The sequence below is a fragment of the Streptomyces sp. NPDC008086 genome, from assembly GCF_042957325.1.
In the GTDB taxonomy this organism is placed as follows: domain Bacteria; phylum Actinomycetota; class Actinomycetes; order Streptomycetales; family Streptomycetaceae; genus Streptomyces.
In genome coordinates this window covers 562,865-619,167 of the sequence record NZ_JBIBIA010000007.1, presented here as the reverse complement: position 1 = coordinate 619,167, position 56,303 = coordinate 562,865, and the positions used below count along the sequence as shown (strand labels likewise).

47 protein-coding genes (2 of these 47 running past the window's edge) are annotated in these 56,303 nt (G+C 71.0%); 14 read left to right on the top strand and 33 right to left on the bottom strand.

Translation table 11 applies throughout. From position 1 onward, the window contains the following. The 11 genes from ACFZBP_RS27365 to ACFZBP_RS27315 form a co-directional block, all read right to left on the bottom strand. Nucleotides 1-168 carry the 5' portion of a hypothetical protein gene (locus ACFZBP_RS27365; protein ID WP_383460484.1) on the bottom strand. Its footprint begins 414 nt before the window's first position, so 168 of the gene's 582 nt are visible here — the first part of the coding sequence; it begins with the start codon at nucleotides 166-168; the stop codon falls past the left edge of the window. 27 nt (nucleotides 169-195) lie between these two features. Continuing rightward, nucleotides 196-921 carry a pilus assembly protein TadG-related protein gene (locus ACFZBP_RS27360; protein WP_391416848.1) on the bottom strand — a complete coding sequence of 242 codons (726 nt, stop codon included), beginning with the start codon at nucleotides 919-921 and terminating at the stop codon, nucleotides 196-198. Continuing rightward, complete coding sequence (locus ACFZBP_RS27355) at nucleotides 921-1,118, bottom strand: hypothetical protein (RefSeq protein ID WP_383460478.1); 198 nt, start codon at nucleotides 1,116-1,118, stop codon at nucleotides 921-923. The genes ACFZBP_RS27360 and ACFZBP_RS27355 overlap by 1 nt, the downstream gene beginning before the upstream one ends. 433 nt (nucleotides 1,119-1,551) lie before the next feature. Then, the gene (locus ACFZBP_RS27350; protein ID WP_383460475.1) at nucleotides 1,552-2,454 is read right to left on the bottom strand and encodes a DUF5936 domain-containing protein; all 903 of its coding nucleotides are present in this window, start codon (nucleotides 2,452-2,454) and stop codon (nucleotides 1,552-1,554) included. A 48-nt stretch (nucleotides 2,455-2,502) separates the two neighbouring features. Next, nucleotides 2,503-3,450: a type II secretion system F family protein gene (locus tag ACFZBP_RS27345; RefSeq protein ID WP_391416845.1), complete on the bottom strand. Its 948-nt coding sequence runs from the start codon at nucleotides 3,448-3,450 to the stop codon at nucleotides 2,503-2,505. Nucleotides 3,451-3,513: 63 nt separating this feature from the next. Further along, on the bottom strand, nucleotides 3,514-4,851 hold the full coding sequence (locus ACFZBP_RS27340) for an ATPase, T2SS/T4P/T4SS family (protein WP_391416843.1): 1,338 nt from the start codon (nucleotides 4,849-4,851) through the stop codon (nucleotides 3,514-3,516). A 12-nt stretch (nucleotides 4,852-4,863) separates the two neighbouring features. Continuing rightward, nucleotides 4,864-5,307 (bottom strand): TadE/TadG family type IV pilus assembly protein, encoded by a 444-nt coding sequence (locus tag ACFZBP_RS27335; protein WP_383460468.1) that lies wholly within the window; start codon nucleotides 5,305-5,307, stop codon nucleotides 4,864-4,866. Between the two features lies 1 nt (nucleotide 5,308). Further along, complete coding sequence (locus ACFZBP_RS27330; protein ID WP_383460536.1) at nucleotides 5,309-5,629, bottom strand: pilus assembly protein; 321 nt, start codon at nucleotides 5,627-5,629, stop codon at nucleotides 5,309-5,311. A gap of 53 nt (nucleotides 5,630-5,682) precedes the next feature. Continuing rightward, nucleotides 5,683-6,948: a CpaE family protein gene (locus tag ACFZBP_RS27325; protein ID WP_383460465.1), complete on the bottom strand. Its 1,266-nt coding sequence runs from the start codon at nucleotides 6,946-6,948 to the stop codon at nucleotides 5,683-5,685. Nucleotides 6,949-6,957: 9 nt separating this feature from the next. Next, nucleotides 6,958-7,665 carry a Flp pilus assembly protein CpaB gene (cpaB, locus tag ACFZBP_RS27320; RefSeq protein WP_383460462.1) on the bottom strand — a complete coding sequence of 236 codons (708 nt, stop codon included), beginning with the start codon at nucleotides 7,663-7,665 and terminating at the stop codon, nucleotides 6,958-6,960. A 59-nt stretch (nucleotides 7,666-7,724) separates the two neighbouring features. After that, complete coding sequence (locus ACFZBP_RS27315; protein WP_391416923.1) at nucleotides 7,725-8,534, bottom strand: hypothetical protein; 810 nt, start codon at nucleotides 8,532-8,534, stop codon at nucleotides 7,725-7,727. Between the two features lie 243 nt (nucleotides 8,535-8,777). Here ACFZBP_RS27315 and ACFZBP_RS27310 point away from each other — a divergent pair, with 243 nt between their 5' ends. Continuing rightward, nucleotides 8,778-10,454, top strand: coding sequence for a glycosyl hydrolase family 18 protein (locus tag ACFZBP_RS27310; protein ID WP_391416839.1), 1,677 nt, complete (start codon nucleotides 8,778-8,780; stop codon nucleotides 10,452-10,454). A 37-nt stretch (nucleotides 10,455-10,491) separates the two neighbouring features. Here ACFZBP_RS27310 and ACFZBP_RS27305 read toward each other — a convergent pair whose 3' ends face one another. Then, nucleotides 10,492-10,914, bottom strand: coding sequence for a hypothetical protein (locus ACFZBP_RS27305; RefSeq protein WP_383460456.1), 423 nt, complete (start codon nucleotides 10,912-10,914; stop codon nucleotides 10,492-10,494). Between the two features lie 138 nt (nucleotides 10,915-11,052). On the opposite strand from ACFZBP_RS27305, the gene ACFZBP_RS27300 reads away from it, so the two are divergent. Together ACFZBP_RS27300 and ACFZBP_RS27295 are read left to right on the top strand one after the other, a co-directional pair. Further along, nucleotides 11,053-11,559, top strand: a complete 507-nt coding sequence (locus ACFZBP_RS27300) for a SigE family RNA polymerase sigma factor (RefSeq protein WP_383460452.1) — start codon at nucleotides 11,053-11,055, stop codon at nucleotides 11,557-11,559. 45 nt (nucleotides 11,560-11,604) lie between these two features. Continuing rightward, complete coding sequence (locus ACFZBP_RS27295; RefSeq protein ID WP_391416836.1) at nucleotides 11,605-12,855, top strand: hypothetical protein; 1,251 nt, start codon at nucleotides 11,605-11,607, stop codon at nucleotides 12,853-12,855. A 198-nt stretch (nucleotides 12,856-13,053) separates the two neighbouring features. On the opposite strand, the gene ACFZBP_RS27290 is transcribed toward ACFZBP_RS27295, so the two are convergent. The 4 genes from ACFZBP_RS27290 to ACFZBP_RS27275 form a co-directional block, all read right to left on the bottom strand. Beyond that, the gene (locus ACFZBP_RS27290; RefSeq protein ID WP_383460445.1) at nucleotides 13,054-14,373 is read right to left on the bottom strand and encodes an Nramp family divalent metal transporter; all 1,320 of its coding nucleotides are present in this window, start codon (nucleotides 14,371-14,373) and stop codon (nucleotides 13,054-13,056) included. A gap of 57 nt (nucleotides 14,374-14,430) precedes the next feature. Then, on the bottom strand, nucleotides 14,431-14,877 hold the full coding sequence (locus tag ACFZBP_RS27285) for an ATP-binding protein (RefSeq protein ID WP_391416921.1): 447 nt from the start codon (nucleotides 14,875-14,877) through the stop codon (nucleotides 14,431-14,433). Between the two features lie 145 nt (nucleotides 14,878-15,022). Further along, nucleotides 15,023-15,937: an anti-sigma factor RsbA family regulatory protein gene (locus ACFZBP_RS27280; RefSeq protein ID WP_391416834.1), complete on the bottom strand. Its 915-nt coding sequence runs from the start codon at nucleotides 15,935-15,937 to the stop codon at nucleotides 15,023-15,025. Between the two features lie 53 nt (nucleotides 15,938-15,990). Further along, complete coding sequence (locus tag ACFZBP_RS27275; RefSeq protein ID WP_391416831.1) at nucleotides 15,991-18,483, bottom strand: LuxR C-terminal-related transcriptional regulator; 2,493 nt, start codon at nucleotides 18,481-18,483, stop codon at nucleotides 15,991-15,993. A 477-nt stretch (nucleotides 18,484-18,960) separates the two neighbouring features. Between ACFZBP_RS27275 and ACFZBP_RS27270 the strand changes: the two genes are divergently transcribed. Continuing rightward, complete coding sequence (locus tag ACFZBP_RS27270) at nucleotides 18,961-20,310, top strand: M14 family zinc carboxypeptidase (protein ID WP_391416829.1); 1,350 nt, start codon at nucleotides 18,961-18,963, stop codon at nucleotides 20,308-20,310. A 3-nt stretch (nucleotides 20,311-20,313) separates the two neighbouring features. Here the strand turns inward: ACFZBP_RS27270 and ACFZBP_RS27265 are convergent, their stop codons facing one another. From ACFZBP_RS27265 to ACFZBP_RS27245, 5 genes are all read right to left on the bottom strand, one after another. Further along, nucleotides 20,314-20,862 (bottom strand): hypothetical protein, encoded by a 549-nt coding sequence (locus ACFZBP_RS27265; RefSeq protein WP_383460433.1) that lies wholly within the window; start codon nucleotides 20,860-20,862, stop codon nucleotides 20,314-20,316. Nucleotides 20,863-21,533: 671 nt separating this feature from the next. After that, nucleotides 21,534-23,021 (bottom strand): gluconate:H+ symporter, encoded by a 1,488-nt coding sequence (locus ACFZBP_RS27260; protein WP_391416826.1) that lies wholly within the window; start codon nucleotides 23,019-23,021, stop codon nucleotides 21,534-21,536. 134 nt (nucleotides 23,022-23,155) lie between these two features. Continuing rightward, nucleotides 23,156-23,566: a RidA family protein gene (locus tag ACFZBP_RS27255; RefSeq protein ID WP_383460429.1), complete on the bottom strand. Its 411-nt coding sequence runs from the start codon at nucleotides 23,564-23,566 to the stop codon at nucleotides 23,156-23,158. Further along, nucleotides 23,563-24,324, bottom strand: coding sequence for an IclR family transcriptional regulator (locus ACFZBP_RS27250; protein WP_383460427.1), 762 nt, complete (start codon nucleotides 24,322-24,324; stop codon nucleotides 23,563-23,565). The genes ACFZBP_RS27255 and ACFZBP_RS27250 overlap by 4 nt, the downstream gene beginning before the upstream one ends. After that, entirely contained in the window at nucleotides 24,321-25,781 is a 1,461-nt protein-coding gene (locus ACFZBP_RS27245) for a PfkB family carbohydrate kinase (protein WP_391416823.1), read from the bottom strand. Before ACFZBP_RS27245 ends, ACFZBP_RS27250 begins: the two co-directional genes overlap by 4 nt. A 138-nt stretch (nucleotides 25,782-25,919) precedes the next feature. Here ACFZBP_RS27245 and ACFZBP_RS27240 point away from each other — a divergent pair, with 138 nt between their 5' ends. After that, nucleotides 25,920-27,191 (top strand): amino acid deaminase, encoded by a 1,272-nt coding sequence (locus ACFZBP_RS27240; RefSeq protein ID WP_391416821.1) that lies wholly within the window; start codon nucleotides 25,920-25,922, stop codon nucleotides 27,189-27,191. Nucleotides 27,192-27,202: 11 nt separating this feature from the next. Then, nucleotides 27,203-28,825, top strand: coding sequence for an amidohydrolase family protein (locus ACFZBP_RS27235; RefSeq protein ID WP_391416819.1), 1,623 nt, complete (start codon nucleotides 27,203-27,205; stop codon nucleotides 28,823-28,825). Between the two features lie 80 nt (nucleotides 28,826-28,905). On the opposite strand, the gene ACFZBP_RS27230 is transcribed toward ACFZBP_RS27235, so the two are convergent. Next, nucleotides 28,906-29,838 carry a trypsin-like peptidase domain-containing protein gene (locus ACFZBP_RS27230; protein ID WP_391416816.1) on the bottom strand — a complete coding sequence of 311 codons (933 nt, stop codon included), beginning with the start codon at nucleotides 29,836-29,838 and terminating at the stop codon, nucleotides 28,906-28,908. A gap of 347 nt (nucleotides 29,839-30,185) precedes the next feature. On the opposite strand from ACFZBP_RS27230, the gene ACFZBP_RS27225 reads away from it, so the two are divergent. Continuing rightward, nucleotides 30,186-32,186: a glycosyltransferase gene (locus ACFZBP_RS27225; protein WP_391416814.1), complete on the top strand. Its 2,001-nt coding sequence runs from the start codon at nucleotides 30,186-30,188 to the stop codon at nucleotides 32,184-32,186. Nucleotides 32,187-32,701: 515 nt separating this feature from the next. Here ACFZBP_RS27225 and ACFZBP_RS27220 read toward each other — a convergent pair. Next, a complete protein-coding gene (locus ACFZBP_RS27220) occupies nucleotides 32,702-33,091 on the bottom strand; it encodes a hypothetical protein (protein ID WP_391416812.1) in 390 nt (129 codons plus the stop codon). Then, nucleotides 33,088-33,327, bottom strand: a complete 240-nt coding sequence (locus ACFZBP_RS27215; protein ID WP_391416810.1) for a hypothetical protein — start codon at nucleotides 33,325-33,327, stop codon at nucleotides 33,088-33,090. The genes ACFZBP_RS27220 and ACFZBP_RS27215 overlap by 4 nt, the downstream gene beginning before the upstream one ends. Nucleotides 33,328-33,452: 125 nt before the next feature. Here ACFZBP_RS27215 and ACFZBP_RS27210 point away from each other — a divergent pair, with 125 nt between their 5' ends. Beyond that, nucleotides 33,453-34,664, top strand: a complete 1,212-nt coding sequence (locus ACFZBP_RS27210; RefSeq protein ID WP_383460407.1) for a pyridoxal phosphate-dependent aminotransferase — start codon at nucleotides 33,453-33,455, stop codon at nucleotides 34,662-34,664. A gap of 104 nt (nucleotides 34,665-34,768) precedes the next feature. Next, complete coding sequence (locus ACFZBP_RS27205; RefSeq protein ID WP_383460405.1) at nucleotides 34,769-35,191, top strand: hypothetical protein; 423 nt, start codon at nucleotides 34,769-34,771, stop codon at nucleotides 35,189-35,191. Between the two features lie 728 nt (nucleotides 35,192-35,919). Here ACFZBP_RS27205 and ACFZBP_RS27200 read toward each other — a convergent pair. Beyond that, nucleotides 35,920-37,743 (bottom strand): phosphoenolpyruvate carboxykinase (GTP), encoded by a 1,824-nt coding sequence (locus tag ACFZBP_RS27200; RefSeq protein WP_383460402.1) that lies wholly within the window; start codon nucleotides 37,741-37,743, stop codon nucleotides 35,920-35,922. Nucleotides 37,744-38,096: 353 nt separating this feature from the next. Between ACFZBP_RS27200 and ACFZBP_RS27195 the strand changes: the two genes are divergently transcribed. The 4 genes from ACFZBP_RS27195 to ACFZBP_RS27180 all read left to right on the top strand — a co-directional run bounded on the left by ACFZBP_RS27195 (nucleotide 38,097) and on the right by ACFZBP_RS27180 (nucleotide 41,905). Next, nucleotides 38,097-38,843: a hemolysin III family protein gene (locus ACFZBP_RS27195; RefSeq protein ID WP_383460399.1), complete on the top strand. Its 747-nt coding sequence runs from the start codon at nucleotides 38,097-38,099 to the stop codon at nucleotides 38,841-38,843. 115 nt (nucleotides 38,844-38,958) lie between these two features. Further along, complete coding sequence (locus ACFZBP_RS27190; protein ID WP_391416806.1) at nucleotides 38,959-40,503, top strand: DHA2 family efflux MFS transporter permease subunit; 1,545 nt, start codon at nucleotides 38,959-38,961, stop codon at nucleotides 40,501-40,503. Between the two features lie 4 nt (nucleotides 40,504-40,507). After that, nucleotides 40,508-41,137 carry a TetR/AcrR family transcriptional regulator gene (locus ACFZBP_RS27185; protein WP_383460395.1) on the top strand — a complete coding sequence of 210 codons (630 nt, stop codon included), beginning with the start codon at nucleotides 40,508-40,510 and terminating at the stop codon, nucleotides 41,135-41,137. 33 nt (nucleotides 41,138-41,170) lie between these two features. After that, entirely contained in the window at nucleotides 41,171-41,905 is a 735-nt protein-coding gene (locus tag ACFZBP_RS27180) for a Mut7-C RNAse domain-containing protein (protein WP_391416803.1), read from the top strand. 93 nt (nucleotides 41,906-41,998) lie between these two features. On the opposite strand, the gene ACFZBP_RS27175 is transcribed toward ACFZBP_RS27180, so the two are convergent. The 6 genes from ACFZBP_RS27175 to ACFZBP_RS27150 form a co-directional block, all read right to left on the bottom strand. Further along, entirely contained in the window at nucleotides 41,999-44,398 is a 2,400-nt protein-coding gene (locus ACFZBP_RS27175; RefSeq protein ID WP_391416801.1) for a galactose oxidase-like domain-containing protein, read from the bottom strand. After that, the gene (locus tag ACFZBP_RS27170; protein WP_391416799.1) at nucleotides 44,395-45,576 is read right to left on the bottom strand and encodes a glycosyltransferase; all 1,182 of its coding nucleotides are present in this window, start codon (nucleotides 45,574-45,576) and stop codon (nucleotides 44,395-44,397) included. The genes ACFZBP_RS27175 and ACFZBP_RS27170 overlap by 4 nt, the downstream gene beginning before the upstream one ends. Continuing rightward, nucleotides 45,573-47,222 (bottom strand): phospholipid carrier-dependent glycosyltransferase, encoded by a 1,650-nt coding sequence (locus tag ACFZBP_RS27165; protein WP_391416796.1) that lies wholly within the window; start codon nucleotides 47,220-47,222, stop codon nucleotides 45,573-45,575. The genes ACFZBP_RS27170 and ACFZBP_RS27165 overlap by 4 nt, the downstream gene beginning before the upstream one ends. Continuing rightward, nucleotides 47,219-48,508 carry a glycosyltransferase gene (locus tag ACFZBP_RS27160; RefSeq protein WP_383460380.1) on the bottom strand — a complete coding sequence of 430 codons (1,290 nt, stop codon included), beginning with the start codon at nucleotides 48,506-48,508 and terminating at the stop codon, nucleotides 47,219-47,221. The genes ACFZBP_RS27165 and ACFZBP_RS27160 overlap by 4 nt, the downstream gene beginning before the upstream one ends. Before the next feature lie 202 nt (nucleotides 48,509-48,710). Beyond that, nucleotides 48,711-50,744: a thioredoxin domain-containing protein gene (locus ACFZBP_RS27155; protein WP_383460377.1), complete on the bottom strand. Its 2,034-nt coding sequence runs from the start codon at nucleotides 50,742-50,744 to the stop codon at nucleotides 48,711-48,713. Between the two features lie 30 nt (nucleotides 50,745-50,774). Beyond that, on the bottom strand, nucleotides 50,775-51,467 hold the full coding sequence (locus tag ACFZBP_RS27150; protein WP_391416793.1) for a hypothetical protein: 693 nt from the start codon (nucleotides 51,465-51,467) through the stop codon (nucleotides 50,775-50,777). A gap of 249 nt (nucleotides 51,468-51,716) precedes the next feature. On the opposite strand from ACFZBP_RS27150, the gene ACFZBP_RS27145 reads away from it, so the two are divergent. Beyond that, nucleotides 51,717-54,926 (top strand): tetratricopeptide repeat protein, encoded by a 3,210-nt coding sequence (locus ACFZBP_RS27145; protein ID WP_391416790.1) that lies wholly within the window; start codon nucleotides 51,717-51,719, stop codon nucleotides 54,924-54,926. A gap of 83 nt (nucleotides 54,927-55,009) precedes the next feature. Here the strand turns inward: ACFZBP_RS27145 and ACFZBP_RS27140 are convergent, their stop codons facing one another. After that, nucleotides 55,010-56,149, bottom strand: a complete 1,140-nt coding sequence (locus ACFZBP_RS27140) for a Fic family protein (protein ID WP_391416788.1) — start codon at nucleotides 56,147-56,149, stop codon at nucleotides 55,010-55,012. A gap of 63 nt (nucleotides 56,150-56,212) precedes the next feature. Further along, a protein-coding gene (locus ACFZBP_RS27135) for a hypothetical protein (RefSeq protein ID WP_383460365.1) crosses the window boundary here: on the bottom strand, nucleotides 56,213-56,303 show its 3' portion. The gene runs 152 nt beyond the window's last position; 91 of the gene's 243 nt are visible here — the last part of the coding sequence; its start codon lies off the right edge, out of view; it ends in the stop codon at nucleotides 56,213-56,215.

Sequence of the window (56,303 nt, the reverse complement as noted above, 5' to 3'; positions counted from 1 at the left end):
CTGGGCGCTCGGGTCGGATCCCCGTTCCGTGGGGGCGGACGCCGATGTCTCCGGCTTGTCGCTGTCGTCCCCGCCACTGCCGCAGCCGGCCACGCCGAGGGCCAGTCCAGCCGCAACGGTCAGCGCGACCATCCCCCTGTGGGCCTTCGTCGTGAACCGAATACTCATGCCTCTGCTTCCTTAGTCACTCGTCAGTCACTCGCCGTTGGCCGGTGAGTCGGCCAGATGGACGTCGAAGAGGTCCTCGGGAGCCGGGAGGGTCGTGGGATCGTCCGGGTCCGGGTCCCAGTCGCCGCCGTCCTCGCAGGTGAGGCGGGGAAGCGGCAGTGTGTCGTTTCCGTCGCCGGGCCCCGCCTCTCCTCCGGCGCCGCCCCCGGCCCCTCCGGCGTCCCCGGCCCCTCCGGCGTCACCGTCATCCCCGGCGTCCCCGCCATTCCCCTCGCCCCCGCCAGGGAGGTCGAACGTGCACCGGGGCTCGATCACGGCGGTGGCGGATGCCTTCGACCTGACGTCCTCCGTGCCGGGGACGATCGAGTCGCCGACGGGTTTCGTGGACTGGACGGAGACCGTGTAGCCGAGCGGCTCCGCCGGATCACAGCCGTCGACAGCGGCGTCGTTCTGCGCCGCCAGCTCGTACGCCCGCCAGCAGCCGTCGAGTTCCACCCCGATGCCGTCGAAGATGTCCTGCCACTTCGTCGGGTCGAGTACGTCGTCCACCCACATGCCGGCGAGTTGGTCCCGGGTCTCCTGCGCCGCCGCCAGAGCCGCCGCGTCGGCCGCGGTCTGGGCGCCGTTCCGGTTCGCCGCGGCCTGGCCGACCGCGAGGTACGCGAACGCGAGGAAGAGCAGGCCCGCCACCACCGTGATGTAGATGGGGAAAGCCTGCCCCGCGTCGCCGCCGCCGTGCCGGGGCCGCCGCATCAACCGCCGGTCACTTCGGTGATCTTGTCCGTGATCGCGTCGAAGATCGTCTGACCGATGTCCGTTCCCACGATGGCCAGCACGATCGCCACCACCACCGCGATGATCCCCAGGTACTCCACCGCCGTCTGCCCCCTGTCGTCGCGGGCGGCGCGGGAGCGCAGGTGCGCGACGGTGGTGTGGATCCAGTTGCTCATGGTGTTCCCCTCTGGTGTTCGGCGGTCGCCGGGCGCTGGGCTCGCAGGGCTTGGGAGAAGTCTTGCGAGAAAAGTAAGCGGAAATACCCGAAACACCAGAGGGTCCCTGGGCCCGATTCCGGACCCAGGCCGAAAACCATCGCTCTGTCATCGCCGTCAGCTCCGTCCAGGGGGTGAACCCGGAGCCCTGCCCGGCCACTTGACGGTGGCCGGCGCACGGCCGGTGCCGTGGAGTTTGGCGAAGATGCGGTTGACGTGGCTTGATGCGACGGGGTTCATGATCTGCGCCTCCCTCCTGCTCGGTCGGAACCGCGAGCGATCCGACGACGACTGTCCCACAACTGGTTGCATTCGCGAAAGGCGTTCCGGGAATTTCCTTGCGGTAGTTGGCAGTTCGACCTTTGCTTGCGCTAGTGATGCGGTTGCGCCCCCTCTACTCGCCCGTCAGCGACCCGAAGTCCGTCCCCGACCCCAGCAACAACCCCGCCCCCAGCAGGATCATCGTCGCCGGCACCATGAACGTCGTGATCATCAGCGTGGCCCGCGGCACCGCCCGGGCCGCCTTCCGGCGGGCGTTCTGCGCGTCGGTGCGGCGCATGTCCTTGGCCAGGGCGACGAGGGTCTCGACGATGGGGGCGCCCAGTTCCTCGCCCTGTTGGAGGGCGGTGACGAACATCGCGACCTGCTCGGAGTCGTTGCGGCGCCGCAGTTCGGCGAAGGCCTGGCGGCGGCTCATGCCGAGGTCCATCTGACGGAGGGTGATGCGGAGTTCGTCCGCCCAGGGGCCCTCGTACTTGGAGGCGACGCGGTCGAGGGCCTGGCGGAAGCCGAGGCCCGCGCTGACGACGACCGCGAGGACGTCGAGGAAGTCCGGCAGGGTGCGTTCGATCTCGTCCTTCCTGATCCGGATGGCCGACCAGATGCCGACCTCCGTCCAGAAGGCGCCGAAGGCCAGCAGGAGCAGGGCCACCAGGAACTGCCCCCGCAGCAGGAACACCAGGAAGCCGACCGCGCCGAGGAAGCCGTACACCGCCCGCCGAGCCGCGTAGCGGTCGATGGTCAGGCCGCCGGGGTTGCCCGCGAGGTCGATCCTGCGGCGGTACCTGGCGACCAGTTTCGGGCCCATCAGCCGCAGTACGGCGGGGGCGTAGCGCATGCCCATGCGGTCGATGAGGGAGTCCACGGCGCCGGTTCGGGTCGCGCCGATCTCCAGGGCCAGCGCCAGATCGCTCGGCAGCTTGGCGTCCGCGCGGTACATGCGGACGCCGGCGAAGATCCCCCACACGCCCAGGGCCATCAGCAGGGCCAGGAGCAGGCCCAGTGTTCCGGTTTCCATCGTCTCGCCTTCCCTCTCCCCGTCCCCGTCCTCGTCCCCGCCCGCGCCTCAGACGTCGATCCGTGACATACGCCGGATGAGGACGAACCCCACCGCGTACAGGCCGAACGCGATCAGCACCGCCGCCTGGCCGACCGGCGAGCCCGTCATCCGGTCCAGGGCCCCGTCCTGCACCCCGTTCATCAGGAACAGCGACCCGACGCCCAGCACGGGGACCGCGTACGACGTCATGCTCACCTGCGAGAGCTGGGTGCGGACCTCGCGCCTGGTCTCCTTGCGCTCCTCCAGCGTCTCCGTGAGGTTGCGCAGGGCGCTGACCACCTGGCCGCCGGCCCGGTTGGAGAGGACCAGCGTGGTGACCAGGACGACCAGTTCGCGGGACGGGAGGCGTTCGGCGAGCTCGCCGAGGGCGTCGTCCATCGAGGCGCCGAGGGCCAACTGGTTGGAGACCTTGGCCAGTTCCTCGCCCGCCGGGGCCTCCAGCTCCTCCGACGCCATGCCGATGGCCGTGCGCAGGGCGAGGCCCGCGTGGGCGGCGTTGGCCAGGATGCGGGCCAGTTCGGGGAGCTGGTTGATGAAACGCTCGATGCGCTTCTGACGCTGCCAGTTCAGGAACTGGACCGCCGCTCCCACACCCAGCAGGCCGGCGATCGGGCCGAAGAAGGGGGCCAGGGCCGCCTGGCCGACCAGCCAGAGGCCGGCCACCGTCGCCAGCATGTAGACGAAGAACTCGCCGGGGGTGACGTCCAGGCCCGTGGCCACCAGGCGCAGTTCCAGCCGCTTGCCCAGCTTCGTACGGCGCAGTCGGCGGTCCAGGTCGACGAAGCGGCGTCGGCGGCCGCCCGCGCCGGTGATCTGGCCGGCGGAGGTGAGCCGGTCGACCAGGGCCTGGCGCTGGGCCCGGCCGGAGGCGTAGGCATGGATGCCCACGACGGCCAGCGCACAGGTCAGCAGGGCGATGCCGGTCGTGAGCGTGATGCGGGTCTGGAGATCCATGGGTTCTACCTGTTCTGCCTCTCCTGCCTGGTCCTGCGTGGTCCTGCGTGGTCCTGCCTGGTCCTACCTGGCTTCTCGGGTCGCGAGTTCGAGCGGTGACTGGGCGACGCCGAAGGCCTGGGGGATCGGCTGGCTCGCCATGTAGAGGCGGTCCGCGGTGCGGCGCGGGAGCGGGTGGTAGGCGAAGGCGCCGTGGACGCGGCCGTCCGGCGTCATGGGCTGGGCGTTGAAGCGGGCCACCGTCGCCACCCGGTACGGCTCGGCCCCGTGGCTGTCCAGGAGCGCGATCTCGGTGATCCTGCGGGCGCCGTCCGGGAAGCGGGTCAGCTGGATGATCACGTCCACCGCGCTGTTGATCTGGTCGTGCAGCGCCTCGAAGGGCACCGACACGTCGGACATGGACGCGAGGGTCTTCAGCCGCATCAGGGCGTCCTCCGTGCTGTTGGCGTGCACGGTGGCCAGCGAGCCGTCGTGGCCGGTCGACATGGCCTGGAGCATGTCCAGGGACTCGCCGCCACGGACCTCGCCGACGACGATGCGGTCGGGGCGCATCCGCAGGGAGTTGCGGACCAGGTCGCGGATGGTCACCTGGCCCTTGCCCTCGACGTTGGGCGGCCTCGACTCCAGGCGGATCACATGGGACTGCTGGAGCTGGAGTTCGGCCGAGTCCTCGATGGTGATGATGCGCTCGTGCTCGGGGATCAGCCCCGACAGCGCGTTGAGCAGCGTGGTCTTACCGGTGCCCGTCGCACCCGAGACGATGATGTTGAACTTCGCCTGCACCAGCCCGGCCAGCAGATACACCATGGGCTCGTCGAGCGAGCCGAGGCCGGTCATCTCGTGCAGGGTGAAGGAGCGGGGGAAGCGGCGGATCGTCAGGGTCGCGCCGGTGAGCGACAGGGGCGGGATGATGACGTTCACCCGCTCGCCGGACGGCAGCCGCGCGTCGACCATGGGGTTCGATTCGTCGACCCGGCGGTTCACGGTCGACACGATCCGCTCGATGGTCTGCATCAGCTGGTCGTGGGAGGGGAAGCGGAGCGGCAACTGCTCGACCCGGCCCGCGCGTTCGACGAAGATCGCGTCGGGGCCGTTCACCATGATCTCGGTGATCGAGGCGTCTTCGAGGAGCGGCTCCAGGATGCCGAGGCCCAGCGCCTCGTCGACGACCCTGCGAATCAGCTGCGAGCGCTCGACCGTCGACAGCACCGGGCCCTCGCGGCTGATGATGTGCCCGAGGACGCGCTCCAGGCGGGCCCGGCGCTCGGCCGCCGCCAGCGAGGTCATCTCCGCGAGGTCGATCTCCTCCAGGAGCTTGGCCCGGTACGAGGCGACCAGGTGGCCGTCCTCGCCCCGGCTGCCGGGCTCCTCGGGGGTGTTGATGCGTGACCTCAGGCTCATGTGGATCCTCGTTCAGTGGTCGAGCGGCATGGTCGCGGACTTCTGGGCGGGGTCGAAGTCCCAGCCGGGGACGATGGACGGGATCTGGACCACGGCGGTGACGGTGACCTCGTCGGCGCCCTCCGCGGGCTCGCAGCTGACGGACAGCCAGTCGCTGACCGCGTTCTGGCAGCCGTCCTGCGCGGTCCCCGGTTCCAGCGAGGCGGCGCGTGCCCCCGCCCGGGCCGCCGTGCCGGCCTGCTGGGCGGCGTAGGCGACGAGCCCGAGCTGTACGCCCGCCAGGGCCACGAGGACGAGGACCGGGATGAACCCGAGGTACTCGATGGCGACCTGGCCACGGTCACGGCCGCCCCAGGCTCTGCGGCCACGTGGGACTCCGCCGCCCCTGCCGGCCCCGTGGCCCCTGCCCGCTCCGCCACCCCTGTCGCCGCGGCGGGCTTTGACGTCGTACGACATCTCAGTCCTTCTCCTCCTGCACGGCCCCCGCGTGCCCGTCGACGGTGAACGGGAAGCCGATCGCGCCGGGGAAGAGCACGGGCACCTCCAGATGGACGTCCGCCGTGGCGTAGCCGCCGCCCGCACCGCACTCCACCGAGGCGCCGCCCTCCCACGCGCCCGGCAGGTGTCGCAGCGCGGCCTCCTCGCAGCCCGCCTGGCCCTCGGAGACCGCCCCGGCCCGCGCGGCCTCGTCCGCGGCGTTCCCGGCCAGCGAGAACGTGTAGCCGAGCAGCACGAACTGCCAGAGCAGCACCAGCGTCAGGATGATCAGCGGCGTCATGCCGAGGAACTCGATGGTCACCTGACCCCGGTCGTCCCCGCGCCGGCGCCCCCTCACCGCCCTATCTCCTTGCGCCGCCGGAACGTCAGCGCCGCCCGGTCCGCGCCCCGCGCCCGGCCGTTCCGGCGCTGCTGGGCGGCTGCCTCGGTGCCCTTGACCAGGCCGAGCTCCCCGGCGAGCGCCCAGAGGGCCTGTTTGACGGTCCCCTTGGCGTCCAGCTCGTGCACCCGGCCGGCGTCGACGGCGCCCTGGAGTTCCTTGAAGTTGGCCGGGACCGCGGTGGCCGCCACCGCGGTGCCGGTGATCCGCTGGATCAGGGCGGGCTGGATCTCCGTACCGCGCGAGTGGCGGTTGACGACGATCGTGGTCTCCTCCGCCTTGCGGATCTGCAGGCGGTCCCACATCCGTACGGTGCGCTTGGCGCCCCGGACGGCGACCACGTCCGGGGTGGTGACGAGGAGCGCGGTGTCGGCCATCTCCACGGCGGCCGCGCTCGCGCCGCTCAGCTGGGCGCCGCAGTCGATGACGACGACCTCGTAGCGGGAGCGCAGGGCGCTGACGATGTGGCGGGCGGCGCGGTCGGTGACCTCCTCGCCGCGTTCGCCGTCGCCGGGCGCGAGGAGCAGGGCGACCCCCGTGTCGTGCCGGAACACCGCGTCGGCCAGCACCCGCGGTGAGATGTCGCTGATGGCGGCCAGGTCGACGACCGAGCGGCGGAACTGGATGTCCAGGTAGGAGGCGATGTCGCCGGTCTGGAGGTCCATGTCGAGCAGGGCGGTGGCGCGGCCGGACGCCTGGGCGGCGAGGGCCAGCTGAATGGCCGTGAGCGTGGCGCCCACGCCGCCCTTCGCGCCGCTGACCGTGACCACCGTGCCGCCGACGCCGCTGAACACGTCGCCGCCGGCGCCCAGATGGCGGCGTACGCCCACCGACCACTGGGCCACGGCGTTGACGCGGCTGGCCAGCTCCTCGTAGTGCAGCGGCAGGGCGACCAGGCCCCGGGCGCCGTAGTCCATGGCGGCCTGGAAGAGGCCGGGACTCGCGTCGGAGGTCACCAGGATGACGCCGACCGCGGGAAAGCGCAGGGCGACCTCGCGGATGAGTTCCAGGGCCGGGACGGGGCCGATGCGCTCATGGACGACGACGACCTCGGGCAGTTCGTCGATGGACTCGGCGGCCAGGCGCGCGAGGGTGTCGACGAGCTGGGTGGAGTCGGTCACCGGGGCGACCGGCTCGGCGTCGGGGAGCTGGCTGAGCAGCGTCGTGAGGGACCGGACCGCGTCCGCGTCGCCGACCGCCGGGAGGATCCTCGTGGGCATGGGGGCCTCTCACTTGTCCTTGGCGAGTTCGTACGTGCGGTTCGTCGCGGGGATGTCGGAGTCGTCGCCGGGCGCCACCAGGGCGAGCCGGACCTCGTCGGCGAACGACTCGGCGTACGTGATGCGCTGGGCGTCGACCGGTTCGAGCGCGAAGGTGATCGGCACGGCGTCGGTGGGCTGCCGACCCCGGTCGTTCTCATCGGGCTTGAGGGAGGTCAGCTCGCCGACGTCGATGACCCGGGCGTTCTCCACGATGAGCCGGGCCTGGTCGGGTGCCTTGTCGCCGTCGCCCTCGAAGGTGGCGTAGACGTTGACCTTGGCGCCCGCGGTGATCTTGCCGGCCACGCCGGTCGCCGCGTCGATCATGATGGCGATCTCCTGCTCGCCCGACTGGAGCGCGGGCTGGTCGACGATCATGTCGCTCTGGAGCAGGGAGCCCTTCTGGAGGGTCGTGACGGCGATCTTCCCGCGGATCTCGCGCAGGTCGGTGATCGCGTTCTCCGAGAGCCACCGCTCGGGCATCGTGATCTTCTCGAACTGGCCCGCGCTGAGCTGCGTGTAGGGGGCGACGTCCGTCCTGACCCGGTAGGCGGTGGTCTCGGGGCCGACCTTGGACTTCACGTCGCTGATGACGGACAGGACGCCGGCGAAGGCGCCGAGAGCGCAGACGACGGACAGGAGCAGGAGTATCACGCCGCGGCGCTGACGGGAGTTCATAGCCGTGCAACCTCATTGGGGGAATCGGTCGGGAGCGGTCGGATGGGGCTCGGGTCCGGTCAGCCCGCGCGGGCCGGCTGCTCGTGGGTGGGCGGGACGGCTGAGCAGAAGACGCAGCGGTCACCGATGACGTCGATGCCGCACCAGTGACAGGTGTTCTGCCGTACGGAGGTGACGAGCTGGTAGAGCACCGACAGGTCGGGCAGGTACGCGCAGAACTCGATCAGCTTCGCCGTCCCCCACCAGGTGGTCGACTCGGTGGGCAGGACCACCTCTCTCAGCCCTTGTGCGTTCCAGGACTTGGCCAGCGTGGCGGTGACCCAGTCGGACTGCAGCTGTCCCTGGGCGACCAGCATCGACGTGCCGAACTCCGGGCCGGGCAGGGTGACTCCGGGTGCGATCCGGACCAGCTGCGGGGAGGGATGGGCGAGTACCCCGAACTGGCTGCCGGGCATCCAGGACTTGGCGTGGGATTTCAGGTCTACCGGGACGCGGTCGAGCTTGGCGACGGAGCCGAGGAGGGCGCCGGCGTGGAGGTAGTGGGTGAGCAGCCGGCCGGCCGAGGCGAGGACGCCGGGGCTGAGGTCGCAGGAGGCCAGCTGCCGCAGCTGACGGGCCAGGACGGCGAGGCCGAGCGGAGGCAGTTCGGGCCGGAACACGGCGATGCGGTCGCTCTCCAGCAGGGACCGTACGGTGTGCAGCCGCTGCTGGACGCCGCGGGGAACGGCCTGCGAGCAGACGACGACGACATGTCCGTGCTGCTCCAGCAGGGTCTGCATACCGGCCAGCGACCGCTCCAGCGGCTCCCGGTCGAGGTCCTGGAGCACGACGGCGGGCACGGTTCGCTCGTCCTGCGCCGGCAACGCCATGTCGGCGCTGGTCACGGCAATGGCAGTTGGCACGCGCAGCTCCCCGATGACTTCATTGCGTGACTACCTCAGCACTGTATCCACGGCTCTGTGGCCGGAGAACAGCTTCTCTCCAGCTGATAAGCAACACCTCCGGTACAACTACCGCCAAAACGGGGCAGGTTGCGCACACGAATTCTCCACTACCGGAATCCCTTGACAGGCGAATTGGTCTGGACCAAGTTGTTGGACATGCCTCTTGTCATGTCCATACGCAGCAGATCCCGGGCGGGCGCGGTCATCGCGGCCCTGGCCCTCGCCCTCCTCCCCATGGGCCAGGCCTCCGCCGCGGACGTCAACAACGCCAAGAACGCCGGCTTCGAGGCCGGTCTGAGCAACTGGACCTGTTCCGCGAACAGCGGCACCACCGTCTCCTCCCCGGTGCACGGCGGCGCGACCGCGCTCAGGGCCACCCCGGCCGGGCAGGACAACGCCCGGTGCACCCAGTCCGTGGCGGTCAAGCCCAACTCGACGTACACGCTGAGCGCCTGGGTCCAGGGCGGCTACACCTACCTGGGCGTGACCGGCACCGGCACCACGGACGTGTCCACGTGGACGCCCGACTCCTCGTCCTGGAAGCAGCTGTCGACCACCTTCACCACCGGCGCCTCGACGACCTCGGTGTCGGTCTACACGCACGGCTGGTACGGGCAGGCGGCCTACTACGCGGACGACCTGTCGGTGTACGGCCCCGACGGCGGCGGTGGCACCGACCCCTCCCCCACCGTCCCCGGCGCCCCGAGCGGCCTCACGGTGTCGGGCACCAGCTCGTCCTCGGTCTCCCTGGCCTGGAACACCGTCTCCGGCGCGACCGGCTACAACGTCTACCGGGGCGGCACCAAGGTGACCGCGGTGTCCGGCACCTCCGCGACCGTGACCGGGCTGGCGGCCGCCACGTCGTACGCCTTCCAGGTCACGGCGACCAACGCGGCCGGTGAGTCCCCGAAGTCGGCGACGGTGACGGGGACGACCACGGCGGGCCCGGTGGGGCCGGCGCTGCCCAAGCACGCGGTGACCGGGTACTGGCAGAACTTCAACAACGGGGCCGCGGTCCAGAGGCTCGCCGACGTCCAGGCCCAGTACGACATCATCGCGGTCGCCTTCGCGGACGCGACCTCGACGCCGGGCGCGGTCACCTTCAACCTGGACTCGGCCGGGCTCGGGGGCTACACCGTCGACCAGTTCAAGGCGGACGTCAGGGCGAAGCAGGCCGCCGGCAAGAAGGTCATCGTCTCCGTCGGCGGTGAGCGCGGGACCGTGGCGGTGAACGACGCGGCGTCCGCGGCGAACTTCGCGAACTCGGTGTACGCGCTGATGCAGGAGTACGGCTTCGACGGCGTCGACATCGACCTGGAGAACGGTCTCAACGCCACCTACATGACGCAGGCCCTGCGCTCCCTGTCGTCCAAGGCGGGCTCGTCGCTGGTCATCACGATGGCGCCGCAGACCATCGACATGCAGTCGACGTCGAACTCCTACTTCCAGACCGCGCTGAACATCAAGGACATTCTCACGGTCGTCAACATGCAGTACTACAACAGCGGTTCGATGCTCGGCTGCGACGGCAAGGTCTACAGCCAGGGCTCGGTGGACTTCCTGACCGCCCTGGCCTGCATCCAGCTGGAGGGCGGCCTGGCCCCGTCCCAGGTCGGCCTGGGCCTGCCCGCCTCGACCCGCGGCGCGGGCAGCGGCTACGTCGCGCCGTCGGTCGTGAACAGCGCCCTGGACTGCCTCACCAAGGGCACCGGCTGCGGTTCCTTCAAGCCCTCGCGCACCTATCCCGACCTGCGGGGCGCGATGACCTGGTCCACGAACTGGGACGCGACCGCGGGCAACGCGTGGTCGAACGCGGTGGGGCCGCACGTGCACGCGCTGCCGTAGGGAACGCCGGCCTCGTCCCGGCGGTAGGTCGACGGCCTCACCCCATCGGCCGGTAGTGGCCGAGCACCCAGGCCAGCTGCGCGAACCACTCCTGCAGCCGCGCCCGGGGCTTGGCCTCCACGACGCCCTCGTAGAACCGGCCGTCCAGGTGGACCACGGCCACCATCAGGGCCCTGCCGTCGGGGCTGGCCTTGTAGTGGACACTGCGGATCTCCGACCACGGAAACTCGACCGTGAGGTCGTACATCTCGAAGACCACGCCGGATCCGTCGACGACGACGGCATTGCGCTTGTCCACGGCCAGGAACTCCGGGCCGGGCGGGACCGGCTGCGGCGGCACCGGCTGCGGCGGGAGCGGGCCGTACGCCGGTGGCGCGGGGGCGTACGGGGGCTGCGCGGGGGCGTACTGCGGTGGGGGCGGGCCGAAGCCCGGGCCGGGAGGGGGTGGCTGCTGGGTCATCCGTCGGGTCCTGGGTCCTTGTTCCTGGTGCTCGCGGCGAACTGCTCGGTGCTGTGGTGAAACATTCTCCCTGCCTCACCGCATCAGTGAAGTGAGGACCTCATCGACAGCCGGCCGGCACAGCAGCAGGGGGAACGCATGAGACAGGCCCGCGCGGACGAGTACGCGCAGTTCGCGGTGGCCAGGGCCGGGCACCTGTATCGCTCGGCGTGTCTGCTGACCGCCGGGGACACCCATCTCGCCGAGGACCTCGTTCAGGAGACCCTCGGCCGGATCTACGTCCGTTGGAGCCGGGTGTCCCGGGTGGGGAACCCCGCCGGGTACGCGCAGACGGTCCTCACCCGTGCCTTCCTCGCCCATCAGCGGCGGCGCAGCAGCACCGAGCGGGCCACGGACGCGCTGCCGGACCGGGCGGCCGAGGGCGGTGACCTGTCGCTGCGGCTGACCCTGCTCCAGGCGCTGGCCCGGCTGCCGGCCAAGGACCGCGCCGTGGTCGTCCTGCGGTACTGGGAGGACCGCTCCGTCGAGGAGACCGCCGACGCGATGAACGCCAGCTCGGCGGCGGTACGGACCCGGTGTACGCGTGCCCTCGCGCGGCTGCGCGAGCTGCTCGGTGAGGACCTCGGCGAGTACGCGACGCGCTGACTCGCGTTCCTGACACCTTGAGTTTCGGAAGACGGTGGTTTTGCCATGTCCGTTGAACACGACGAGGACCGTTTTGAAGGGCGGCTCAGCCACGCCCTGCATGACGTCGGCGGCGGCTTCGAAGCCGACCGGCCCGCGCTGGTCGCCGCCGGCCGGGCACGCGGGCGGCGACTGCGGCTCAGGCGGCGGGCCGCCGTGGTGGGCGGGGCGGCCGGTATCGCGCTCGTGGGGGTGGGCGGCGCGCTGCTCGTGCCCTCGGGCGGCCCGCCCGCCCCGCCGCCGTCCGGTTCCAGCGTGGCCGGGCAACCGTCCGCCACGCCGTCCGCCGTTCCCCTGACCGGCCGCGAACTCATCGCGACACTCCAGGATCTGCTCCCCGAGGGCAAGGTCAGCGAGCAGCAGGCACGGGGCACCGAGAAGCCGATGCTGTCGCCGTACGTCCACCTCGTGTACGACGACGGCGAGGGGCCCGGAGCCATCGGTGTCAGCCTGGACCGGGTCGAGCCGGGCAGCGACCAGGCTCGGCAGACGATCGATTGCCCGGACGAGGCGCTGGTCCCGCACGACAGTTGTGTCTCCACCAGACTGGCCGACGGCTCGCTGCTCAAGCTGTTCCAGGGGTACGAGTATCCCGATCGTCGTGTCGACACCAAGCTGTGGTCGGCCGACCTGGTCACGCCGGCCGGGCAGCATGTCTCCGTCAGCGAGTGGAACGCCGCGGCCGAGAAGGAGGCGCCGATCAGCAGGAGCGAACCGCCTCTGTCCACTGCTCAGTTGAAGGAGCTGGTGACGGCGCAGGTGTGGCGCAAGTACGTCGAGTTCATTCCCGAGGACCCGAAGAAGCCGAAGCCGTCGGCCACGCCGAGCACCGCCGTCGAACCGGGCGTGGACTCGGTCCTGGCCACACTCGTCCCACTGCTCCCCAAGGGCGCCGAGGTCGTCGAGAAGGGCCACGACTACACCTACGTCGTCCTCGACGACGGCAAGGGCCGCAGCTACCTCCAGATCGACGTCCAACACGGCATGGGCGACGTGGCGGACGAGCTCTTCGGGGACGACTCCGAGACCCTGCCGGACGGGACGAGGGTCGACTTCCGGGAGAGCGGCGGTGACAAGGGCGTGGCGGGTGCCGTGATGTGGACCGTCGACACCCTGCGCACCGACGGCTTCCGGGTCGTCGTCAGCGCCCTGAACGCCGCCACCCAGCACGACGCCCCGACCCGCGCGACACCCGCCGTCACCGAGGAGCAGCTCCGGAAGATCGCCCTCAGCCCGGCGTGGGACCAGTACCGCTAGGGGGTGTTTCGAAAGTCCCGTGCGGTGCCCGCGCCCGCCGCGGCAGCGGCTGGTGTCGCAGCCGGTGCGTGCCCTCGGCGCGCCGGACGAAGGCCCTCGTACTGGACGTACTCGGGCCTTTGGCCGGTGCGGCGAGGGTGCGTGCCGGGCGCCGCGGGTGCTGTGCGGGACTTTCGAAACACCCCCTAGAAGCGGCTGCTAGAAGAACTCCGCCCACGGCTGGTCCCAGATCTGCTTCACGCACAGCACCAGGAAGAGCAGGCCGGCGATCGCCAGCATCACGTTGCTCAGCGGCCCGCTGCGCCACTCCCTGGGCGTACGGGCGGAGTTGAGGAGCCAGATCAGGGTGCCGGCGAGGAACGGGAGGAAGGCCGCGCCCAGGACGCCGTAGATGATGATCAGGCGGAAGGGCTCGCCCTGGAAGAGCAGGACGATGGGCGGGAAGGTCAGCCAGAGCAGGTAGGCGCGGAACGGCCAGGAGCGCTCCCGCTCCCCCGAGGCGACCTCCTCGCCCTTCAGCTCCGCGCGGGTGCGGTAGCGGGCCACGAAGTCCGCGAACATCAGGCTCACGCCGTGCCAGACGCCGATGAGGGAGGTGAAGGAGGTGGCGAAGAAGCCGATCAGGAAGAACTTCGCGGTCGCCGAGCCGTATTCGTCCTCCAGGATGTCGCCGAGCTGGATCAGGCCCTTGTCGCCGCCGGCGATGGCGATGTTCGCGGAGTGCAGCAGTTCGGCGCCGACGAAGAGCATCGCGATGACGAAGATGCCAGTGGTGGCGTAGGCGACGCGGTTGTCGAGCCGCATGACCTTCATCCAGCCGGTGTTGGTCCAGCCCTTGGCGTTGACCCAGTAGCCGTACGCGGCGAGCGTGATGGTGCCGCCGACGCCGCCGATCAGGCCGAGGGTGTTGAGGATGGAGTCCTTCTCGTCGGGCAGGACGGGCAGCAGACCGGCGAAGGCGTCCCCGAGGTTGGGCGTGACGCGGATCGCCAGGTACACCGTCACCACGAACATGACGCCGACCAGTACCGTCATGACCTTCTCGAAGACGGCGTACTTGTTGAACCAGACGAAGACCAGGCCGACCAGCCCGCAGGCGATGGCCCACCATTCGAGGTCCATCACGTTCGGGAACAGGGCCTGGAGCGGGAGCGCGCTCGACGACATGGCGGCCGCGCCGTAGACGAAGCCCCAGATCACGACGTAGGCCGCGAAGAAGTACGTGGTCCAGCGGCCCAGGCTGGCCCAGCCGTCGAAGAGGGTGCGGCCGGTGGACAGATGCCAGCGGCCCGCCGCCTCGGCGAGGGAGATCTTCACCAGGCAGCCGATGATCGCGGCCCAGAGCAGGGTGTAGCCGAAGTTGCTGCCCGCGATGAGGGTGGCGACCAGGTCACCGGCCCCGACGCCGGTCGCGGCGACGACGATGCCGGGGCCGATGTACCGCCAACTGGACTTGCGGGGGCGGGAGTCCGCCTCGCCGACCGGTGTTGCCGCTGTGTTTCCCGTGGTGTCCGCCATGCAGATCAAGAAACCGTAAGGAACCCGAGCCGACAAGGGGGCGCGGACAACCCCCGCCTAGCCGCAGCCCGACGACGCCCCCAGGCGGCAGGACGAGCCGCCCTCCGCCGAAGCCGCGCAGCGGCACGTGCCGAGCTCGAACCACACGGTCTTGCCCGGCCCGTCCTGGTGGCAGCCCCAACGCTGGGAGAGCGCCTCGACCAGGAACATCCCTCGGCCGCTCTCCGAGGCGCCCGCGTCCAGCACCCTCGGGACCCGGTTGCCGTGGTCCCGGACCTCGCAGCGCAGGATCCCGTGCGCGGCGGACAGGGTGAGCCGGAAGCGGCTCGCCGAGTGCACGAGCGCGTTGGTGGCCAGCTCGCTCACCAGCAGCTCGGCCGCGTCCGCGAGGCCGTCCAGGTCCGCGAGCCCCCAGCCCTCCAGCTGCCGGCGGACCTCCGCGCGTGCCTCGCGGACCGCGGAGGGGCGGGGGTCGTACTCGACGCTCAGATGGCCGGCTCCCATGGGCGGTTGGGGATACGAGCCGTACTGGGGTCCGGGATCCGGGAAGCGCGCCCCGTAGAGGTGCAGCATGGGTCCACAGTGGCGGGCGCGGGGGTGCGGGCGCACGGGGAGGAATACCCGATTCCCTACCTGTACGCGGCGCTCCCTACCCGTACTGGAGCCGTACGCTCGTCCCCTCCCGCTCGTCCCGGACGTCGACGTACGCGCACACCTGCCGGGCGAACCACAGCCCCTGCCCGGGCTCCGGTTCCGTGCTCGGGGGCGGTACGAAGCCGGCCAGCGGGTCGTCGACGCGGCGCGGGGCGCGCAGTTCGCACACGCACGCCGGGGCCTCGCCCCACAGCTGGGCCCCGTCGACCGGTCCGACGGCGGCTGCCGCCTCGGTGACGGCCGTGGCGAACAGCTCCGCGTCCGCGGCGGACAGCCCCTGGACGGCCGCCCAGGTGCGTACGGCGTCGGCGGCTGGCGCCGGGCCGGGAAGCCGCTCGGCGTCGGCGGGGGACGGCGGCAGCGGTACGGCGTCGAGTTCGGCGGCGAGCCGGACCGGGTCCTCGTAGACGTCGGTGTCGGGGTGGGCCCTGCGGGCGGCGGCCACGACGGCGGGGCCCGCGACGCGGGAGTCGTAGGCGCACAGGGCGGTCGTCGCGAGCGGGGCGAAGAGCAGGTTGGCGAGGGCCTCGTACCGGATCCACTCGGCGGCCTCCCGGGGTGAGCGCCCCGCCCGGCCGCCCCAGATCGGCTCCATGAGCAGATGGATCCGCCCGCCGGGCCCGGCGTTCGCCGCGAGGTAACCGGCCCCCTGGGCCACCGCGTTGGCCGCCGACCCGGTGTACCACTCGCCGTGCGGCACCAGCCCGACCCCCTTGGCCTCACGGCCGAGCGCGTCCCGCAGCAGGTCCAGGTTCGCGGGCGCGGCGATGACGACGGGCGGCGGTTCACCGGGCGCGGCGAGGGCCTCGCCGACGAAGGGAAGGGCGGCGGCGAGGAACTCCTCGTCGGTGGCGAAGACGGCGATGCGGTGGTCGAAGGAGGTGGGGGGCGGGGCGGGGTGGTCGGTCATGGGGGTGGGGCTCCTTGGGGTGGGTGGGCGCGAGGCGGCCCGGTGGGGGCAGGTCAGTGCTGGGCCGTGACCCAGGCGGCGATCTGGCTGCGGTTGCTGAAGCCGAGCTTGCCGAGGATGCGTTCGACGTGGCCCTCGGCGGTGCGGCGGGCGATGATCAGGCGGTCGGCGATCTGCTGGTTGGCGAGGCCCTGGGCGACGAGTTCGGCGACCTCGGTCTCGCGGCGGGTGAGGTGGACGCCGGTGGTGGCGTGGGCGGGTCCGGGCCGGGTGGCGTTCGCTTCGCGGGGGACGGTGCCGTGGACGGCGTAGTCGACGGTTTCCGCGAGGTCGGCGCCGAGGCCGCGGCCGCGTTCGTAGGCGCGTCGGAAGCCGGGTGGGCCCAGTGCCGCGCGGGACCGGGTCTCGCTGTCGCTGCGGGTGGCCTTGAGGGTCGCCGATCCCCAGCGGTCGCGGTCGATGCCGGTCCAGGTGTGGTCGGCAGCGCCGAGCAGCACGGCAGCGCGCTCGTGGGCGCCCGTCTCCGTGGCGACGCGGGCCAGCAGGTCGAGGGTGAGGGCGATGCCGGTGACGTCGTGGACGGCGAGTTTGAGGCGCAGGGCGTGCCGGGCGTGGTGTTCGGCGCGCTGCCAGTCGCGCTGCACGGTGTGGGCGAGGGCCAGCATCCGCAGGACGTAGGAGTGCACCCACTCCTCGCCGTGTCGTTCGCACATCCGGCGGGCCCGTTCGCAGACCTCGACGGCCCGGTCGGCCTCGCCCAGGAAGCCCAGGGCGCAGGCGAGTTCGACCTGGTCCAGGCCGTACAGGCTGAGGTGCTGACCGGGGACGGGGCCGCGGCCGACGCTGGTCTCGAAGTGCTTCAGCGCGGTCGGCAGGTCGTCCATGAACAGGGTGATGACGCCGATGACGTACTCGGCGTGCGCCGCCTCCGCCTCGTCGTCCAGGTCCTGGGCGAGCGCGTGGGCGTCCCGGGCGAGGGCGAGGCCCGCGGTGAGGTCCTGGGTGGCGGCGGCGAGGAGCCCCGCGATCCACAGGCCGCGGGCCCGCTCCCGGGTCGGCTCGGGGTTGGCGGCGAGCGCGCGGTCGAGCCAGTGCTGGCCCTCGCGTGGGGCGCCGCAGGCGTGCCAGTAGAACCACAGGGTGCCGGCCAGGCGCAGGCCTTGGAGGCGTTCGTCCGGGGCGGTGAGGCTGAAGTCGAGGGCGGCCCGGAGGTTGTCCTGGTCGGCCCGGAGCCGGGCGACGATCTCCCGCTGCCCGGGCCCGAACCAGGCCCGCTCGCAGGCGGTGGCCCGGCGCAGCATCCAGTCCCGCTGCCGGCGGCGGGCCGCGGGCTCCTCGCCGGGCAGTCGGCGCAGCCGGTCCAGGCCGTAGTGGCGGAGGGTGTCGAGAAGGCGGTAGCGGGCGCCGTCGGGGCCGTCCTCTCGGGAGAGTACGGATTTGTCGACGAGGCCGGTGACGGCGTCGAGGACGTCTTCGGGGTGAATGCGGTGGGGGGTGACCGCGAGGTGTCTCTCGCCCCCGCCGCCCCTACCCGTCCCATCCCTGAAGGGGCTCCGCCCCTTCGACCCCGCCAGGGGGCTGCCGCCCCCTGGACCCCCGCTTTCGGCCCGAAGGGCCTCGTCCTCGGGCGCCGGACTGGCTTGAATACCCGCGCACACCGCTTCCGCCGTCTCCAGGTCGAAGCTTCCCGCCAGCACCGACAGCCGCGCCCACACCAACTGCTCGCGCTCGGTGCACAGTTCACGGCTCCAGTCGACCGCCGCTCGCAGGGTCTGGTGGCGGGGCAGGGCGGCGGGGCTGCCGCCGGTGAGGAGGCGGTAGCGGTCGTCCAGGCGGTCGAGGAGCTGGTCCACGTCGAGCACGCGCATGCGGACCGCGGCGAGTTCGATGGCGAGCGGGAGCCCGTCGAGGCGGCGGCAGAGCCGGGCGACGGCCCCGCGGTTGGCGGCGGTCAGCCGAAAGCCGGGGACCACGGCGGCGGCCCGGTCGGCGAAGAGCGCCAGGGCCGGGTAGCCCTCGGGGCTGGTGAGGTCGCCGTCCGGGTCGGGGACCGGCAGGGGACGTACGTCGAGGAGGTGTTCCTCGGTGAGACCCAGGCGGTGGCGGCTGGTGGCGAGGATCCGTACGCCGGTCGTGCCGTGCAGCAGCGCCGCGGCGAGTTCGGCGCAGGCCGGCAGCAGGTGTTCGCAGTTGTCGATCAGCAACAGCAGTCTGCACTCCCGCAGCCGTTCCACCAGCGCGTTGAGCGGTGGCCGTGCGGAGTGGTCGTGCAGGTCGAGCGCGTCGGCGGCGGCGAGCGGGACGAGTGCCGGGTCGTCCAGGCCGGAGAGGTGCACGAAGCGCACGCCGTCGGGGAAGGTGCGCCGTACCGCGGCCGCGATGCGCGCGGCGAGGCGGGTCTTTCCGACGCCGCCCGGGCCGGTCAGGGTGACCAGTCGGGTCCTGGCCAACAGTTCGCGTCCGGTGGCGAGTTCGCCGCGCCGGTCGACGAAGCTGGTCGTCTCGACCGGCAGTCGATGATCCCGTCGTGGCGCTGATCCGCCCATGATCAGCCGTTCCTCTGAGGGGTGTCGTCGGGGAGTCGGAGGGTGCGCCGGTCCCCACCTGTGCCGCCGCTCCCACCGCTCCCCCTGAGGACCTGTCGTCAATTCCCGCCCGCTCCGCGGTGCCTGGCACGCACGCTCGCCGCGTTGCCCTGCGATCGCGCGCACCGGACGCCGGGGGGGTGCCCGCCCTCCGGGCGGACGACGGGACTTGACGACAGGACCCTTGCGCGGTTCCTCACCCTTCCCGCCCCCGCGCCGCCCCGCACGTCCGGATCACACCCCCGGGTGGACTTCGTCCGGTACCGCTCCGTACGGGGGCCGCGCGCGTACACTGCGCGGCTGATTTTCGGATGGTTCGCGCCGCGGCCGACGCCCCACTCTTGACCTGCTCATGCCAGCGGCCCACGATGAGCGCCACATCCGCACCACGCTGTACGTCGCACTGAACCCCACCCCCCACTCCCACAAGGAGACTTCATGCGACTTCGCATACGCGGCTCCGGCGGCCGCAGCGGCAGACGCTCCGCCGCGCTCGCCGCACTGCTCGCCCTCGCCCTCGCGGCGCCCCTCTCCGCGAACGTGTCCGCGAACGCCGACAGCGCCGCCAAGGCGGCCCCCTCGGCCGACGACATCCGGCAGTACGAGGTCCACATGCACTCGACCGCCAAGGACCGCACGGCACTTCAGCGGACCGGTGTGACCGTGGACGAGGCCCACGGCCACGGGGTCGTGATCTCGGGCCGGGCGGACCAGGTCAAGAAGCTGAGGACGCTCGGCTACGAGGTCACCCCGCTCGGCGCGGTCCCCGACCGGTCCGCCGGCGAGGACGACGTCCGGCTCTACGACTTCCCGTCAGGCGACTCGCGCTACCACAACTACGCGGAGATGACGAGCGAGATCAACTCACTGGTCTCGGCCAACTCCTCGATCGCGAGCCAGCGTGTCATCGGCACGTCGTACCAGGGCCGGAACATCGTCGCCATCAAGATCAGCGACAACGTCGCAACGGACGAGTCGGAACCCGAGGTCCTGTTCACCCACCACCAGCACGCCCGTGAGCACCTGACCGTCGAGATGGCGCTCTACCTCCTGCGCGAGCTGACCTCCGACTACGGCAGCGACTCCCGGGTCACCAGCATGGTGAACAACCGTGAGATCTGGATCGTGCCCGACCTCAACCCGGACGGCGGCGAGTACGACATCGCCACCGGCTCCTACCGGTCGTGGCGCAAGAACCGGCAGCCCAACTCCGGTTCCTCGGCCGTCGGCACCGACCTCAACCGGAACTGGAACTACCGGTGGGGCTGCTGCGGCGGTTCGTCGGGGTCGACGTCCTCGGAGACGTACCGGGGCGCGTCCGCCGAGTCGGCGCCCGAGGTCAAGGTCGTCGCCAACTTCGTGCGCAGCCGTGTCGTCGGCGGGGTGCAGCAGATCAAGGCCGGGGTCGACTTCCACACGTACAGCGAACTGGTGCTGTGGCCGTTCGGGTACACCTACTCCGACACGACGACCGGCATGACCGCCGACGACCGCAACGCGTTCGCCACGGTCGGGCAGAAGATGGCGGCCAGCAACGGCTACACGCCGGAGCAGTCCAGCGACCTGTACATCACCGACGGGTCCATCGACGACTGGCTGTGGGGCAACCAGAAGATCTTCGCGTACACCTTCGAGATGTACCCGAGGTCCGGGGGCGGGGGCTTCTACCCGCCCGACGAGGTCATCGAGCGGGAGACGTCCCGCAACCGGGACGCGGTGCTGCAGTTGCTGGAGAACGCGGACTGTATGTACCGGTCGATCGGCAAGGAAGCCCAGTACTGCAGCTGACCGCTAGGAGGCGTCGGATTCCTCGAAGTAGGCGTCGAGGACCGCGTCCAGCTGCTCGTCCCACTCCGTGAAGCGGCTCCTGGCCGTCGCCTCGATCTCGATCGGGTACCAACGGCGGTCAGGAGTGTGCACGGTGACGGTGTACCGCTTCCCGAACCGCGGCGCCTCGGTCTCCACGGCGCCGATCTCGTCCCAACGGAACTCGCACTCCTGGTCGTCCAGGGAGAGTCGTACACCGGCGTGATCGGCGACGATCCGAGCCCGGCGGTCGGACGCCTCGAAGACGGGCCCGTCGACGGCCGGCTCACCGTCATCGTCGCCGTCGTCGTCGACATCGCCCTCTCCGTCGGCCGCGTCCTGCGCCTCGAGCTCCTCGCCGCCCTCAAGGACCGTCTCCTCGAGGTCGCCGTCTTCGGTCACGTCCTCGGTCACGTCCTCCTTCTTCGCGCCCTCCGGCGCGGCGGACGCGGGCGAGGTGAGCCCGGGGATGAAGGCCGGATCGAACCCGGCGCCCTCCAGGGGCTGGCTGCCTGAACCTATGCGCTGCTCCACAGCCGAGCAGTATGGTCGACAACCCTGTGTCCCGCACAACCAGCCCCCGCATCGTTACACGAAGATTCACCCCGGGTCGTCCTTCGAGTGCGGGCCGGCGGTGGCTGGCCGCGCCCACGCGGCGGAGCCGCAAATCGACACAGCCCCACGCCCCTTCCTGGGGCTCCGCCCCAGCCCCCGCTCCTCAAACGCCGGAGGGGCTGAATTTGCCGGCCCGGCGCTGCATTGCCGGCCCGGGGCTGGATTCGCTGGCCCGGCGCTGAATTGCCGGCTCGGGGCTGGATTCGCTGGCCCGGGGCTGGATTCGCTGGCCCGGGGCTGGATTCGCTGGCCCGGGGCTGGATTCGCTGGCCGGGGGCTGGATTTTTCAGCCCGTCCGGCGTCTGAGAACAAGCCATTGCCACCCCCAGCCCCCACCCATCCAGGCACCCCCAGCTCCCCACCCACCCGCAGGGGCTACGCCAGTCCAGCCACTTTCAGCCTGTCCGGCGCTTGAGGACGAGACATCGCCGCCCCAAACCCCCACCCAGGGCGCCACCGCAGACCCAGACACCCCCAGCCCGTCCGGCGTTTGAGGACGAGGCCCGGAGGGGCCGATAGGCGGGGGGCTGGGGGCGGCAGCTCCCAGGGATGGGGCGGGTAGGGGCGGCGGGGGCGAGGAAACGGCCCGGTTACACGAACAGGCTCAGGACCGCCGCCACCACGAACCCGGCGACCGACAGGACACTCTCCAGGACCGTCCAGGTCTTCAGGGTGTCCCGCTCGCTGATCCCGAAGTACTTGGCCACGATCCAGAATCCACCGTCGTTGACATGGGAGGCGAAGATCGAGCCGGCCGAGATGGCCATGATGACGAGGGCGACGAAGGGCTGGGAGTGGTCGCCCTCGGTGAGGAGCGGGGCGACGATCCCGGCCGTGGTGACGATGGCGACCGTGGCGGAGCCCTGGGCGACCCGGAGGACCACCGAGATCAGGTAGGAAAGGACGATCACCGGAAGGCCGACGTCGTTGAAGGTGTCGGACAGGGCCTGAGCGACCCCGCTGGCCTTGAGGACGGCACCGAAGACACCACCCGCGCCGACGACCAGGAGGATGTTGCCGACGGGCTTGAGGGACGAGGTCGACACCGTCTCCAGGGACTTGCGGGACCACCCACGCCGGATACCCAGCAGGTAGTACGCCAGCAACAGAGCGATCGTGAGCGCCACGAACGGGTTCCCGAAGAACTCGATCACCGAGCGGAGAGTGGAGGGATCCAGCGCGATCGACGAGAAGGTCGCGGCGAGGATCAGCACCAACGGCGTACCGATGATCCCGAGCACCGTACCGAGCGGCACAGGCGTCTCCCGCGGCTCGACACCGGCCTTGCGCTGCTCGTCGATGACCGCCCGCTTCGCCTCGTCCGCCGCCTCCACCATGTCCTGCGGCACGGCCACGAAGATCCGCTTGCCGACCCAGCCGGAGAACGCCCACGCGGCCAGCACCGCCGGGACACCGCAGACGATGCCCATGAGGATGACCCAGCCCAGCTGGACATGGAGCAGTCCGGCCGCCGCGACCGGTCCCGGGTGCGGCGGCAGGAAGGCGTGCGTCATCGACAGACCCGCCAGCAGCGGCAGGCAGTACAGCAGGATCGACTTGCCCGAGCGCTTGGCGGCGGCGTACACGAGCGGCGCGAGGACGAAGATGCCGACGTCGAAGAAGACCGGGATACCGAAGATGAGACCGGTGAGGCCCATCGCGAGAGGCGCTCGCCTCTCACCGAAGAGGTTGAGGAGTCGGGACGCCAACACCTCGGCGCCACCGCTGACTTCGAGGATCGCGCCGAGCATGGTGCCCAGGCCGATGATGATCGCGACATGCCCGAGGATGCCGCCCATGCCGGACTCGATGGTCGACACGGCGTCAGAACGCTGGACGGTGCCGAAGAGTTCGGTGACCGAGAGGCCGGCCATGAGGCCGACGGCTATGGAGACCGCGAGCAGGGCCACGAAGGGCTGGAGACGGGTCTTGATGATCAGGAAGAGCAGCAGGGCGATGCCGATGGCGGCGACCGTGAGCAGTCCGGCCGTACCGTCGATCAGGAGGAGCAGTCCGCCGGTGTGGGGTGGTGTCTCGGCTGGGGCGGCTGCGGCGAGCGGAAGGGACAAGGGGGACATTCGGGGGTCCTCGCGGTAAGTACATGGAGCTTTCGGGCAGGGGGGATCGCGGCACGGCGCCCCATGAGGGCACCGCGCCGGGAGACGTGCGGTGTGCGGGAGTCGGGGAGGGGTCAGCGATCGGCGACCAGCGATCAGCCGAGTACGGCCAGCGCGTCGATCTCGATGAGGAGTCCCGCCGGCAGACCGACGTACACGGTCGTGCGCGCGGCGGGCGGCTGGGTGAGCCCCTGCTCCTCGAAGTAGGTGTTGTAGATGTCGTTCATCTCGGCGAAGTGGGCGACGTCCGTGAGGTAGACGCGGATCATCATCACGTCGTCCCAGGAGGCACCGCCCTCCTGAAGGATCGCCTTGACGTTGGCGAGGGTCTGGAGGGTCTGCTCGCGCAGGGTGGGCCCGGCGGGCGTCGGGGGCTTGCCCTCCTCGGCCGGCAGGAATCCGACCTGGCCGGCGACCTGAAGGATGTTGCCCTTCCTCACCCCGTGGGAGAACTTCGCGGGCGGGGTGGTGTGGGTCTTCGGGGTGAGGGCGGTCTTCTCCGTCATGCGGTGCCTTTCGCTGTGTTTCTGCCGGAGTACTCGCCGCTGATGCCGTCCGCGGTACGGCGGACCAGCGGGAGCAGGGTGAGGAGTTCGTCGGCGGTGACGACGACGTTCGGAGCGGAGACCGACATCGCGGCGACGACGCGGCCGTCGGCGCCGCGGATCGGCGCCGCGACGCAGTTGATGGACTCCTCGTGGCCACCGAGGTCGGTGGCCCAGCCCTGTTCGCGCACCTTGGCCAGTTCCTTGAGGAAGGCGTCCGGGTTCGGTGTCGAACGGGCCGTGTACAGGGGGTAGTCGAGCTTGTCGGCGAGGGCGCGGCGCTCGTGCTCGGGCAGGTCGGCGAGGAGGAGCTTCGCGACGGCGGCGACGGTGATGGCGACCGGCTTCCCGATCCGCGAGTACATCCGCACCGGGTACCGGCTCTCCACCTTGTCGATGTACAGCACCTCGTCCTCCTCGTACACGGCCAGGTGGACGGTGTGCCCGCACTGCTCGTTCAGTCGTACGAGGTGGGGGTGGGCGATCTCGCGGATGTCGAGGTTCTCCATCGCCTCCTGGGCGAGGGCGATGAGGCGGGCGCCGAGGCGGTAGCGCTGGTCGGACTGGCGGTAGACGAGCCCGTGTTCGTGCAGCGTACGCAGCAGCCGCAGCGCGGTGGACTTGTGCACGCCGAGGCGGTCGGCGACCTGCCCCAGGTCCGCGGGGCCCTCGGCGAGCAGCGGCAGGATGCTCAGCGCCCGGTCGACGGTCTGACTCATGACGTACGTACCTCCTCGTCGGCCCGTTCCGCGGCTTGCGTCCAGCCGGGGCCGAGTCGAAGTTTCTCCCACGCCACGTCGTCGAGGGCCACCAGGCGGTCGGCGTGGGCCCGGGAGGGGGGCGTGGCGAGGTCACCGGGGGCGGTGAGGGCGGCTGCGGCCCAGAGGTGTCCGTGCCGTAGGGCTTCCCGTACGGCCAGCCCACGCAGGGCGGCGGAGAGAAACCCGGCGGCGAAGGCGTCACCGGCGCCGGTCGCTGCCGCGATGTGGACGTTGGGGGATGGGACGAATGCGGTTGCCCGTGGGGTGCCCGGGGTGAGGGCGGGCCGGAGGTGGGGGTCGCTCACCCGCGCCGGCGCAGCACCGCCTCTCTTTGGGTCGGGAGCCGTCCCAGCGGCACGACTGCCCGCAGGCTGGGACCCGCCGGGGCCGCCGGCCGCACCCCGCGACGTGGAGCCATCAGCCCACCCAGGACGCACAGGCCGGCTGCCCCCGGACTGGGGTCCCCCGGGACCCGTGTCCGCACCCCGCGACGAGGGCCCGTCAACCGACCCAAGGCGCACAGGGCTGCCGCCCGCGGGCTGGGACCCCTCGGGACCGCCGGCCGCGCCCTGCAGCGCCGGTGCGTTTGCCCACCCGAGGGGCGCGAGGCTGTGACATGTGTGGCTCCGCCGCGTGGGCGCGGCCAGCCCCCCACCACCCGCACCCGACACGAAAGCCGTAGCCCCCACCGCCCCTTGCTTCACCACCAACACCTCCGGCTCGGGCAGCGCGGCCCGCACCGCCTCCGGGCCGCCCGTGATCCCCCACGCCTCCTCCGCCTCGTCCTCCCCCACGAACACGACATCGGCCCGCCGCGCCAGCTCCAGCAGCACACCGGGTCCGTCCTCGTCCCCGTCCCGCCACAACCCCGCCCGGTAGTTGACGTCGAACGAGACCAGCGGACGGTCGTCGCCGCCTGCAGCCAGCAGCTCCCGCAGCAACCCCAGGCAGCCCTCCGACAGCGCGGCCGTGATCCCCGAAAGGTGCAGCACCCGCCCCGAACGCACCGCGTCCAGGTCGACGTTCCGCACGGACATCGCCGACGCCGCGGACCCCGCCCGGTAGTACGCCACCTCGTGCGCGTCCGTACCCCGGTCCGCCGCCGTACGGAAGTACACGCCGGTGGGACGCCCCGGATCGCGCCGCACGGACGCGACATCGACGCCGTATCGCCCGATCGCCTCGACGAGGTGGTCCCCGAACCCGTCGGCCCCGACCCGGCTGATCCACCTCACACGGTGGCCGGCGGCAGCCAACGCGCACGCCACGTTCGACTCCGCTCCCCCGATCCCCCGCTCGAACGACGGCACGTCGGCGAGGCGCCCCGGCCGGGTGGGCAGGAACGTGACCATGGACTCGCCGAGCGCGACGACGTCCACGCCGTCGGGGGCGTTGCAGGGTCCGGTGGGGGACACGATGGTCGTAGCTCCAGGGCTTGTGCGGGTGGATCGGCGGCTCCGTTGACCCGCGGTTGGCCGAGATGTTAGACAGCGGTAAGCGATATACGCAATGGGTGTTGCAAGCGTCGCAACATCCCAGATCAGGGAGGTTCCATGAGCAACGAGGCGCTGGCCCGTCTGGCCGAGGAACGCGTCGATCACCGCTTCAAGGGCCTCCCCCCGGACGCCGACGGCCTCACCGTCGCCGAGCTCACCGCCCAGCGCCGCAACCTCTTCACCGACGGCTTCGCCACCCCTGTGCTCGCCCTCTCCGCCGAGCGCCTGGAGCACAACCTCGACCTGATGGAGACGTACGCCGCCCGCCACGGCCTCGCCTTCGCCCCGCACGGGAAGACCTCCATGGCGCCCCAGCTGTTCCAGCGCCAGATCGAGCGCGGCGCCTGGGGCATCACGCTCGCCGTACCGCACCAGGTGCGGGTGGCGCGGCCGTACGGCATCCAGCGGATCTTCCTCGCGAACGAACTCGTCGACGCCGCCGCCCTGCGCTGGATCGCGGGCGAGCTGGCCACCGACCCCGACTTCCGTCTCATCTGTTACGTCGACTCCGTGCGCGGCGTCGAGCAGATGGACGCGGCACTGCGCGCCGCCGGGGCCACCCGGCCGGTGGACGTCGTGATCGAGCCGGCGGCCGGTGAGCACGCCCGGACCGGGGCCCGTACGGAGGCGGTGTGCGCCGCCGTCGCGGACGCGGTGGCCGCCGTGTCCACGCTGCGGCTGGTCGGCGTCGCGGGATACGAGGGCGAGGTTCCGCAGGCGGACCCCGAGCGCGTGCGGGGCTGGCTGCGCCGGGTGATCGCCATGGTCGTGGACTTCGACAAGGCGGGCCGGTTCGCGGGCCTGGACGAGATCGTCGTCAGCGCGGGCGGCAGCGCCTGGTTCGACGCGGTGGCGGAGGTGTTCGCCGAGATCCCCGAACTGTCCGCGCCCGTACTGAAGTTGCTGCGCTCCGGAGCGTACGTCTCGCACGACGACGGCCACTACCGCAAGCTGACCCCGTTCAACCGGGTCCCCGAGGAGGGCGCCCTCGAACCCGCCTTCCGGCTGTGGGCCCAGGTCGTCTCCCGCCCCTCCGCCGAGCAGGCCTTCGTCAACGCGGGCAAGCGGGACGCGGCCTACGACCTCGATCTGCCCTTCGCCCAGGTGGTCCGCCGCGACGGCGTCGAGCGCCCGGCCACCGGCGTCTCGGTGACCGGCCTGTCGGACCAGCACGCGTGGCTGCGGACCACCGGGGAGGCGGACCTGGAGGTGGGGGACTGGCTCGGCATGGGGCTGTCGCACCCGTGCACGTCGTTCGACAAGTGGCAGCTGATTCCGGTCGCGCAGGCCGACGGGACCGTAGTCGACTACATCCGCACGTTCTTCTAGGAGGCAGGCCCATGGAGGAGCTCGTCATCCGGGACGCGGACGTCGTCGACGGCAGCGGCGGCCCGTCCTACCGGGCCGACGTCGTCGTGGACGGCGGCAGGATCGTGTCGATCGTCCAGGAGGCGGCCGCGGCGGGCTGCCAGCGGCCGAAGGCCCGCCGGGAGCTGGACGCGGAGGGCCTCGTCCTCTCCCCCGGCTTCATCGACATGCACGCCCACAGCGATCTGGAGCTGCTGCGCGACCCCGACCACAGCGCGAAGGCCGCGCAGGGGGTCACCCTCGAGGTCATCGGCCAGGACGGGCTGTCGTACGCCCCCGTCGACGACCGCACGCTCACCGAGGTCCGCCGCGCGATCACCGGCTGGAACGGCTCCGGCGAGGACATCGACTTCGACTGGCGGACGGTGGGCGAGTACCTGGACCGCCTCGACGCCGGGTTCGACGGGCAGGGCATCGCGGTGAACGCGGCGTACCTGATCCCGCAGGGCACGGTCCGCGCGCTCGCCGTCGGCTGGGAGGACCGGGCGGCGACGCCGGACGAGCTGGACCGGATGCGGCAGCTGGTCGCGCAGGGCATGGCGGAGGGCGCGGTCGGCATGTCGTCCGGGCTGACGTACACGCCCGGCATGTACGCCAAGGACGCCGAGCTGACGGAGCTGTGCCGGGTGGTGGCGTCGTACGGCGGCTACTACTGCCCGCACCACCGCTCGTACGGGGCCGGGGCCCTGGAGGCCTACGAGGAGATGGTGGCCCTGACGCGGGAGGCGGGCTGCGCGCTCCATCTCGCCCACGCCACCATGAACTTCGGCGTGAACAAGGGCCGTGCGCCTCAGCTGCTGTCCCTGCTGGACAAGGCGCTCGACGAGGGGGCCGACATCAGCCTGGACACCTACCCCTACACCCCCGGCTGCACGACCCTCGTCGCGATGCTGCCGAGCTGGGCGAGCGAGGGCGGCCCCGAGGCGATCCTGGCCCGGCTGTCCGACGACGAGGCCGCCGAGCGCATCCGGCATCACATGGAGGTCGTCGGGGCCGACGGCTGCCACGGTGTGCCCATCGAGTGGGACACGATCGAGATCTCGGGCGTGAGCGACCCGGCGCTCGGGGACTTCGTCGGCCGGACCATCCGGCAGTCGGCGGACGCCCGGGGCGAGGCCCCCTGGGTCACCGCCCGACGCCTGCTCCTCGACGACCGGCTGGGCTCGACGATCCTGCAGCACGTCGGCCACGAGGAGAACGTACGGACGATCATGCGGCACCGTGTCCACACGGGCGGTTCGGACGGGATCCTGCGCGGCACGAAGCCGCATCCGCGGGCGTACGGCACGTTCCCGCACTATCTCGGGCGGTACGTGAGGGAGTTGGGGGTGCTGTCCCTGGAGGAGTGCGTGGCCCATCTGACCGGGCGGCCGGCGGCGCGGCTGCGACTGGCGGACCGGGGGCTGGTCCGCGAGGGGCATCGGGCGGACCTCGTGCTGTTCGACCCGGCGACGGTAGCGGCGGGCTCCACTTTCGAGGAGCCACGCACACTACCGACGGGCATCCCGCACGTCCTGATCGACGGCCGTTTCGTGATCGACGACGGCCGCCGCACGGACGTGCTGGCGGGACGGGCGATCCGTGGCGCCCGATAGCCCTTGGGTCGTGTCCGCAAAGTCCCGCCTGCCCCACCCTCCGGGCGGACGACGGGACTTTGCGGACACGACCGAGCCGGTTACGGCTTGGGCAGCACGCAGCCGCTCGCGCTCAGGTCGAGCTTGTTGTCGACGCCGAAGCAGGCGGGGATCTGGTAGGTCTCCTGGGCGTAGTTGATGCCCTGGCGGACGGTGACGTTGCCGCTCTCGTCCACCTCGCACGGGTTGTTGACCGTGCAGCGCTCGCCGTCCTCGTTACCGGTGTTGTTGACGGCGACGACCTTGTTGGTGGCCTGGTCGATGACGGGGGAGCCGGACGTGCCGCCGATGGTGTTGCAGGCGGACGTGTAGCGGACCGAGTCCTTGAAGGTCCAGTCGCCTTCCTTGAGCTGGTAGGCGAACCCGTCGATGTTGCAGTTGTACAGCCGCTTCCAGTAGCCGGAGGCGACGGTGATGGCGGTGCCCTTGACCGGGTGGGTGTCGGCCACCGTCAGCGGGTTGATGCTGTACGAGCTCTTGATCTGCGCGTACGTCGTGGTGAGTTGGTAGAAGGCGACGTCCGTGTCGGTCATCGTCCCGTAGGCGATCTTGCTGGCCCGCAGTGTGCCGACCCGGCTGCCCGAGGCGTTGAGCAGGCTGAAGGTACGGCTGGAGGCCCGGTCGACCACGACCTCGCCGGGGCCCGGCATGCCGGTCTCCAGACAGTGGCCGTTGGTCATGACCAGGGCCGGGTCGTTGTCCTCCGAGTCCGGGAAGCGGACGACGGAGCCGGAACAGTTGCTGAGCGCGACGGTGCCCGCGAAGTTGACGGCCTTGACCTTGGGACCGTTCAGGACCTGGCCGAGGGTGTCCGCGGTGGAGGCGACGGTGTCATTGACCACCGACGTGACCGAGCCCGTGTCCACGCTCTTGCCGAACGAAGCGGCCGAGTCCACGGGAGCCGCGACCGCGGGTGCGGCGCCGGCCCCGGCTATCGCCAGGGCGAGGAGGGCGGCGCCGAGAGGTTTTCTCATGTGGGGGTCCCCTCATACGAGGAGGGTGACCGAAGAATCTTCGGTCACCCGCATTTTTGTCATGCGCATTCTCACGCAGGAGGGGGGTGGGGACAAGGAGTTGCTTACCGGCGAGTTCAGTCCGTAGGGCTTTCCCTATCACGGGGAGCGAGGAGCCCCGGGGCGACGGCGCAGGACGCCCACGAGAAGTTGACGAGGTCACCTCACAGGCACCGGGAAGTCATGATATCTTCACAGCTCTGTCGGCAAATCTCCCCGCAAATGGTGCCTTACCGCATCCAATAGGCCAATCTGTGAGCCATCCAGGAAAAACGGGGTGTGCCCCGTAATTCTTGGAGAGCGTGACGATGACAGGCCCCGCCGTTTCGGTGATTGTCGCCGCGTACAACGCAATGCCGTATCTGACGCGTTGCATCACCTCTGTCACGGAACAGACCATCGGTCAGGACCAGTTGGAGATCCTGGTCGTCGACGACGGCTCGACCGACGGAACGCCCGAGGAGCTCGACCGGCTGGCGGCCCTGTACCCGGAGCTGCTGCGGGTCTTCCGGCAGGAGAACTCCGGCGGCCCCTCCGCGCCCCGCAACCTCGGGCTCGACCACGCGCGCGGACGGTTCGTGTTCTTCCTGGACGCCGACGACCATCTCGGGCCGGAGGCCCTGGAGCGCATGGTCGCGATGGCCGAGGAGAACGGCACCGACGTCGTGCTCGGCAAGATGGTCGGCGAGGGCGGGCGCGGGGCACCGACCTCGATGTTCCGGCGCGACCAGCCGAAGACCGACGTCTTCTCGTCGCGGGTGTACTGGACGCTCAACCCCATGAAGCTGTTCCGCCGGGAGCTGCTGGAGCGCCACCACCTGCGCTTCCCCACCGACCTCTCCATAGGCGAGGACCAGCTCTTCGTGGGCCCCGCCTATGTGCACGCGGCGGGCATCTCCGTGCTGGCCTCCTACGACTGCCTGTACTGGGTGCGCCGGGAGGACGAGGGCAACATCACCCTGCGCACAGGCGGGACCGAGCCCCGGCTGCGTTTCCTGCCCCGCGTGGTCGACATGCTCCTGGAGAACGTGCCGCCCGGACCCGGCCTCGACCACCTCGCGCACCGGCACCTCACCGTCGAGGTCCGCCAGCTCCTCGACCACCTGGTCCGCGAGCCCCGCGGCGAGCAGGAGAAGGCGCTCGCCCGTCTCGCCGAGGCCATCGCGCCGCTCTGCCACGAGGGGATGGACAAGCAGCTCTCGGCCATGGCCCGGCTGCGCCTCCACCTCGTACGCCATCGGATGCTCGACGAGCTGATCGAACTCGTGCGGTTCGAGCGGGAGCTGGCGCGGAGCAAGTCGGCGACGCCCGTGCTCGTCGACGCGGGCCGGGCCCTCGCCCGCTACCCCTTCCTCCGTGACCCCGCCCGCGCGATCCCCGACGACTGCTACGACGTCACCGCCCAGCTCGGCGTGCGCCACCGCGTGACCCGGGCCGACCTGCGCGGCAGCGTGCTGCACCTCGCCGGACACGGCTATCTGCACCGCGTCGAGACCCGTGACGTCAGCACCGAGCTGGTGCTGCGCGAGCGCGACAGCAAGGTGGAGTACCGGCTGCCCGTCACCCACACGGCGACGCCCGACGCGGGCGCCGACGAGGACGCGGGGAGCTTCACCTACGACCGGGCCGGGTTCGAGGCGACCGTCGACATCACCACGGCCGCCGACGGCGACCCGCTGGGCGACGGGCTGTGGGACATCTCCCTCGCCATCGGCGCCCAGGGCATCACCCGCGAGGTCCGGATCGGCAGCAAGCGGGCCGACGACGTGTCCGGCAAGCCGACGACGCATGTCGTGGACACCGCCGAGGGCCTGCGCGCCGTCACCCTCTACACCACCAACCCGCACGGCAACTTCACGCTCGACCTCGGCGAACGCAAGCACACCGTGCCGTCGCGGCTCCGCCTCGGCGACACGGTCAGGTGGGCCCCGGACGCCCCCACGGAGCTGGAGTTCACCGGCCGCTGCGCCCTCGCCGGCTTCCCGGAGGGCGCCCTCGCCGTGACCCTGACGGACGGACAGGGCGGCTCCGTCTCCCACCGGCCGGCCCGGCGCCCCGAGCCCGACGGCGCCTTCGTCGTCCGCGTCCCCGTCTCCGACCTCCCCGTCGGCCTCTGGCACGGCGAACTCCGTCTGGGCAACTGGTCCGTCCCCCTCCCGCCCCTCCCGAAGAACCTGCCCCCCGCCAAGTGGCGCCGCCTGCCCCTCCCCCGCTACGCCAAGCCCGCCCCCGGCAACGGCGGCCGCTTCGCCCTCCAGGTCGCCAAGACCGACCTCGTCCGGGCCGTCACGCGACGCGTCAAGGGCTGACAGCCGGACGGCCCCGCCCCGCGCGAAGCGCCGAGGACTGCCCGGCGTACGACTCCGCGGGCGGGACGGCCACCGGACCCACCCGCGTGCGCCCTCGGGGAAGGAAACTGACCCGCCGGGCAGTCGCCGACGCGGCCGCGGGTGGCAGGTGTACGGCTCCGGCAGGTCCGACGGTCGCCGGAGTCGCCCGCGCGCTCTGGGGGAACGAAAATCGACCCTCGCCCAGGCGTCGGCCCGACGCGCCGAGCACTGCCCGGCGTACGACTCCGCCGGGCGGGACGGCCACCGGAGCCGCCCGCGTGCGCGCTCGCGGCAGGAAACCGACCCCGCCGGGCAGTCGCCGACGCGGCCGCGGGTGGCAGGTGTACGGCTTCGGCAGGTCGGACGGTCGCCGGAGTCGCCCGCGCGCTATCGAAACGCACGCCTTTCCCATCCCCACCCTGGGCGGCCCCCGCCGCCCTGCCCCGGCACTGTGCGGCTCCGGCAGGGTGGCCGGGGAGGGAGTCACCCGCGCCCTAGCGGGGGCCCTTCGTCTTCCCTGATCCCCGCCCCGGATGATCGCTCCGTCCGACTCCGACCGGTTCGGCCGTGGTCGGCGTGGTGGTCGGGGGCGAGGGGGCCGCGCTCGTGGTGGAGGGCGTCGAGGAGGGGGTGGTGCCGTTGCCGGTGTCCCGGGTGGAGCGGATGGGGCTCGGTGCGGTGCCCGGGGTGTCGGCGAGGGGCGCGGCGGTGGCGGCGGGCGCGTCCGGGGCTCCGGTCGGGTCCGGGGAGGGGCCCGCCGTCGGGCTCGTGCCGACGCCGTTCTGCTTGCCTCGCGAGTCGCCTTCCGGCGCGGAGCCGGACAGGGCGAGCCCCGCGACCAGTACCGCCGCCGACACCGCGCCCACCGCGCCGGCCGCGATCACCAGGCGCCGCGAGGCCCGGGCCCGCGCCCTGCGACGCGCCCCTCGCCCCGTGCTCCCGCCGCTCCGGACTCGTCCAGCCGGGGCAGCTCCGCCGTCTCGTCGTACGCGTTCTGCCAGCCGTGCGCGGCCGCCGGGACCGTGTACGCGTCGTAGGACGGGGGCGCCGCCGGTCGTGGGTGGTACACGTTCGGCTGCCGCTGGGGCGTCTCGTTCTCGCGCTCGGGTGGCCTGGACATGGGCGCGCATTCCAAGGAAGGGCGCCGCCCCGGGACAGCTACCGGCGATAACAGCCCAAACCACCGCGTCTCACGTGGCGGAAAACACGGCCCACCGGACGTTACGCAGCCGTAAGCTCCTTGACATGCAGGTGATCCAGTCGACCAAGCTCGCCAACGTCTGTTACGAGATCCGGGGCCCGGTGCTCGAGGAGGCGATGCGGCTCGAGTCGGCGGGGCATCGGATCCTCAAGCTGAACACCGGCAACCCGGCCGCGTTCGGCTTCGAGTGCCCGCCCGAGATCCTTGAGGACGTCCTCCGGAACGTGTCCACGGCGCACGGCTACGGCGACGCCAAGGGGCTGCTCGCCGCACGCCGGGCCGTGGTCATGCACAACCAGACCCTCGGCATCGAGACCGACGTCGAGCACGTCTTCATCGGCAACGGCGTCTCCGAGCTGATCGTGATGGCGATGCAGGGGCTGCTCGACGACGGGGACGAGGTTCTCGTGCCCGCGCCCGACTATCCCCTGTGGACCGCCGCCGTCTCCCTCTCCGGCGGCACCGCCGTGCACTACCGGTGCGACGAGCAGTCCGACTGGATGCCCGACCTCGCCGACGTGGAGCGCAAGGTCACCGACCGCACCAAGGCCATCGTCATCATCAACCCCAACAACCCGACGGGGGCCGTGTACGACGAGGCCATGCTCCGGGGGCTGACCGACATCGCCCGCCGGCACAACCTCCTCGTCTGCTCCGACGAGATCTACGACAAGATCCTCTACGACGGCGCCACGCACACCCCGACCGCCGCCGTCGCCCCCGACCTGCTCACCCTCACCTTCAACGGCATGTCGAAGGCGTACCGGGTCGCCGGGTACCGGGTGGGCTGGATGTCGATCTCGGGCCCGCGCGCCCACGCCGACTCCTACATCGAGGGCCTCACCATCCTCGCGAACATGCGGCTGTGCGCGAACATGCCCGGTCAGCACGGGGTCGTCGCCGCGCTCAGCGGACGGCAGTCCATCAACGACCTGGTGCTGCCCGGGGGGCGGCTGAAGGAGCAGATGGACGTCGCCTACGAGCTGCTGACCCAGATCCCCGGTGTGAGCTGCGTACGGCCGAAGGGGGCGCTGTACCTCTTCCCACGCCTCGACCCCAAGGTCTTCAAGATCAAGGACGACCGGCGGATGGTCCTGGACCTGCTGCGCAGCGAGAAGATCATGGTCGTCCAGGGCAGCGGCTTCAACTGGCCGGAGTCGGACCACTTCCGTGTGGTCACCCTGCCGACGGTCACGGACCTGCGGGACGCGGTGACCCGGATCGGACGGTTCCTCGACGGGTACAGCCAGCCCTGACGCTCACGCTGTGTGCAAGGGACGGTCCCGTCTTGTGAACGGCTCAACTTTAGACGAAATCTAAGCTAGGATGGCTTCCTGTCAGCGCACAGGAGGCCATCCCCATGTACGAACCGATCCGAACCAAGTCGGTCCACAGCACGATGGCCGGCAACACCACCGACTTCCCTCATCGCTCGCGCGAGGAGGAGTTGGACATCCAGCTCGCCGGCCACCTCGCCGCGCTGCTCGCCGTCACGGACGAGCTGCGCGCGGCGGCCCCCACGGCCGACCTCGACGCGGCCGCCGAGCGGCTCGCCGAGCAGGTGGCCCGACTGCGGGGCGGTCCCGGGCCGGCCCGCGCCGCTGCCTCCGGCGGTCAGGTGAGGCTCGCGGCGCTGCATCGGCGTGCGCATGCCCTTGCCGGGCGGGCGTTGGTGGTCGCCGCGTCCCGTGCGGACACGGCGGTGGCGATTCTGGCGGCGGAGCGCATGGACGCGCATGCTGCCGCGCAGGCCGAGCCGCAGGAGTTGACCGGCGTCGGCTGACACCCCCTGAACGGCCCCGGTCCGCGTGCACCCGCAGCGACGCGCGGACCGGGTGCCATGGCACCGCGTTGGCTTTGGCCGACTTTCGCCTTCGCCGTTGGGCTTGCTGTCGTGTCCGCGGCTGTCTGTTGTCTGTGGCTGGTCGCGCAGTTCCCCGCGCCCCTTGGGGCGTCGTCGCGCACCGGGACCGCGAACTCCGGCGCCCTCCACCTCGGTGGACCGCACGGCCTCGCTGCCGCACAAGCTGGTCAGTGTGCAGGGCGCCCAGCAGTCCAGCGGTGACGCCGACAGCTTCGCGCGGGCACGGTGGTGGACACGGAGAAGCCGGCGGCGGGTCTGCGCGAGGTGGCGGCCCGCCGCCAGGAGTGCCACACCCGGTATCTGGAGGACCGGGGCGGGACGGGTGGTGATCAGCGCCTGAGGTAGACCGTCGCCGCCGCCGTCGACGGCTGGTGCAGGTCGTCGCCGGGCCGGCTGACGGTGTAGTCCGCGTCGCCGCGGGTGCGCGGCAGGTCGTTGATCGTGAATGCAGAACGAAAAGCAGGCGAGGGCCTGCCGCCGCGCTCCTCCCGTCGGGGCGGACGGGATCATGCGGCGACAGGCCCACAGCCCCGTACGCCGTTGTACGGAACCTCGCCGGTCTGTGGTGCTGTCACCGCGGCCGGCCGTGACGATGTTGCTGGTCAGGGCACGATCGGAGCCGGCCGCGGCGTCTTGGGGGGCTGAGCTCAGCCCAGGCGCTGCACCAGCGCGTGGTACTCGTCCCACAGCTCCTTCGGGGTGTGGTCACCGAAGGTGTTGAGGTGGTCGGGGACGAGCGCGGCCTCCTCGCGCCAGACCTCCTTGTCGACGGTGAGCAGGAAGTCGAGGTCGGAGTCGGCCAGTTCGAGGCCGTTGGTGTCCAGCGCGCCCTTGGCCGGCAGGATGCCGATCGGCGTCTCGACGCCCTCGGCCTTGCCGTCGAGGCGCTCGACGATCCACTTCAGGACGCGGCTGTTCTCGCCGAAGCCGGGCCAGACGAACTTGCCCTCGTCGTTCTTGCGGAACCAGTTGACGTAGTAGATCTTCGGCAGCTTGGACTGGTCCTTGTCCTTGGCCACGTCGACCCAGTGGGCCATGTAGTCGCCCATGTTGTAGCCGCAGAACGGCAGCATCGCGAACGGGTCGCGGCGCAGCTCGCCGACCTTGCCCTCGGCGGCGGCGGTCTTCTCGGAGGCCACGTTGGCGCCGAGGAAGACGCCGTGGTTCCAGTCGAAGGACTCCGTCACCAGCGGTACGGCTGTCGCGCGCCGCCCGCCGAAGAGGATCGCGGAGATCGGCACGCCCTTGGGGTCCTCCCACTCGGGCGCGATGATCGGGCACTGCGAGGCGGGGACCGTGAAGCGGGCGTTGGGGTGGGCCGCCGGTACGCCTGACTCGGGCGTCCAGTCGTTGCCCTTCCAGTCCGTCAGGTGGGCCGGGGTCTCCTCCGTCATGCCCTCCCACCAGATGTCGTTGTCGTCGGTGAGGGCGACGTTGGTGAAGACCGAGTTGCCCCACAGCGTCTTCATGGCGTTGGCGTTGGTGTGCTCACCGGTGCCGGGCGCGACACCGAAGAAGCCGGCCTCGGGGTTGATCGCGTAGAGGCGGCCGTCCTCGCCGAAGCGCATCCAGGCGATGTCGTCGCCGATGGTCTCGACGGTCCAGCCGGAGATCGTGGGCTCCAGCATGGCCAGGTTGGTCTTGCCGCAGGCGGAGGGGAAGGCCGCCGCCACGTATTTCGACTCGCCCTGCGGGGGCGTGAGCTTGAGGATCAGCATGTGCTCGGCGAGCCAGCCCTCGTCGCGGGCCATCACCGACGCGATGCGCAGGGCGTAGCACTTCTTGCCGAGCAGGGCGTTGCCGCCGTAGCCGGAGCCGTAGGACCAGATCTCGCGGCTCTCCGGGAAGTGGGAGATGTACTTGGTCTGGTTGCACGGCCAGGGGACGTCCTGCTCGCCGGCCTCCAGCGGGGCGCCGACGGAGTGCACGGCCTTCACGAAGAAGCCGTCGTCGCCGAGCTCGTCCAGGACGGCCTGGCCCATACGGGTCATGGTGCGCATGGAGACGGCCACGTAGGCGGAGTCGGTGATCTCGACGCCGATCGCGGAGAGCTTGGAGCCGAGCGGGCCCATGCAGAACGGGACGACGTACATCGTCCGGCCGCGCATCGAGCCGCGGAAGACGCCCTTCTCGCCGGAGAAGACCTCGCGCATCTCGGCGGGGTCCATCCAGTGGTTCGTCGGACCGGCGTCCTCCTCCTTCTCGGAGCAGATGAAGGTCCGGTCCTCGACGCGGGCGACGTCGGTCGGGTCGGAGGCGGCGTAGTACGAGTTGGGGCGCTTGATCGGGTCGAGCTTCCGGAAGGTGCCCTTCGCGACGAGCTCCTCGGACAGGCGCTCGTACTCGGCCTCGGATCCGTCACACCAGACCACGTTGTCCGGCTGCGTGAGTTCTGCGATCTCGTTCACCCACGAGACCAGCTCCCGGTGGTGGGTGGGGACGACGGGGGGAGCCGCGATGTCGCGCGCCACGGTTGCTCCTAAGAGAGGGATTTTGTCCTGAATATGCCCTTGTATGCCCCGTGGGGGCCGCGACCCGGATGCTTCGCGAACGGGGGTGGACTGGATCCGCCGTCCCGATCTTTCGCGCTCATCCGGTGCCGACCGCACTCATTTGATCATCCGACGCGTCTGCGCATATGTCCAGAGGGCGTCACAGGTGAGCGGCGTGAGCATCGCCACTCATCGAGATGTTTTCGATGCGTCACCACGGCTTCACCCCAGGTGCGCCCCGCGGGGGTACTCCATGAGAGGATGGCCACTTCCGGGCTCTCATCTCGCCGTGCTGATACGTAACTTACGGTTCCGTAGGTACGATGCCCTCCATGACTGCGCCCGTCCCCGACGCGCCAACGGACACGCCGGCCGCAGGCCGCGGATCCGGCGCGCACTCCCTGCCGCACCAGATCGCGCACCACGCCCAGCAGCTCACGGACGAGATCAAGCCCAAGCTCCGCGGCTGGCTGCACCTCGGGATGTTCCCCGCCGCACTCGTCTCGGGCCTCGTGCTCACCGCCCTCGCGGACTCGACCAGAGGCCGGATCGCCTGCGGGATCTTCGCCCTCACGGCCTGTCTGCTGTTCGGCGTGAGCGCGCTGTACCACCGGGGCAACTGGAGCCCCCGCATGGACGGCATCCTGCGCCGACTGGATCACGCCAACATCTTCCTGATCATCGCGGGCACCTACACCCCGCTGACGATGCTGCTCCTTCCGGGCGCCAAGGGTCAGTGGCTGCTGTGGGGCATCTGGGCCGCCGCGGCGGCGGGCATCGTCTTCCGGGTCTTCTGGGTCGGCGCCCCGCGCTGGCTCTACACCCCCTGCTACATCGCGATGGGCTGGGCGGCCGTCTTCTTCCTGCCGGACTTCATGCGCGCCGGCGGTATCGCGGTGCTGGTCCTGGTGATCGTCGGCGGCGTCCTCTACAGCGCCGGCGGCGTGATCTACGGCATCAAGCGCCCGAACCCGTCACCGCGCTGGTTCGGCTTCCACGAGGTCTTCCACTCCTTCACGCTGGCGGCGTTCATCACGCACTACGTGGGGATCTCACTGGTGGCGTACCAGCACGGATAGCCTCCACAGCACACCGCAGGGGCCACGGCATCGAGCCGTGGCCCCTTTTGGTGTGCCAATTCTGCACGCCTGATTTGATTGACAGTTACTAGCTTTTGAGAGCTACTCTCATTTCATGGAAACTGTCACTCCAGATCCTCGCCGTTGGTGGGCACTGGCCGCGCTGGTCGCGAGCATGCTCACGCTCGGCTTCGACATGACGATCCTCAACGTGGCGCTGCCGACCATGGCCGCCGATCTCGGCGCGTCCACCGGCGAGCAGCAGTGGATGGCGGACGCGTACGTGGTCGTCTTCGCCGCGCTGATGCTGCCCGCCGGCCTGCTCGGCGACCGGTTCGGGCGCCGGCGGATGCTGGTCACCGGGCTCGGGATCTTCCTCGTGGGGTCGCTGGTGGGCGCGCTGGCCGGCGATGTGAACGCGGTGATCGCCGCGCGTGCCGTGATGGGCGTCGGCGCGGCCCTGGTCACCCCGCTCTCCCTCTCCGTGCTGCCCACGCTCTTCGGCCCCGAGGAACGCACGAAGGCCGTCGGCATCACCTCCGCCGCCTCCGCGCTCGGCCTGCCGCTCGGCCCGATCATCGGCGGCTGGCTGCTGAACCACTTCTGGTGGGGCTCGGTCTTCCTGATCAACGTCCCGATGGCCGCGATCGGCATCGCCGCCTGCGTCTTCCTGCTCCCCGAGACCAAGGACCCCGCCTCCCCCGAGGTCGACACGGCCTCGACGGCGCTGGCCGCGACCGGGCTGGGCGCCCTCGTGTACGGGATCATCGAGGCGCCCACCCGCGGCTGGGGAGACCCCCTGGTACTGAGCATGCTGGCCGCCTCGGTAGCCCTGATCGCCGCCCTCGTGCTGCGTGAACGCCGGGTCGTGCGCCCCATGCTCGACATGACCCTGCTGGCCCACCGCGGCTTCCTCTTCAACACCGTCGCCGCGACCCTGGTGACGTTCATCCTGACCGGGCTGCTGTTCGTGCTGCCGCCCTACCTCCAGGCCGTCCTAGGCCACGACGCCCTGGGCACCGGTGTACGGCTGCTGCCGATGATGGGCGGACTGCTCGTCGCCTCCCGCCTGGCCCCGCAGGTCGTCGCCCGGTTCGGTGCGCGGGCCGCGGTGAGCGCGGGCCTGGTGGTGCTGGCCTTCGCCGGGTTCCTCGGCAGCCGTACGACCGTCGGTTCCGGCTACGGCTTCGTCGCGCTGTGGCTCACCATCACCGGCCTCGGCTTCGGCCTCTCTCTCATCCCTGCCATGAACGGCGGTCTGAGCGCTCTGCCCCGGGACCGCGCCGGCAGCGGCTCCGGGCTGCTGATGACCCTGCGTCAGGTCGGCGGCGCCATCGGCATCGCCCTGCTCGGCAGCCTGCTCGCCGGCGCCTTCCGGGACCGGCTCGACGTCACCGGGTTGCCCGCGCGGGCCGCCGACACCGCCGGGGAGTCCGTGGTCGCGGCCCATCTCGTCGCCGAGCGAGCGGGGGCGCCTGAGCTGGTGACCTCAGCGAACAACGCCTACGTCCACGGCATGGGCGTCGTGCTCCTGGTGTGCGGGACCGCGGCCCTTGTCTCCGCCCTGCTGGCGGCGGCGTTCCTGCCGAGCACACCACCCGGGTCGCCTGAGCCCGAGGCCCCGGACATGGCTGCCGAGGGGGCCGATGCCCGACAATGAGCCCATGACCCCCGCACACTCCTCCCCCCTCACCGACCGCCCCCAGCTGGGGCTTCGTGAGCGGAAGAAGATCAAGACCAGGACGGCGATCCGCGAGGCGACGTACGCGCTGATCAAGGAGCAGGGCTACGACGCCACCACGATCGAGCAGATCGCCGAGCGCGCCGAGGTGTCGCCGTCCACGGTCTTCCGCTACTTCCCGACGAAGGAGGACATCGTCCTCACGGACGAGTTGGACCCGATCCTGCTGGAGGAACTGCGCAGGCGGCCGGCGGACGAGCCGTGGATGGAGTCCTTGCGGTTCGTGATGAGGCTGGCCATCATCGGCGCGCTGCGGGAGGAGCCCGAGGCCCTGCGGCTGCGTTCGCACCTGCTCGTCCAGGTACCCGCGGTGCGTTCCCGGATGCTGGAGAGCATGTCGGTCACCGGCCGGATGCTCGCCGAGGCCATCGCCGACCGGACGCACATGCCACGGGACAGCTTCGAGGTGCGGGTCTTCACGATGTCCCTCATCGGCGGCCTCTCGGAGATCTCCCTCTACTGGGCCGAGAACGACTACGAGGACGACCTCCAGGACCTCCTCGAGCGCGCCCTGACCGTCATAGAGAACGGCCTTCCCGCGAAAAAGTCCTGAGGTCCGAGCCCTCGGCCATGTCATCCTGGCCAGGTGAACGGTCCCGAGATCCACGTCGAGTTCGCCCCCGAGCTGCGCCTTTTCCTGCCCAACGGACGGCGCGCGGGCGCGGGCGCCGTCACCACCGACGGCGTCTCGACCCTCGGCCATGTCGTGGAGTCCCTCGGCGTCCCGCTGACCGAGGTCGGCACCCTCGTCGTGGACGGCCGCGAGGTGCCGGTGTCGCACATCCCGACGGCGGGCGAGTCCGTGACCGTACGCCCCGTGCAGCACCCCCAGCGGGTGCCCGGCGCGCCCCTGCGCTTCCTGCTCGACGTCCATCTCGGCACCCTGGCCCGCCGGCTGCGGCTGCTCGGCGTGGACACGGCGTACGAGTCGACGGACATCGGCGACCCGGCGCTGGCCGCGCTCTCGGCCGCGGAGCGACGCGTCATGCTGAGCCGGGATCGGGGGTTGCTGCGGCGGCGTGAGCTGTGGGCCGGGGCGTACGTCTACAGCACCCGGCCCGAGGACCAACTGCGCGACGTTCTGGACCGGTTCCGGCCCGAGCTGCGGCCCTGGACCCGGTGCACCGCCTGCAACGGGCTGCTCAAGGAGGCGACGAAGGAGGAGGTCGCCGAGCAGTTGGAGGGTGGGACGCAGCGGTCGTACGACGTCTTCGCGCAGTGCGGCGAGTGTGGGCGGGCGTACTGGAAGGGCGCACACCATGAGCAGCTTGTTGCGATCGTCGAGGGTGCGGTCGCGTTCCGGAGCGCCGTCGATGGTTGAGGGGTGTGGGGAACTGCGGGCCGTATGTGGCTGGTCGCGCCCACGCGGCGGGGCCGCATATCTAATACAGCCCCGCCGCCCCTGAAGGGGCGCTCAGCGCCCCGTATCACCCTTCGCGCACGCGATTCCGTCCTTGTTCCTGTCCAGGCCCAGCGGGTCGTCCTTGCCGTTGACCTTCAGGCGACCGTAGTCGTTCTTCTTCAGCCAGTCGCAGCGGGCCTTCGTCGTCGCCTTCACCGTCGGCGGGAAGTCCGTCGGCACGCAGACGTTGACGGAGCCGTAGTGCCGGTCGCAGCCGGAGATGGTCGGGCTGACCTTCTGGGACGTCCGCTTCTTGCCGGGGCCCGTGACCTTGCCCTTGAGGTTGTCGGCGAAGTCGTGGACGTGCGCGGAGGCGTCCGTGGCGCTCAGGGCCTGGGGGCCCTGGAGGTGGACCCACTTGGCGACCGAGGGCACGCCGTTCGCGTCCACCGCGAAGAGCATGTACCAGCCGGGCGGGGCCAGGTTGGGGTTGCTCGTCACGTTCAGGTCGACGTTGTTGCCGTCCACCGACAACGGGAGGTCCACGAACCGCTGGTTCGGGTCCGAGGAGTGGGTGACGGCGGCCGGGCGGATCAGCTCGGCCTTGGCGATGGGACGGTCGACGGTGATCCGCTGGGTGTCGCCGTACGTCCACTCGGTGTCGATGACCGAAGTGATCGTCGGGCGTTCGCCCTTGAGGAGATAGGGCGGGGTGTAGACCGACACGTCGTGGTTCCAGCTGCCGTTGCCAGGGTTGTCACCGGTCGCCATCACGCGGCCGTCCGGCAGCAGGAAGGCGGACGAGTGGTAGCCGCGTTCCTCCGGGTCCGCCGCCACCGGGTCGAAGGTGCCCGTCGCCGGGTCGTAGAGCGACGACTCGTACACCGGGTTGGCCCGGTTGTGCAGGGCGCCGCCGGTCTCCAGGACCTTTCCGTCGGGCAGCAGTACGGCGGAGACGTACATCTTGCCCTGGTTGCCGGTCTGCGGGACCTTGCCGTTGCCGAGGTCGACGGTGCCCTGCGGAAGCGGCGGGCCGGCCACGTAGGACGGGTTGGGCTGCTTGAGGTCGATGACGTCGGTCAGACGGTTGGCGTCCGGGTTGGAGTCGATGTTGCCGCCGCCGATGGTGAGGACCTTCTGGTCCTGGGCCGGAGGCAGCAGCACGCTCGCGGACTGGTCGCGCTCGTCCTTGTTCTGCAGGCCGGGCACCTGGGTGACGGTGTTGGCGGCGTAGTCGTAGATCGCCGAGCCGGTGCCGGGGATGTTGTTGCCGAAGACATGGCTGCCGGAGTAGAAGAGGCGGCCGTCCTGCATGAGGATCATCGACGGGTACAGGCCCCAGTAGGACCAGGTCTGGTTGACCTTCCAGAGCTCCAGCCACTTCTGCTCGGCGTCCGACCACAGCTCGGCGGTGACGGAACCGGACGAGTCCTCCTTCAGTCCGCCGAAGGAGATCACGTCACCGTTGCCGAGGATGGTGGCCGACGGGTACCAGTGGCCGTCGTTCATGTCGTTGGTCCTGCTGTAGGTCTCGGTGACCGGGTCGAAGACGTACGAGTCCTTGTAGCCCTGGTAGCCGATCGTGCCGTCGGCCGACGGATAGCCCTTGTTGCCGCTCATCACGAGGACGCGGCCGTCCTGCAACTGCACATGCCCCGCGCAGAACATGTCCTTCGGCGTGGGGATCTGCTTGTACGTGCCGTTCTGCGGGTCGTAGACCGCGCTGGTGAACGTGCCCGCCTCGAACGCCGTCGGGTCGTTGCCGGACCCCGCGATCAGCAGCACCTTGCCGTTGTTGAGGACGACGGAGTGCATGGAGCGGACCGGGTTCTGCGTGGGCAGCACGTCCCAGCGGCCGTTCGCGCACTCCTCGGCCGTACCGGTGCACACCGGGTCGGGGACGGGGTCGGCGACCTGGTCCATCGTGTAGTCGTCGGTGGTGACGGAGCCGGTGCCGTAGACGGAGACGCCCCAGGCGATCCGGTCGGTGCCGGTCGGCACCTCGGGCGTGCGGACCGTCGCCTCGGTCCAGCCGGCCGCCATGTCCAGCGTCTTGAGGTCGGTCCAGTACTGCCAGCCCGCCGTCGGGTCGTGCCGGAACAGGGTGACCGAGGCGTCCGGGGTGGTCGACTTGTACCAGAGCCCCAGGTCGTACTGCTTGCCCGGCGTGACGACCGGCGCGCACTCGGCTGACTCGGTGATGAGCGCCTTGCGGTCGCCGTCGACGCGGCGGGTCAGCTCGACCTTCATGGCCTTGCCGCCGCTGTGGGCGTCGGTGGTCGTGGTGAAGGTGAAGTCGTTGTCGCCCCAGCCGGACTTCTTCCAGCAGTACGGCATGTCGTCGGTGCCGGCGGTCTCGAAGCCGGGGTTCTTGATGAGGTTGGCGGCGGACGCGGGCTGGGGTGCGGTGAGGAGGAGACCTCCGGTGAGGCCCAACACGGCCAGCAAGGCCGTTCTCGGTCTCGATCTCATGCAGTACTCCTTGCTGTGCGGCTCCTGCGCGGCAGATAGACCAGCGCCTCGGTCCCGACGAAGCGCAGGACGAACGTGATGACCAGGGCCAGCGCGGTGGCCGGCAGGACGGCCAGCCCGAACTGGCCGACGAGCAGCGCGATCAGCGGTATCCGCAGCACCAGGTCGGCGTTGGCGAGGAGCGCGAACCGGACGGTGCGGTCGGCCCAGTGGCGGTGGACGCGTCGGTCGCGGAACAGCAGCTTCTCGATGAGCAGGAAGTTCCAGGCCACGCCGAACTGGTTGGCGACGATCTCGGCGGGCAGGTAGTGCAGCCCCGCCCGGGTCATCGCCCACAGCGCGAGGAGGTTCGGCACGAAGCCGGTCAGGCCGATCAGCCCGAACACGACCATGCGGGCCAGCGGGTCCGCCGTACGCAGCCCGGCGAGGTGGCGCAGGAAGCGGCGTCCCTCCGCCGCCGTGGACTTGGACTCCCCCGCGAACCGCTCCTGGAACACGAACGGCACCTCGGTGACCGTGCGCGGACGGCTGCGGACCGCCAGCTCCAGCAGGATCTTGTAGCCGAGTGGCTTGAGCGCCTCGGCGGTGATGTCGCTGCGGCGGATCGCGAAGAAGCCGCTCATCGGGTCGCTGATGCCGTGCAGGCGGCGCGGGAACAGGGACTTGGTCAGCCAGGTCGCCATCCGCGACACGGCCACGCGGTAGCTGCCCGCGAGCCCGGCCCGGCTGCCGCCCTTGATGTACCGGGAGGCCACGACGAGCCCGGCGTTCGCGCGCTCACCGGTGGCGACCAGCTCCGGGACGAGCGACGGCGGGTGCTGGCAGTCGCCGTCCATGACGACGATCCAGTCCGACCCGGCCGCCTTCATGCCCTCGACGACCGCGCCGCCGAGCCCGCCGACGGGTTCGTCGCGGTGGATGACGGTGACCGGGAACGGGCAGTCCTGGGCCGCCTCCTTGATGACCTGCGGGGTGTCGTCGGTGGAGTCGTCCACGAAGACGACCTCGCAGGGCAGCCGGGACGGCACGGACTCGGTGATCTGGTGCAGCAGCTGCCGTACGTTGCCCGACTCGTTGAAGGTCGGTACGACGACGGTGACGGCGCCCGGCTCGGGCACCTCGGCCGCTTCGACGGACGGTTCGCCCAGCTCCCCCCGGGCGGTGAATTCATGGGTCATCGCACGCCTCCGGGGGCTGTCTGGATCTGGCGGATCTCGATGCGGTCCTCGCCGGTGCCGAACACGGCGACCGGCGTCGAGTGCTCCATCGCCGCCCGGACGTTGGGCAGGTCGACCGCGTCCCGCCGTACCGTCGGCGAGGCGACCACGTAGTCGAGGTCCTTCCAGCCGCGCGGCATCGCCTTCGTCACGGCCGGGTCGAGGTCGGCCTTGTAGAACCAGATGGCGCCGAGCCCGGGTTCGTACCCCGCGTGCACGAGGTCCAGCCACAGGGCGTCGTCGACGAGGACCCGGGTGTCCTCGGGGTCGGCCACCTCGGTGGACAGCCACTTCGAGGCGGCCTGGTAGGGCGCGTTGGCGTCGGCGGTGACGGCGGTGCGGGCACCGTCGTACCAGCGCGGTACGACATAGGCGCAGGCGGCGAGGGCGAGGGCGGCCGCGAGGGCGTACCGCGCGCCGGTGACGTACCGCTTCTCCGCCTCGGACCGCCGCCGGCGCAGTACGGCGTGGGCGACGGAGGCCGTTCCTCCGGCGAGGACGAGGGCGAGGAAGGGCAGGGCCTGGATGACGTACATGGCAGGCAGGTAGCCGCTGGGGCGCATGGCGACGAGGGCGAGGATGACGACCGCGCACGAGGGTCCGGCCAGGGCGCGGGCGGTGACCGACCAGCGCCAGGTGAGCAGGAGCAGCAGACCGCCCGCGAGGCCGCCGACGATGAGGACGCGGTCGTAGTAGAGCCACGACTGGAGCACGCCCCAGGAGCCGGAGCCCTGGTCGAGGATGAAGCCCGAACCGGGCCTGGTCATCTGGTACTTGATGCCGTCCCACAGCGACACGTGCCCGCCGCCCGGGAACAGCTCGCCCTTCAGCAGCGCGAACAGCGGGTACGACAGGCCGATCAGCGCGCAGGCGGTGACGGCGCCGGTGAGGGCGAACTTGCGGGTGTCGCGGTGGCTGTGCCGCCACATGGTGACGAAGACGGCGGGGAGGACGAAGAGCATCGTCTCCTTGGTCAGTACGGCCGTGGCGGCGGCGATGCCCGCGCCGAAGTGGTGCCAGAGGTGACGGCTCGGGGAGGCGGCGAGCGCGAAGGCGAGCAGCGTCCACATCACCGCGAGGTTGTCGAGGAAGATCTCCCGCTGGAGCACGACCGACAGCGGGGAGAGGCCGAACAGGACCATGCCGAGACCGGCCGCCCAGCGCGGCAGGGACAGGCGCCGGCCGAGCACGTAGACGAGGACCGCGCTGACCGCGCTGATGACGAGCATCGCGGCGCGCATGGTGCCGACGGTCATCGAGTCGGGGCTGAGCGCGGCGGGTATCCAGGTCAGCAGGGCTATCTGGATCCAGCCGAGGGGCGGGTGGTCGTACCAGTAGGTGTAGTGGGCGAGTCCCCGGCCCTCCTGGACGGCCCAGGCCTGGGCGAGATAGGTGCCCTCGTCGTCGCTGAGGGTCGGGTAGTCGGCGATGTTCCAGCCCTGTACGACGAGGATCGCGACGAGGAGCAGGCCGCACAGGATCAGGTCGGGGCGGGAGGAGCGGAGCCGGCCCGGCGGCTCCGTTCGGCCGGTCGAACGCTGCGTAGGGACAGGTCGTCTCTGCGCGGGGACCTTCGGAGTGGTCACCGCGGGAAGGGTGGAGGTCACGCGGTGACGTCCTCTCGGAGGTCTCGGGCCGTTCCGGCACGGGTTTCGGCGTGGGTGAGATGCGCGCCGACGTGGGTGGTGAGCTCCCAGTCGTTGCGGCCGCGCTGCTCACGCCAGACGGCGCGGACGGCGGCACCGGCGAGGAGCACCTGGTAGAAGGGGCCGCCCACGATGAGCTTCAGATAGTGGGCGAAGCGGACGCGCAGTCCGTACTGCTTGCCGAAGTCGTGCAGTCCGACGACCTCGAAGACGAAGGTGACCAGCGCGGTGACGGCCGGCAGGAAGGTGACGAAGGCGACGCCCACCGGCACGTCGAGGAAGACGGCGATCACGATGTTGAGCGGGATGATCAGCCCGGTGAAGGCCTGCATGAACGGCGTCATCAGCGTGTAGCGGGCGAGCAACCGCTGCCCGAAGGTGGGCAGTTGCTTCCAGTCCTTCTTCCGGTAGACCTGCAGGAAGCCCTGGTTCCAGCGGGTGCGCTGCTTGAGCAGCGACATCAGGCTGCCGGGCGTCTCCTCCTTGGTCACCATGTCGGAGTCGTAGGCGACGACGACCTTCTTGCCGACACTGGACAGCCGCACGCCCAGGTCGCAGTCCTCTGCGAGGCAGTTCGGGTCCCAGCCGTCGGCTTCCCGCAGCACGTCGGTGCGGACGAAGACGGTGTTGCCGCCGAGCGGGATGAACCCCTTCTGCGCGTGCAGGTGCAGGCGCGAGCGGAACCAGAAGAAGTACTCCAGGCAGTTGCGCAGGCTGTACCAGCTGGAGTGGAAGTTGATCAGCTGGACGCCGCCCTGGACGACGTCGGCCCCGGTGGTGCGGAACGCGTGGTCCACGTGCGCGAGGAGCTCCGGGTGGACCTGGTCCTCGGCGTCGAAGACCCCGACGACGTCGCCGCGGCAGTGCGGCAGTGCCGTGTTCATGGCCTTCGGCTTGTTCTTCTTCTCGTGGGTGTCGACGACGACCCGGACGCGCGGATCACGCGAGGCGGCCTTCTCGGCGACCTCCGTGGTCTCCGGGTCGTCGTGCCCGACGATGACGATGATCTCGAAGTCGGTGTGTGTGGACTCCAGCAGCCGCTGGATGGTGTGGTCCAGCACGGCCTGTTCGTGCCGGGCCGGCAACAGCAGCGAGAACGACACGTGCTCGCCGCCGTCCGGTCTGCTGAACCGGGTGGAGGCGAGCACCTCGGGCGTACGCCACGCGTGCATCTGCCACCACAGGGTGAAAGCCGCCATCCAGAACAAGGCCAGCGAGACGACGGCTATGAATACAGACGTCAGCAACAGATCCCCCCAGATCCCCAATGCCCCCTGTCGCGACGGTGAGTTACACCTGTCGCGTCACTGTGCAGACATTAGGGGGGATCTGTGAAGCGTGCAGGCCCTTTCGATGAAGAGCGCGTTTCATCACAACGAGCCGCGAGAGTGAACAATTCGAACACAGGTTGCGTAACCGCCCCCTGCGGACTTCCGTTTGGCCTCTGTTTCAGCTGCTCAGCGCGGTTCGCAGGCGGTCCGGATCGGTGGTCGGGGCGTCGCAGGTGAAGTTGCGGCAGACGTACGCGGCGGGCTGTCCCTGCTGGAGAGGCCGGTCGGCGAGGAGCGGGAACTCGTCACTCTCCGGAGTTCCCACGGCCACGACCGCGCCCGGAGCGGTGCCCAGAAGCGCCGTACGGTGCAGGGTCCTTGTGCCCTCGTCCGTGAGGGACGGCCCCACGACGGCGACCTCGCGCGGCCCGTCGAGGTTGGCCTCGGCGACCGCCAGACCCCAGCCGATGAACCGGGGCACCCGCGGGCCGAGGGCCTTGACGACACCCAACGCCTTCTCGGCGGCGGCGCGGTGGGGCGCCGCGCCGGTCTGCGCGGCATAGCTCAGCAGGGCACCGGCCGCCGCGCTCCAGCCGGAGGGGGCCGCGTTGTCGGTGGGGTCCTGGGGGCGGCGGATCAGCTGCTCGGCGTCGGCTGCGGTGTCGTAGAGCGCGCCGGACTCCGCGTCGGTGAAGCGGGCGAGGACGTGGTCGAGCAGGAACCCGGCGAACTCCAGCCAGACCCCCTCACCGGTGACGGACGCGAGCGCCAGGAAGCCCTCGGCGACGTCGGCGTAGTCCTCCAGCACGCCCGCGTTGGCGCCGACCCTGCCGTCCTTGCTGGTGCGGGCGAGACGGGCGTGGTCGTCGAGGTGCAGCCGTACCAGCAGGTCACCGGCCCCGAGCGCGGCCTCCACCAGGTCGGGGCGGTCGAAGTAGGCGCCGGTCTCGGCGAGGGCGGCTACCGCGAGCCCGTTCCAGGCGGCGACGACCTTGTCGTCCCGTCCGGGCGCGGGGCGCGTGCCGCGCTGCCGGAGCAGCCGCTCGCGGATCGAGGCGAGCCGCTCGGCATCCAACAGGCCGTCCTGCTGCGGGAGTTGCAGCACCGAGGAGCCCTCCTCGAAGGTGCCTTCCTCGGTGACGCCGAAGTACCGGGCGGCGAGCTCGGCGTCCTCCTCGCCGAGCACCTCGCGCAGCTGCTCCGGCGTCCACACGTAGTACGCGCCCTCGACGTGCCGGCCGGTCCCGTCGTCACTGTCGGCGTCCAGCGCGGAGGCGAACCCGCCCTCGTTCGTGCGCAGTTCCCGCACCATGAAGTCGGCGGTCTCCAGGGCGACGCGGCGGGCGAGCTCGGAGCCGGTGGCGCGCCACAGGTGGGCGTAGACGCGGCACAGCAGCGCGTTGTCGTACAGCATCTTCTCGAAGTGCGGCACGACCCAGTCGCGGTCGACGGAGTACCGCGCGAACCCGCCGCCGAGCTGGTCGTAGATACCGCCCCGGGCCATCCGCTCGCAGGTGTCCCGCGCCATCTGCAGGGCGCCCTCGGAGCCGGTCCGCGCGTGATGGCGCAGCAGGAACTCGATCACCATGGACGGCGGGAACTTGGGCGCGCCCCCGAACCCGCCCCGCTGCGGGTCGTACTCCCGCGTCAGCCCGAGCAGCGCCTGCGCCAGCTCCTCCTCACCGGGTGCCTCGCTGCCGCCGTAGGAGATCTCCCGCTCGGCGAGATCCCGGGTGATCTTCCCGGCGACGTCGGCGACCTCGTCCCGCCGGTCCACCCAGGCGCTGCGCACCCCCTCCAGCACCTGCCGGAAGGACGGCATGCCCTGCCGGGGGGCGGGCGGGAAGTACGTGCCGAAGTAGAAGGGCTCGGCGTCCGGGGTGAGGAACACGGTCATGGGCCAGCCGCCCTGGCCGGTGGCCGCCTGGACGGCCTCCATGTAGACGGCGTCCACATCGGGACGCTCCTCGCGGTCGACCTTGACGCTGACGTAGTGGGCGTTGAGGTAGTCGGCGGTCTCCTGGTCCTCGAAGGACTCGTGCGCCATGACATGGCACCAGTGACAACTGCTGTACCCCACGCTCAGCAGGACCGGTTTGCCACTCCTACGGGCCTCCTCGAAGGCCTCGGCCGACCACGGCCACCAGTCGACGGGGTTGTCCGCGTGCTGGAGGAGGTAGGGGGACGTCTCGTGAGCCAGTCGGTTCGGCATGGGGTCCATCCTGCCGCAGTACCCCACGGGTCACGCGTCAGGCGACTCCCAGACGGTCACGTCGAGAATTCCGCCGCCGCTGTCCGGCGCGGTGCGGACCTTGATGTGGGCGATCCGGCCCTCGCCGGTCAGCAGGCAGTACTGCTCGCCCCGCTTCACCGTCGCGCTGTAGCTACCGTTGGTGTCCACGCTCTCCATACAGCCCTCGGGCGTCGGTGCGGTACCGGGGTCGGGCCACGGCGCCAGGTACTTCGCGTCGTCAGGGACCGAGAGCGACGGATCGAGGAACTCCGCCCCGAAGGAGAAGTCCGCCCCGTCGCCGGCATTCGCGAGGGGTTGCTTCGGCGTGTCCAGGTCGATTTTCGTTCCGGAGATGTCCGTCTTCTCGACCTCGAGCTTGACGGGCCCGTAGACCTTCTCCCACGTCTCGGCGGCGGCCGCCGGCGGCGCGCTGCTCTGCGTCTCGCCGCCGCCCTGCCCCCCGTCGCCGCCGGACCGCGCGGCCGAAGTGGGCGCCGACTCCACGTTCCGGTCGCCGTCGTCGCCCGACGAGTTCGACTGGCTCACCAGCACCGAGACAAGGATCCCCAGCAGGGGGATCAGGATCCCGCCAACCCACCAGGCCCAACGCGGCTGCTGGGGCCCCTGCGGCGGCGGAGGCTGCGGTGGCGTGTACGGCTGTCCCTGCGGCGCACCCGCGGGCCCGTTGTTCGCCCAACTCATGTCTCCCCCGCCCTTTCCACCGAGTGTCCGCGATCACCATAGCCATGCCACCGCGCGGCGCCAATCGACGCCGCGACCGCGCACACTCTCCCCACACCACTCGGCACCCGGTACCCCGCTGCCCGGAACCCCACGGCCACCCACGGTGCCCCGGAGCGACGCACCACGATCACCCGGCCCCCTCCCCACATCGCCCCATCCACAGCACACTTGACCAGGAACGCCGTTGCCGCCGGAGGGGGACGTGACATGCGGGACAGCCACCGGGTCGATGCCGAGCGGCTGTTGGCCCGGGCCGTGGAGGAGGAAGTGCGGCGTTCGGGCGGGCGGGTCGACGGGCAGGTGCTGCTGTCGCGGGCGCGAGGGGCGCTGGACGCCATGGCGCCGGCGGCGGCCGAGGAGTACGAGGCGTATACGCGGGCGCTGGACGAGGCGGAGGCCGGCCGGCTGACGTTCGGGCAGCGGTTCGCGCGGGAGGGCGGCGCCACGCCGCTGATGGTGGCGGGCGTCGCGGCGGTCGCGGCCGCCGTGTCCGACCTGGCGCTCGGCACCGGCGCGGGCACCGCGCTGGGCGCGGGCGTGACCGTGGGTGTCGTGGGCGCGGCGGCGACGGTCGTGAAGGTCGCCGGTACGCATCTGCCCGCCGCGCACCATCAGGCGGGCGCCGTCGGCCAGCCCGGCGGCCCGCAGCAGCTGCGGCTCCAGTGGCTGACGGCGCTGGAGGTACGGGGCATCCGTCCGTTCCTCGATCAGCAGCGGGTGCTGAGCGCGTCCACCGGCCCGAAGCAGGCCGGGCCGCGGCTGCGGGGCGCGGACAAGAGCGCGGCGGCCCGCAGCCGGAACGTGCTGGAGCAGTCGTTCGGTCAACTCCCGGAGCCGACAGGCGCGTTCGCGGGGCGGCGGCGGGAGATGGCCCGGATCCGGCAGTGGGTGCAGGCGGCGCGGGCGAGTACGGAGACGAAGCCGACGGTCGTCGTCCTGCACGGGGCGCCCGGCGGCGGCCGCACGGCACTGGCGATCCGGGCCGCCCACGACCTGAGGGACCAGTTCCGCGGGGCGTGCGTGGTGGATCTGCGCGGCGACACGACGGAGGAGGCGCCGCTGCCGACGAGGGACGCGCTGCTGCATCTGCTGAACCGTCTGGGCGCCCCGCGCGAGCAGCTCCTCTTCCGTGAGCGTTCGTCGGCGGACCAGCAGGTCAAGAGGCTGAGCGAGCTCTACCACCAGCATCTCGCCGGCCTGCCGGTCACGGTCGTCCTGGACGACGCCTCGGACGCGGCGCAGGTCCGCACCCTCGTCCCCGAGCGCTCCGACAGCCTGGTCCTGGTGACCGCCCGCGAACCCCTCGACCTGCCCGCCGATCTCGCCGCCTGGGTGCACCAGCTGCCGGTCGAGCCGCTGGACGCGGCGGGTGCGGAGGAGCTGCTGAGCGCGGCGGCGGAGGATTCCTCGGCGCCCTACGACGCCGAATCCGCCGACCTGATCCGGCGGTTGTGCGGCGGGCTGCCCCTTGCCCTGCGCATCGCGGGCTCGTCACTCGGCCCGCGTTCACCGCGGACCTTGGCGACCGACCTCGGCGCGTCCGGCCCCGTGGAGCCCGTCGAGCGGGTGCTGTGGCTGCGGTACACCGACCAGTCGGAGGCGGCCCGGCGCCTGCTGCGCAGACTGGCCCTGGCCGGGCGCGCCTCGCTGGGCGCGGCAGCGGCGGCCGCGCTCCTGGCCACGGACGAGGCCGAGGCGACACGCCACCTGGAGGCCCTGTCCCGGTCCGGCCTGATCGACCACGTCCGCGGCAACCGCTACCGCCTGCACGACCTCGTCCGTGCCTTCGCCCACGCCCGTCTCCTCGACGAGGAGGGGGCGGAGGAGCGTACGGCGGCCCAGGAGCGGCTGATCGTGAACTACGCCGACCTCGCGGAGTCCGTGCTGCGCCTGGTCGACGGCAACATGTCGACCCGCTCGGACCGCTTCAGCCCGCACGGATTCACCTCGCTGGACGACGCGCTGCGCTGGCTCGACGACGAGTCCAGCTTCATCACGGCGGCGCTGCGGCACACGGAGGACGCCAACCAGGCGGCCGTCCTGAACCTGCTGGGCGCCCTGTGCGACTACTGCCTGCTGCGCGGCGACCTCTACCGCCTCGGCGAGATCAGCGAGCTCGCCCAGGCCGTGGACCAGGGCCTGCTGGTGCGCTCGGTGCAGTGGCGCACCGGCATCGCGGCCCGCCAGCTCGGCGAGCTGGACAAGGCCCGCACGACCCTGGCCTCGGTGGTCGACCTCTATATGGAGGCCCACCACGACGCGGGAGCGGCCCGCGCGCTCTGCTCCCTCGGCATCACCCTGCACCACCAGGGCAACCTCACCGAGGCGGTGGCCAAGCTCCGGGAGGCCCTGGACCTCCAGTCCCCGCCCCAGCTGGCGACGGACCGCGCCTGGACCATGCACGCCCTCGCGGCGGTGGAGCGGGACCGGGGCCGGGTGCCGGAGGCGATGGACCTGCTGACCGAGTCCCTGGTCCTGCACCGCGCCGGCGAGTCCGTGCACGGCGAGGCGTGGGCCCACTTCCAGCTGGGCCAGCTGAGCCTGCGCATGGGCGACGTGCCACGCGCGGAGTCCGAACTGCGCGAGGCCCTCGAACTGTACGGCCGTACCCGCGACGCCCGCGGGGAGGCCTGGGCGATGACCCGGCTGGCCCGCGCCCGCCTGGTCGCCGGCGACCCGTCCGCCGCGGTGGACGGACTGCGGCAGGCGGCCGCCCGGCACCGCGACAACGAGGACGCGCGCGGCGAGGCCTGGTCCGTCTACTACCTGGGTCAGGCCTTGGAGGAGACCGGCAACCTGGACGTCGCGGTACGCGAGCTGGAGCGTTCCCGCACGATGTTCTCCCGAATGCAGGACGTCTACGGCCTCGCGTGCGCCCGGCACCACTCGGCCCGCGTGACCCGGGACCAGCGGGCCGTCCAGACCGGCTCCCTGAAGAACTCCGGCTTCGCCCGTCAGCTCCTCGTGGACGCCCGCGCCAACTTCCAGCGCATCGGGGTCGCCCACGGGGAGGCGTGGACCTGCCTGGAGCTCGCGGTGGTGGACGCCGGGAACGCCCGCACCCAGCAGGCGCTGGCCCTGTGCGACGACGCGGTGGCGTTGTTCGCGTCGTACGGCGACCGCAGAGGCGAGGACTGGGCCCGCTTCCTGCGCTGCACCCTGCTGCCGTACGCGGCACCGGGCGGCGTCGAGGTCGGCACGGCGGTGGCCCAGGAGGAACTGGCACAGCTGGGCCGCAGCGGGCACGCGCTGCGGGACGGGAAGCTGGGCGACTACGTGGAGGCGTACCAGCTGCTGCTCGAACGCGGCGTGGACCTGGAGGCGGGCTGGCAGGCCTGGCGCTTGGGGATGGTGCCTAACCGGCACGCGCGGGAGGTCATGGGCGTGGCGGTACCGGCGAGGGACGTGAAGGGGTGAGGGTGAGGGCCGTCCGGCACGGGTGGGCTCTACGCCGGGTGCGGGACGGAGGGCGGAACAGCCGGCGTCCGGGGTGCTGGCCCTCAGTCCTCGTACGGATCCACGAGCCGGATCGGCCGGCGAACCGCCTCCAACACCTCCGGCGGGAAGTTGGCCCCGGGGACGTAGTAGCGGGCCTTGGTGTTGCCCACTGCCTCCAGCAGACCCGCCTCGGTCAGGGCGCGCACATCCCGCACCGCCTGCTGGTTGCTCAGGTTCTCGGCGCGCTGATAGCGGGCGCGGCGGACGCGGCCGGACAGGGCGGCGTCGTGCAGAGCGGTGACCTGGCGTTCGTCGATGCCGTGGCGCTCCGCGTACTCGGTGAGGTCGATCCAGCAGCGGTTGGAACGGGTGATGCGGTGCTGGACCGACTGGGACTGCTGGTGGTAGGCGAGGAGGTTGAAGCGGATCCAGGGGGCGGTGTCACGGTCGGGGGACCACTCCTTGCCGCCTACGCGGCTGAGGATCTTGTAGTACTCCCAGGTGTTCTTCGGCTTCCCCAGCCATGCCTCGATCGAAGAGAACTCGGGCGCGAGAGTGCCGCCACGCGCGATCAGCAGGGTCTGCAGTGAGCGCGACATGCGGCCGTTGCCGTCGGCCCAAGGGTGGATGTTGACCAGATTGAGGTGGGCCATCGCGGCGCGTACCAGGACGTGGGCGTCCGGATCACCCTGATTGAGCCACTCGACCAACTCGTCCATGAGAGCGGGCACCTGCTCGGCATCCGGGGCGGTGTACGCGACCTCCTGCGGATCGCCCGGCTCATTGATCCACACGCCTCGCCGGCGGAACTGGCCCGCGAGTTTCCTGGGATGGTGATGACCTTGCAGCATCCAGTGCAGGGCGTTGAGCAGCCACACCGAGTAGGCGAAGCCGGGCGCGTCGTGGAGTGACTGGACGTACGTCATGGCGTGCTGGTACGCCAGCGTCTCGGCCTTGTTCGTCTCCGACGTGGCGACTTCCTGCTCACCGTCGATCAGGTCCTCGACATCGACGGAGTCGACCTTGTAGCCCTCGATGGTGTTGGAGCCGGCGATGGCATTTGCGGTCAGCGTCCTACGCAGCCCCGCCGTCCACTTCGTCGGCGTCTGCAGGACCTGGTGCCGCAACTCCTGGCGCATCCTGTCGATGCTCTCCAGAACCTCGCGGTCCTTCGAAGTGAGGGCAGGGGTGCGATACAGCATGACTCTATGATACCCACAGGGCATCACAGAATCATGCCGTCATCGCATCGCCTCGTCCCGCCGTCAGCCCTTCGCGGCCGCGTCCCCGGACACCCCGGACTCCGCCTTCGAGTCCGGAGCCTCCTTGAAGTCGACCTTACTCATGTGCCGGTTC

What these genes read in the sequence shown, in the direction of transcription:
- ACFZBP_RS27360 (WP_391416848.1), bottom strand. Translation starts at nt 921, where the DNA reads ATGCGGCGGCCCCGGCACGGCGGCGGCGACGCGGGGCAGGCTTTCCCC.
- ACFZBP_RS27355 (WP_383460478.1), bottom strand. Translation starts at nt 1,118, where the DNA reads ATGAGCAACTGGATCCACACCACCGTCGCGCACCTGCGCTCCCGCGCC.
- ACFZBP_RS27350 (WP_383460475.1), bottom strand. Translation starts at nt 2,454, where the DNA reads ATGGAAACCGGAACACTGGGCCTGCTCCTGGCCCTGCTGATGGCCCTG.
- ACFZBP_RS27345 (WP_391416845.1), bottom strand. Translation starts at nt 3,450, where the DNA reads ATGGATCTCCAGACCCGCATCACGCTCACGACCGGCATCGCCCTGCTG.
- ACFZBP_RS27340 (WP_391416843.1), bottom strand. Translation starts at nt 4,851, where the DNA reads ATGAGCCTGAGGTCACGCATCAACACCCCCGAGGAGCCCGGCAGCCGG.
- ACFZBP_RS27335 (WP_383460468.1), bottom strand. Translation starts at nt 5,307, where the DNA reads ATGTCGTACGACGTCAAAGCCCGCCGCGGCGACAGGGGTGGCGGAGCG.
- ACFZBP_RS27330 (WP_383460536.1), bottom strand. Translation starts at nt 5,629, where the DNA reads ATGACGCCGCTGATCATCCTGACGCTGGTGCTGCTCTGGCAGTTCGTG.
- ACFZBP_RS27325 (WP_383460465.1), bottom strand. Translation starts at nt 6,948, where the DNA reads ATGCCCACGAGGATCCTCCCGGCGGTCGGCGACGCGGACGCGGTCCGG.
- cpaB (WP_383460462.1), bottom strand. Translation starts at nt 7,665, where the DNA reads ATGAACTCCCGTCAGCGCCGCGGCGTGATACTCCTGCTCCTGTCCGTC.
- ACFZBP_RS27315 (WP_391416923.1), bottom strand. Translation starts at nt 8,534, where the DNA reads ATGGCGTTGCCGGCGCAGGACGAGCGAACCGTGCCCGCCGTCGTGCTC.
- ACFZBP_RS27310 (WP_391416839.1), top strand. Translation starts at nt 8,778, where the DNA reads ATGTCCATACGCAGCAGATCCCGGGCGGGCGCGGTCATCGCGGCCCTG.
- ACFZBP_RS27305 (WP_383460456.1), bottom strand. Translation starts at nt 10,914, where the DNA reads ATGACCCAGCAGCCACCCCCTCCCGGCCCGGGCTTCGGCCCGCCCCCA.
- ACFZBP_RS27300 (WP_383460452.1), top strand. Translation starts at nt 11,053, where the DNA reads ATGAGACAGGCCCGCGCGGACGAGTACGCGCAGTTCGCGGTGGCCAGG.
- ACFZBP_RS27295 (WP_391416836.1), top strand. Translation starts at nt 11,605, where the DNA reads ATGTCCGTTGAACACGACGAGGACCGTTTTGAAGGGCGGCTCAGCCAC.
- ACFZBP_RS27290 (WP_383460445.1), bottom strand. Translation starts at nt 14,373, where the DNA reads ATGGCGGACACCACGGGAAACACAGCGGCAACACCGGTCGGCGAGGCG.
- ACFZBP_RS27285 (WP_391416921.1), bottom strand. Translation starts at nt 14,877, where the DNA reads ATGGGAGCCGGCCATCTGAGCGTCGAGTACGACCCCCGCCCCTCCGCG.
- ACFZBP_RS27280 (WP_391416834.1), bottom strand. Translation starts at nt 15,937, where the DNA reads ATGACCGACCACCCCGCCCCGCCCCCCACCTCCTTCGACCACCGCATC.
- ACFZBP_RS27275 (WP_391416831.1), bottom strand. Translation starts at nt 18,483, where the DNA reads ATGGGCGGATCAGCGCCACGACGGGATCATCGACTGCCGGTCGAGACG.
- ACFZBP_RS27270 (WP_391416829.1), top strand. Translation starts at nt 18,961, where the DNA reads ATGCGACTTCGCATACGCGGCTCCGGCGGCCGCAGCGGCAGACGCTCC.
- ACFZBP_RS27260 (WP_391416826.1), bottom strand. Translation starts at nt 23,021, where the DNA reads ATGTCCCCCTTGTCCCTTCCGCTCGCCGCAGCCGCCCCAGCCGAGACA.
- ACFZBP_RS27255 (WP_383460429.1), bottom strand. Translation starts at nt 23,566, where the DNA reads ATGACGGAGAAGACCGCCCTCACCCCGAAGACCCACACCACCCCGCCC.
- ACFZBP_RS27250 (WP_383460427.1), bottom strand. Translation starts at nt 24,324, where the DNA reads ATGAGTCAGACCGTCGACCGGGCGCTGAGCATCCTGCCGCTGCTCGCC.
- ACFZBP_RS27240 (WP_391416821.1), top strand. Translation starts at nt 25,920, where the DNA reads ATGAGCAACGAGGCGCTGGCCCGTCTGGCCGAGGAACGCGTCGATCAC.
- ACFZBP_RS27235 (WP_391416819.1), top strand. Translation starts at nt 27,203, where the DNA reads ATGGAGGAGCTCGTCATCCGGGACGCGGACGTCGTCGACGGCAGCGGC.
- ACFZBP_RS27230 (WP_391416816.1), bottom strand. Translation starts at nt 29,838, where the DNA reads ATGAGAAAACCTCTCGGCGCCGCCCTCCTCGCCCTGGCGATAGCCGGG.
- ACFZBP_RS27225 (WP_391416814.1), top strand. Translation starts at nt 30,186, where the DNA reads ATGACAGGCCCCGCCGTTTCGGTGATTGTCGCCGCGTACAACGCAATG.
- ACFZBP_RS27215 (WP_391416810.1), bottom strand. Translation starts at nt 33,327, where the DNA reads ATGTCCAGGCCACCCGAGCGCGAGAACGAGACGCCCCAGCGGCAGCCG.
- ACFZBP_RS27210 (WP_383460407.1), top strand. Translation starts at nt 33,453, where the DNA reads ATGCAGGTGATCCAGTCGACCAAGCTCGCCAACGTCTGTTACGAGATC.
- ACFZBP_RS27205 (WP_383460405.1), top strand. Translation starts at nt 34,769, where the DNA reads ATGTACGAACCGATCCGAACCAAGTCGGTCCACAGCACGATGGCCGGC.
- ACFZBP_RS27195 (WP_383460399.1), top strand. Translation starts at nt 38,097, where the DNA reads ATGACTGCGCCCGTCCCCGACGCGCCAACGGACACGCCGGCCGCAGGC.
- ACFZBP_RS27190 (WP_391416806.1), top strand. Translation starts at nt 38,959, where the DNA reads ATGGAAACTGTCACTCCAGATCCTCGCCGTTGGTGGGCACTGGCCGCG.
- ACFZBP_RS27185 (WP_383460395.1), top strand. Translation starts at nt 40,508, where the DNA reads ATGACCCCCGCACACTCCTCCCCCCTCACCGACCGCCCCCAGCTGGGG.
- ACFZBP_RS27175 (WP_391416801.1), bottom strand. Translation starts at nt 44,398, where the DNA reads ATGAGATCGAGACCGAGAACGGCCTTGCTGGCCGTGTTGGGCCTCACC.
- ACFZBP_RS27170 (WP_391416799.1), bottom strand. Translation starts at nt 45,576, where the DNA reads ATGACCCATGAATTCACCGCCCGGGGGGAGCTGGGCGAACCGTCCGTC.
- ACFZBP_RS27155 (WP_383460377.1), bottom strand. Translation starts at nt 50,744, where the DNA reads ATGCCGAACCGACTGGCTCACGAGACGTCCCCCTACCTCCTCCAGCAC.
- ACFZBP_RS27150 (WP_391416793.1), bottom strand. Translation starts at nt 51,467, where the DNA reads ATGAGTTGGGCGAACAACGGGCCCGCGGGTGCGCCGCAGGGACAGCCG.
- ACFZBP_RS27145 (WP_391416790.1), top strand. Translation starts at nt 51,717, where the DNA reads ATGCGGGACAGCCACCGGGTCGATGCCGAGCGGCTGTTGGCCCGGGCC.
- ACFZBP_RS27140 (WP_391416788.1), bottom strand. Translation starts at nt 56,149, where the DNA reads ATGCTGTATCGCACCCCTGCCCTCACTTCGAAGGACCGCGAGGTTCTG.